35 protein-coding genes and 1 pseudogene are annotated in these 40,624 nt (G+C 34.2%); 21 read left to right on the forward strand and 15 right to left on the reverse strand.

Features of this window, described 5'->3' with window-relative positions:
* Positions 1–159: 159 nt before the first annotated feature.
* Positions 160–1,122: an oxygen-dependent tRNA uridine(34) hydroxylase TrhO gene (gene trhO / locus E2558_RS11650; RefSeq protein WP_126564572.1), complete on the reverse strand. Its 963-nt coding sequence runs from the start codon at positions 1,120–1,122 to the stop codon at positions 160–162.
* Between the two features lie 279 nt (positions 1,123–1,401).
* Between trhO and E2558_RS11655 the strand changes: the two genes are divergently transcribed.
* The 7 genes from E2558_RS11655 to pbp4 all read left to right on the forward strand — a co-directional run bounded on the left by E2558_RS11655 (position 1,402) and on the right by pbp4 (position 9,450).
* Positions 1,402–2,379, forward strand: a complete 978-nt coding sequence (locus E2558_RS11655) for an SMP-30/gluconolactonase/LRE family protein (RefSeq protein ID WP_126564571.1) — start codon at positions 1,402–1,404, stop codon at positions 2,377–2,379.
* Positions 2,380–2,612: 233 nt separating this feature from the next.
* On the forward strand, positions 2,613–4,259 hold the full coding sequence (locus E2558_RS11660; protein WP_126564570.1) for a phospho-sugar mutase: 1,647 nt from the start codon (positions 2,613–2,615) through the stop codon (positions 4,257–4,259).
* Between the two features lie 339 nt (positions 4,260–4,598).
* Entirely contained in the window at positions 4,599–5,501 is a 903-nt protein-coding gene (gene yut / locus E2558_RS11665; RefSeq protein WP_126564569.1) for an urea transporter, read from the forward strand.
* 117 nt (positions 5,502–5,618) lie between these two features.
* Positions 5,619–6,500, forward strand: coding sequence for a ribokinase (gene rbsK / locus E2558_RS11670; protein WP_126564568.1), 882 nt, complete (start codon positions 5,619–5,621; stop codon positions 6,498–6,500).
* Positions 6,501–6,613: 113 nt separating this feature from the next.
* Positions 6,614–6,775: a hypothetical protein gene (locus E2558_RS12400; RefSeq protein ID WP_168210254.1), complete on the forward strand. Its 162-nt coding sequence runs from the start codon at positions 6,614–6,616 to the stop codon at positions 6,773–6,775.
* A gap of 140 nt (positions 6,776–6,915) precedes the next feature.
* A complete protein-coding gene (locus E2558_RS11675) occupies positions 6,916–8,061 on the forward strand; it encodes a polysaccharide deacetylase family protein (protein WP_126564567.1) in 1,146 nt (381 codons plus the stop codon).
* 237 nt (positions 8,062–8,298) lie between these two features.
* Complete coding sequence (gene pbp4, locus E2558_RS11680; RefSeq protein ID WP_126564566.1) at positions 8,299–9,450, forward strand: penicillin-binding protein PBP4; 1,152 nt, start codon at positions 8,299–8,301, stop codon at positions 9,448–9,450.
* A 133-nt stretch (positions 9,451–9,583) separates the two neighbouring features.
* Here the strand turns inward: pbp4 and E2558_RS11685 are convergent, their stop codons facing one another.
* Positions 9,584–10,315 (reverse strand): nuclease-related domain-containing protein, encoded by a 732-nt coding sequence (locus tag E2558_RS11685; protein ID WP_126564565.1) that lies wholly within the window; start codon positions 10,313–10,315, stop codon positions 9,584–9,586.
* Positions 10,316–10,459: 144 nt separating this feature from the next.
* Between E2558_RS11685 and E2558_RS11690 the strand changes: the two genes are divergently transcribed.
* From E2558_RS11690 to E2558_RS11700, 3 genes are read left to right on the forward strand one after another with little or no spacing between them, the layout of a single operon-like run.
* Positions 10,460–12,007, forward strand: a complete 1,548-nt coding sequence (locus E2558_RS11690; RefSeq protein ID WP_168210255.1) for a UvrD-helicase domain-containing protein — start codon at positions 10,460–10,462, stop codon at positions 12,005–12,007.
* 6 nt (positions 12,008–12,013) lie between these two features.
* Entirely contained in the window at positions 12,014–12,751 is a 738-nt protein-coding gene (locus E2558_RS11695) for a DarT ssDNA thymidine ADP-ribosyltransferase family protein (protein WP_126564563.1), read from the forward strand.
* A gap of 3 nt (positions 12,752–12,754) precedes the next feature.
* A complete protein-coding gene (locus E2558_RS11700; protein WP_126564562.1) occupies positions 12,755–13,408 on the forward strand; it encodes a DarT1-associated NADAR antitoxin family protein in 654 nt (217 codons plus the stop codon).
* Between the two features lie 197 nt (positions 13,409–13,605).
* Here E2558_RS11700 and E2558_RS11705 read toward each other — a convergent pair whose 3' ends face one another.
* On the reverse strand, positions 13,606–14,094 hold the full coding sequence (locus tag E2558_RS11705; protein ID WP_229716440.1) for a TetR/AcrR family transcriptional regulator: 489 nt from the start codon (positions 14,092–14,094) through the stop codon (positions 13,606–13,608).
* Between the two features lie 196 nt (positions 14,095–14,290).
* Between E2558_RS11705 and E2558_RS11710 the strand changes: the two genes are divergently transcribed.
* The gene (locus tag E2558_RS11710; RefSeq protein ID WP_126564561.1) at positions 14,291–16,066 is read left to right on the forward strand and encodes an oleate hydratase; all 1,776 of its coding nucleotides are present in this window, start codon (positions 14,291–14,293) and stop codon (positions 16,064–16,066) included.
* An 86-nt stretch (positions 16,067–16,152) separates the two neighbouring features.
* Here E2558_RS11710 and E2558_RS11715 read toward each other — a convergent pair whose 3' ends face one another.
* From E2558_RS11715 to E2558_RS11745, 7 genes are all read right to left on the reverse strand, one after another.
* Positions 16,153–18,411 (reverse strand): ATP-binding cassette domain-containing protein, encoded by a 2,259-nt coding sequence (locus tag E2558_RS11715; protein WP_126564560.1) that lies wholly within the window; start codon positions 18,409–18,411, stop codon positions 16,153–16,155.
* A gap of 53 nt (positions 18,412–18,464) precedes the next feature.
* Positions 18,465–19,250, reverse strand: coding sequence for an arylamine N-acetyltransferase (locus tag E2558_RS11720; protein ID WP_126564559.1), 786 nt, complete (start codon positions 19,248–19,250; stop codon positions 18,465–18,467).
* A 166-nt stretch (positions 19,251–19,416) separates the two neighbouring features.
* Positions 19,417–20,052, reverse strand: a complete 636-nt coding sequence (locus E2558_RS11725; RefSeq protein ID WP_126564558.1) for an ABC-2 transporter permease — start codon at positions 20,050–20,052, stop codon at positions 19,417–19,419.
* Positions 20,052–20,897, reverse strand: coding sequence for an ABC transporter ATP-binding protein (locus tag E2558_RS11730; protein WP_126564557.1), 846 nt, complete (start codon positions 20,895–20,897; stop codon positions 20,052–20,054). Before E2558_RS11730 ends, E2558_RS11725 begins: the two co-directional genes overlap by 1 nt.
* Positions 20,898–20,985: 88 nt before the next feature.
* A complete protein-coding gene (locus tag E2558_RS11735) occupies positions 20,986–21,705 on the reverse strand; it encodes a DUF3169 family protein (RefSeq protein WP_126564556.1) in 720 nt (239 codons plus the stop codon).
* The gene (locus E2558_RS11740; RefSeq protein WP_126564555.1) at positions 21,702–21,905 is read right to left on the reverse strand and encodes a helix-turn-helix transcriptional regulator; all 204 of its coding nucleotides are present in this window, start codon (positions 21,903–21,905) and stop codon (positions 21,702–21,704) included. Before E2558_RS11740 ends, E2558_RS11735 begins: the two co-directional genes overlap by 4 nt.
* A gap of 142 nt (positions 21,906–22,047) precedes the next feature.
* Entirely contained in the window at positions 22,048–22,530 is a 483-nt protein-coding gene (locus E2558_RS11745) for an RrF2 family transcriptional regulator (RefSeq protein ID WP_126564554.1), read from the reverse strand.
* Positions 22,531–22,686: 156 nt separating this feature from the next.
* On the opposite strand from E2558_RS11745, the gene E2558_RS11750 reads away from it, so the two are divergent.
* Together E2558_RS11750 and E2558_RS11755 are read left to right on the forward strand one after the other, a co-directional pair.
* Positions 22,687–23,607, forward strand: a complete 921-nt coding sequence (locus tag E2558_RS11750) for a DMT family transporter (RefSeq protein WP_126564553.1) — start codon at positions 22,687–22,689, stop codon at positions 23,605–23,607.
* A gap of 431 nt (positions 23,608–24,038) precedes the next feature.
* On the forward strand, positions 24,039–25,208 hold the full coding sequence (locus tag E2558_RS11755; protein ID WP_126564552.1) for an MFS transporter: 1,170 nt from the start codon (positions 24,039–24,041) through the stop codon (positions 25,206–25,208).
* A 64-nt stretch (positions 25,209–25,272) separates the two neighbouring features.
* Here the strand turns inward: E2558_RS11755 and E2558_RS11760 are convergent, their stop codons facing one another.
* The 3 genes from E2558_RS11760 to E2558_RS11770 all read right to left on the reverse strand — a co-directional run bounded on the left by E2558_RS11760 (position 25,273) and on the right by E2558_RS11770 (position 29,113).
* Entirely contained in the window at positions 25,273–25,824 is a 552-nt protein-coding gene (locus E2558_RS11760) for a hypothetical protein (protein ID WP_126564551.1), read from the reverse strand.
* A gap of 70 nt (positions 25,825–25,894) precedes the next feature.
* Complete coding sequence (locus E2558_RS11765; RefSeq protein WP_126564550.1) at positions 25,895–27,436, reverse strand: bifunctional metallophosphatase/5'-nucleotidase; 1,542 nt, start codon at positions 27,434–27,436, stop codon at positions 25,895–25,897.
* A gap of 90 nt (positions 27,437–27,526) precedes the next feature.
* A complete protein-coding gene (locus E2558_RS11770) occupies positions 27,527–29,113 on the reverse strand; it encodes a motility-associated ABC transporter substrate-binding family protein (RefSeq protein WP_126564549.1) in 1,587 nt (528 codons plus the stop codon).
* Positions 29,114–29,413: 300 nt separating this feature from the next.
* Here E2558_RS11770 and E2558_RS11775 point away from each other — a divergent pair, with 300 nt between their 5' ends.
* The 5 genes from E2558_RS11775 (at position 29,414) to E2558_RS11795 (ending at position 33,761) form a co-directional block, all read left to right on the forward strand.
* The gene (locus tag E2558_RS11775; protein ID WP_126564548.1) at positions 29,414–30,370 is read left to right on the forward strand and encodes a phosphate/phosphite/phosphonate ABC transporter substrate-binding protein; all 957 of its coding nucleotides are present in this window, start codon (positions 29,414–29,416) and stop codon (positions 30,368–30,370) included.
* Between the two features lie 158 nt (positions 30,371–30,528).
* Positions 30,529–31,302: a phosphonate ABC transporter ATP-binding protein gene (gene phnC / locus E2558_RS11780; RefSeq protein ID WP_126564547.1), complete on the forward strand. Its 774-nt coding sequence runs from the start codon at positions 30,529–30,531 to the stop codon at positions 31,300–31,302.
* A gap of 1 nt (position 31,303) precedes the next feature.
* Positions 31,304–32,104 carry a phosphonate ABC transporter, permease protein PhnE gene (gene phnE, locus E2558_RS11785; RefSeq protein WP_126564546.1) on the forward strand — a complete coding sequence of 267 codons (801 nt, stop codon included), beginning with the start codon at positions 31,304–31,306 and terminating at the stop codon, positions 32,102–32,104.
* Positions 32,101–32,928: a phosphonate ABC transporter, permease protein PhnE gene (gene phnE, locus E2558_RS11790; RefSeq protein WP_126564545.1), complete on the forward strand. Its 828-nt coding sequence runs from the start codon at positions 32,101–32,103 to the stop codon at positions 32,926–32,928. Before phnE (E2558_RS11785) ends, phnE (E2558_RS11790) begins: the two co-directional genes overlap by 4 nt.
* A gap of 182 nt (positions 32,929–33,110) precedes the next feature.
* On the forward strand, positions 33,111–33,761 hold the full coding sequence (locus E2558_RS11795; RefSeq protein WP_126564544.1) for an SDR family oxidoreductase: 651 nt from the start codon (positions 33,111–33,113) through the stop codon (positions 33,759–33,761).
* A 185-nt stretch (positions 33,762–33,946) separates the two neighbouring features.
* On the opposite strand, the gene E2558_RS11800 is transcribed toward E2558_RS11795, so the two are convergent.
* The gene (locus tag E2558_RS11800; RefSeq protein ID WP_126564543.1) at positions 33,947–34,318 is read right to left on the reverse strand and encodes a MarR family winged helix-turn-helix transcriptional regulator; all 372 of its coding nucleotides are present in this window, start codon (positions 34,316–34,318) and stop codon (positions 33,947–33,949) included.
* A 213-nt stretch (positions 34,319–34,531) separates the two neighbouring features.
* On the opposite strand from E2558_RS11800, the gene E2558_RS11805 reads away from it, so the two are divergent.
* Positions 34,532–34,909, forward strand: coding sequence for a magnetosome magnetite crystal formation protein family (locus E2558_RS11805; protein ID WP_126564542.1), 378 nt, complete (start codon positions 34,532–34,534; stop codon positions 34,907–34,909).
* A gap of 117 nt (positions 34,910–35,026) precedes the next feature.
* On the opposite strand, the gene E2558_RS11810 is transcribed toward E2558_RS11805, so the two are convergent.
* Complete coding sequence (locus E2558_RS11810; RefSeq protein WP_135789035.1) at positions 35,027–35,995, reverse strand: LPXTG cell wall anchor domain-containing protein; 969 nt, start codon at positions 35,993–35,995, stop codon at positions 35,027–35,029.
* Between the two features lie 215 nt (positions 35,996–36,210).
* On the opposite strand from E2558_RS11810, the pseudogene E2558_RS11815 reads away from it, so the two are divergent.
* Together E2558_RS11815 and E2558_RS11820 are read left to right on the forward strand one after the other, a co-directional pair.
* Positions 36,211–36,692 (forward strand): annotated as a pseudogene (locus tag E2558_RS11815) (GNAT family N-acetyltransferase).
* Between the two features lie 780 nt (positions 36,693–37,472).
* Positions 37,473–40,624 (forward strand): lectin-like domain-containing protein (locus E2558_RS11820; protein WP_168210256.1); only part of this gene is annotated, 3,152 nt, incomplete at its 3' end.

Genomic DNA, 40,624 nt, shown 5'->3' on the forward strand with positions numbered 1-40,624 from the left:
ATAATTTACGTAATCGAATTATTATAACTTCGCGACTATTTGCCTCAACAACAAAAAAAGAGATTAAACAACCTAAGGTTGCTTAATCTCAATATTAGGACTCATCAGTCCGATTTGACGTAGAGCCATTTAAATCTCATAAGGGATATAATTCATATATTAAGCGTGTGCGTGTTCTGGTACGTCTTTAAAGTTTTCTAAACGACGATTCCATTCTTCTTCGCTAATGTCATTTTTAGCTACATAGCGATTACGTGGATGTTTGGCACAATCGTATGAACAAGCGCCAAGGTATTTTTCTTCATTTTCCTCTGAAACAAGAATTTGTTTATTACATTCAGGGTTGGCACAGTTAATGTAACGTTCGCAAGGTGTACCGTCGAAGTGTTCTTTACCGATAACTGTTTTCTCAACTTGGTTAACGTCTACACTGATACGTTCGTCGAATACATACATTTTACCGTCCCAATATTCCCCTTTAGTTTCAGGATCTTTACCATAAGTCGCAATACCACCGTGTAATTGACCAACGTTCTCGAAGCCTTCTTTAACTAACCAGCCAGAGAATTTTTCACAACGGATACCGCCTGTACAATACGTTACGATGTTTTTACCTTCTAATTGGTCTTTGTTCTCACGAATCCAATCTGGTAAGTCTCTGAAACGTGTGATATCTGGACGAATTGCGCCACGGAAGTGACCTAAGTCAAATTCGTAGTCATTACGTGCATCTAAGATGACTGTGTCCTCATCTTCTAATGCTTCTTTAAATTCACTTGGTGAGTAGTATTTACCTGTAGTTACACGTGGGTCAACGTCATCTTCTAAACCTAATGCAACGATTTCATTTCTAGGACGTACGTGCATTTTCTTGAATGCGTGGCCTTCAGCTTCATCAATCTTGAACGTCATATCTGCGAAACGTTCATCCGCATGCATGTGCTCGATATATTTATCTGTGTCTTCTTTCGTACCTGACAACGTACCGTTAATACCTTCAGTAGAAACTAAGATTCTACCTTTTAAGTTGTTTGCTTTACAGAATTCTAAGTGCTCAGCTGCAAATGTTTCAGGGTCATCAATCGTTGTATATTTGTAATATAATAACACTCTATAATCCATTTTCTGATTCTCCTCTTAAATTTTTGAATTTATCGTAAGGGCAAGCCGTAATCGTTTAAATAATCGTTCTTTTCGTTTTTTATAAAAATCAACATTATATTATTTTACCAAATTTACAATAACTTTCAATATTTCAGTTTTGAAAATAGGACAACAGACCTAGTTGAGTGAGCAATATCTCTTTTTGAAAACGATTACATATAGTACCATGATATTAAAGCGTATATTAGAAATTGAGAAATTAAAATTTTACTTTTCAAAAAGGAGGAACTCTATCTTATGTCAAACGAATCATTACCGAAACTTACATATACAGGTGCGTCGAAAAGTGCAGTACCGATTATTTCAGAAAGTGAACTACAAACGGTGACCGCAGAACCTTGGGTAAAAATTTCAGATGAAGGGCTTCAATTAGAAGGATTAATCTTTGATAGAGATCATAATCTATTTTTATGTGAAGTATTTGGTGGCAAAATCTTTAAAGTGGATACAAAAACGAAAGAAGTATCTACTGCATTCCAATCAACAAAACAAAATCCAGCTGCAGTTAAAATCCATAAAGATGGACGCCTATTCACATGTTATTTAGGTGACTTCGAATCTACGGGAGGCATCTTTGCGACGGATGAACATGGTGACAACTTTGAAGAAATTATTTCTGAATTAAACTCAGAATACTGCATTGATGACATGGTCTTCGACAGTAAAGGCGGATTCTACTTCACAGATTTCAGAGGTTATTCGACAAATCCTAAAGGCGGCGTTTACTATGTGTCACCTGACTTCAAGACGGTCACACCAGTGATTCAAAATATTTCTGTCGCGAATGGTGTAGCGTTAAGTACGGATGAAAAAGTATTATGGGTAACGGAAACGACAACTAATCGACTTCACCGTATCCAATTAGAAGACGATGGCGTAACGATTGCACCATTTGGCGCAACGATTCCATATTACTTTACTGGCCATGAAGGACCAGACTCAGTATGTATTGATAGCGATGATAATTTATATGTAGCAATGTATGGACAAGGACGTGTGTTAGTCTTTAATAAACGTGGTTATCCAATTGGACAAATTTTAATGCCTGGCCGTGATGAAGGTAAAATGCTACGTTCAACACATCCACAATTTATTCCAGGTACAAATCAACTATTAATCTGTACGAATGATATTGAAAATGGTTCAGAAGGCGGTTCTATGATCTATACCGTAGAAGGCTTCGCCAAAGGACATGAAAGCTATCAATTTCAGTAAGAATAAAATAAGTAAAACCCCTCACTAGAGCGATAGTGAGGGGTTTGGTGTTGCCAATGGAATTAATTTATAAATGTAATTTATCACTAAGAGTAACTTATTGTAAGTTTATTTAGACGTGCTAAATGATTACTAAGTAATGCATATTTTCTAATCCAATGAAACTTGTGCGAATTTCCAGTATACTAAAATAGAATAATAAGACATCTGTATAAGTATGAAAGGAGTATATGATGAAAGACAGTTGGATGAAACATAAAGAAGAAAGTCTTGTGGCATCATTTTATGATGCGCAAACGCCTGAATTCCAAGAAGAAGGCTTTGAAACTGAATTAGCTTTCGGTACAGCGGGTATTCGCGGTCAATTTGGGCTTGGCCCCGGTCGTCTAAATCGCTATACTATCCAACGTTTAGCGCTAGGTATTGCTAACTATTTACACGATAAAGAGGCGCATCCTTCGATTGTCATTCACTATGATATTCGTCACTTATCTGCAGAATTTGCAGAACTGATTTCTCAAATTCTTGCTTCAAATCATATTAAAGTCTACTTAGCTGAACAATATAAGACTACGCCAGAATTATCATATGCCGTAAGACACTTACATACTTCTGCAGGTATCATGATTACAGCAAGCCATAATCCTAAAGATTATAACGGTATTAAAGTGTATGGTTCAGATGGTGCACAATTAGATGAAGAAACTTCATTGGAAGTCGCTAAATATATTAATCACTTAGAAGATCCACTTCAATTAGAAGTAAATTTTGAACCTACGTTGATTAAGAAGAATATTCATACTTTACCAGATGACGTTTACAATAATTATATTAATGAAATTACTCGTCTTGTTGGAGATATTCCGCAGTCAGATTTAAAGGTCGTATATACAAGTTTACATGGCACTGGTGTACCCATTATTCCCGATATTTTACAGTACCTTCATTTTCAAAGCTTTAACTTGGTTGAAGCACAGTGCCAAGTCGACCCTAATTTCAGTTCTGTGAAAAGCGCAAATCCCGAAGAACGCGAAGCCTTTGACTTAGCCATCCAACAAGCTCAAGACATTGACGCAAATCTTATTATCGCCACAGATCCTGACGTTGATCGTATGGGTTTTGTTGAGCGACACAAAGATGGTCAAATCTATTACTTCGGTGGCAACGAAATTGGAGCATTACTCATTAAATATCTTATTGAACATACGACGCTCCCTAAACATCCCGTTGTTATCCAATCTATCGTTAGCGGGGAATTAGGTAAGCGGCTTGCGCAACAACATGGGATCACTGTGAAGGAAGTCTTAATTGGTTTCAAACATATTGCCAAAGCGATTCGCGAATTTGCCGATGACCAATCATTTCTATTCGCTTACGAAGAAAGTTATGGCTACCTAGCCGATGATTTCGTACGAGACAAAGATGCCGTTCAAATCGTGCCTTTAGTTATTAAATATGCTTCTATTTTAGAAAATGAAGGCAAAACACTTCATGACGCTTTAAACGAAATCTATGATGAGGTAGGACACTATCGTGATCACCTTGTTTCAAAAGTGTTTGAAGGTAAACGAGGCCAACAACATATTGCAGATTTAATGACTAAAGTCAGACGTCATATCCCTGACACTATCGCAGGTTTAAACGTCATCGCAGTGGAGGATTACGACACATTACAACGTGTAAATAAAAAAGATAATAACGTAAAAACCATTACATTACCACAAGCGAACGTCATTAGAATCATCTTTGAAGAAGGCTTCATTGCCCTAAGACCTTCAGGCACAGAACCTAAATTGAAATTCTATATCTCACTTAACGTCGACAACTTCGACCAAGTAGCAAAAGAGATATATGAGTATATATTTAATGATATAAGATAATGAGAAAATTATGGAAACTCCTCATTTATTTCTTAATAATATAGAAGAAAAAAACGATAAAATAAAATTGATAGTAACAAAATGCGGTTAATCATGACATGCAATCCTTTAGTAAGGTGAGTGAAATGATTAATCGCTTTTGTATTTTTCAAATTAATTTATGACTAGATGAATATAGTATCGCATTTCACTAACTTTTCTGATTTTTATAAGTAAACTATATTTTGAAAAACTTTATCTTTATATTTTTAAATTTTTGAAAATTTATTTTTAAACAATAAATATAAATGTTAAAATTTGTAAGTTAATAAAACAAATAATAAAGAGTAAGGTGAGTATGTGAAATATTTAGAAGTATTCTTTAAAAACATTGGACAAGTTGTGTTCATGAATAATATGTGGACGGGGTTATTCATCTTAATAGGATTATTTATAGCAAACTGGGAAGTTGGTTTAGCCGCTATGATAGGAAGCGGTTTAGCATTGCTATTAGCACCATTCTTCAATTATAGTGACACAGAAATTCAAGATGGTTTAGCTGGTTATAACTCGGTTTTAACTGCTATCGGTTTGGCATTATTCTTAGAATCAAGTGTAGTAGCTTGGATTGTACTAATCTTAGCAACCATTTTAACGTTACCTGTTGGCGCAGCCATCCGTGAATTGTTGAAACCTTTTGGTGTACCAATGTTGACGTTTCCTTTCGTTTTAATGTCATGGCTTGTTTTAGCAATGACGACACAATTTGCGAAATTGCACGTCAGCATCGATATCTTGCCACAACAGATTAAGCACCCAGAAATCAACCATAATCATATTAGCTGGCTCAGTGGGATTACGACGAACTTTAGTGAGATTTTCCTTGTGACTTCGATTATCGGAAGTATTTTAATTATTATCGGTATCTTTATAGGTTCAGTTAAAGCAGGGATTTATGCCGTAATTTCAAGTATTTTAGCTGTAATTTTTATCGTCTTACTTGGAGGAGATTACCCATCTATTACCAATGGCTTGTATGGTTATAATTCTATCTTAACTGGTATCGCATTAGGCGCTATTTTCAATACGAAATTAAATACCTACGTGGCTGTTATCAGTGGCTTATTGCTTACAGTAGTGATGCATGGGGCCTTAGCTACAATGCTTGCACCAGTAGGTTTGCCTATCTTTACCGCGCCATTTATCTTCGCGACGTGGATTGTGCTCTTTGCTGGTAAAGATACACAGACAAATGAAGTATAACGTAGAGCGTTAGGGAGTCGGATTTCAACATCCGGCTCTTATTTTATATTTTCCCTCTCGAATGAAGTTGGGTATGATAAGACTAAGACATCAGACAATAATAAAGAGGTGTAACCGATGGAGAGACAAATTTATGTAATTGGAAGTATGTCGATGGATTTAGTTGTAGCGACGGATAAGGTCCCTGGAAAAGGTGAAACCGTACTCGGCGAGTCATTTTTCACGACACCGGGTGGTAAAGGTGCCAACCAAGCTGTAGCAGCTGCACGTTTAGGGCGAGATGTACATATGATTGGTCGTATTGGCAACGATACGTTTGGGGAAGACATTTTCCAAAATTTAAAACATAACCAAATTAATGTGGAACATGTGAAACCTACGGAAGGTCCTTCAGGTACTGCGCACATCACATTGGCTGATAGTGATAACAGCATTATTGTCGTGCCATCTGCGAATAATGAAGTAACGCCTGACTATGTTCAAGAGGCTTTAGCATCTACTCAGCCTGGCGATATCGTACTATTGCAACAAGAGATTCCGGCTGAAACGGTCGAAGCGGCAGTGAAATATTGTTATGAACATGACGTGATTTCTATTTTAAATCCAGCACCGTACAGAGATATTTCTGACGAAGTACTTGAGCAAGTGACGTATCTCACACCGAATGAAAAAGAAAGTGAGAATATGTTTGAAGGCGATGTTGATGGTGCTTTAGAACGTTATCCTGATAAATTGATCGTGACGTTAGGCGAACTAGGTGCGGTGTATCATAACGGCCTCGAACAAGTGGAAATAAAAGGGTTTAAGCGTGAAGTGAAAGATACAACTGGCGCCGGCGATACGTTTAATGGGGCGCTTGCAGTAGGGTTACAGAAAGGATATGACCTTGCAGACGCGGTTTCTTTTGCTAACTTAGCCGCTAGTTATTCTGTGACAGGCATGGGCGCACAAGGTGGTATGCCAACGTTTGAAGACTTAGAAGCCAATTTAGAATTTTAAATTTTTATTTTTGAAAATAGAAGCTAAAATAGATAACGATAATGAACACCATTAACTTTAGAGTGTATCTTAAGTGGGCGGTGTTCGCTTGTATCAAAGAAAGGGTGAATGATATGAACTTTGATATTTATGACAAGATAGCACTCGTCCTTATTATTGCTTTCTGCCTGATTAGTACGATTAATATGCCACAATTATATGAACTTATTATAAAGTCTATTATTGTCTTTATTCTTATTATCAATGTCATTGTGAAACTGGTAAATAAAAATTAGGCTATTTATTCATCTGTGTGATTAAATTCATGTAAAAATTTTGTTAAGTTCTAATTGATGTATTATAAATAATATAACAATACTATATAATAAATTGGTGAACGGCATAAAATTTACACTCAATTTAAAGGAGCAGATGAATGGCTAAAAAATATTTACTTGGGCTAGGCACAATTTTATTAGCAATTGTCTTATGTGCCTGTCAATCTACATCACAATCACAAGATGGGAAAGACAAGAAATCCGCAGAAGATAGAAAAAAAGAAGAAAACATGTATGCGAAGAAGGAAAACAAAGACCAAAAAGATTGGGTTACATATAAGGGCGATGTTGCGCATGTCTTCTATCATCCACTAATTACAGAACCAAAGGTAGCATTTACGGGGGATCCAAATTCTGCTAAAGGAAATAATGATTGGATGATTACCGTTGATGAGTTCAATAAATCGTTAGATGAGCTTTATAAACATAATTACATATTAGTAGATCCGCATGATGTTTTTGATTTAAAATCAAATCCAGTTAAAAAGAAAGAAATTAAATTACCTAAAGGTAAAAAACCACTTATCTTATCTATCGATGATATGAATTACTATGAGTATATGCGTGGTCATGGTTATGCAGACCGTTTAGTGTTAGATAAAAATAATCACGTAGTATCTGAAACGAAAGGTAAAGATGGCAAAGTCACACAAAGTGAGACAAATGATATCGTGCCAATTTTAAATAACTTTGTGAAAAAACATCCTGATTTCTCATATAATGGGCAAAAAGGCGTCGTTGCTTTAACAGGTTATAATGGTGTGCTTGGCTATCGTACAAATGAATTAGATAGTAAAGATTATGATAAACGTAAGGAGCAAGCCACTAAAGTCGCAAATGCAATGAAACGTGATGGTTGGACATTCGCAAGTCATTCTTGGGGACATATCGACTTCGCTCATAGTTCATACGATCGTATAGTTGCTGATACCAAACGATGGGAGAAAGAAGTAACACCAATCGTAGGTAAAACGGACCTCTTCATTTTCCCACATGGTGCGCAAGATAGAGGCTCACAAGCATATAATTATTTAGATCACCAAGCAGGCTTTAAGTACATTGCGGGTGTAGGACCTAATAACTTTACAGATATTGGTAAAGACAGTGTTTATCAAGACCGTGTGGCTATCGATGGTTTAAACTTATATGAATTTAAATATAAATTGAAACCATTCTTAGATCCGGAAAAAGTCTATAGCAAAGAGGACCGTAAATATTTTAAAGGTGACAAAGATTATAAATAACTGATTTATGCGTCGGGTATCACGTAGAATCATAGAAACTCTGAGAAGAACACATCAAATTCTTTTCAGAGTTTTTATTTTGAAAAGATGAAACGAGTTATTATTAATTTAATTACTAATATAACTTTATTAATAGATGGTAAAATCGTTTATTTTTTAAATTAATATGTAATTAACAAGCAAAAATAAGTTATAATAAATTGTTCAATATAAAAAATATAAAAAGTAGGGAAGGACATGTTTCAGAAAATAGTAAAGAGTATAGGAAGCATCAGTTTTATAGCTTTATTAAGTGCAACAAGCACATATGCAGCAGAAACACCAGTAAATATTTCTAATCGACTTCATCCTAATGAAGTCAGCTCGTATTATCAACCAGATGGCGTTACTTTAACGACACAACAGGGTCAAATTTTATATGATTACCAGGGAAATAAAAAGGCTGATCCAGCTTCATTGTCTAAAATGATGACCTTATATTTAGTATATGAAGCCATTGATAGTGGAAAACTAAAGTTAAATGACACTGTAAAAATAAAGGCGCAATATGCACAATTATCTAAAGCACCCAATTTAACTTCTGTGCCATTACAGACAGGACAAATATATACGATTGATCAATTAATTATACAAGCTGCCTTGCCTTCAAGTAATGCAGCAGCTCTCATTTTAGGAGAAAAAGTAAGTGGCAATACATCAGCATTTACAGATAAAATGAATCAACAAGCCCAAATATTTAATATGTATAATACGCATTTTGTTAATCCTGCCGGTGCACAAAATAATTTATTGGGACAATGCGCACCATCAAGATATAGAAATCAAATTTATCCTACAAGTACTTCGAAAGATATGACTATATTAGCGCATGAACTCATCGCTAAGCATCCTGAAATATTGAAGGTAACGCAAATGCTTCAAGATACACAAAAAGGTTATACCTTTACGAATACGAATCTATCGTTAAGAACTCAACCGCTCTATTTACCAGGTACAGACGGTTTAAAAACAGGGACAAGTGATAAAGGTTACAATATTACGTTAACTAATAAATTAAATCACTTACGTTTAAACGAAACTGTGATGAACGTTAAACCTTATGGGGATGGGTATGCGAGATACAGTAGAAATAAGATAGGAAATCATATTATTCAATACTATCGTCAACAATATGAATATAAAAAAGTGCTTTCTAAAGGTAAACATACGATAGGAAACCGTACTTATGAAGTGAAAAAGGATTTATATGATACCGTGCCGAAAGATAGAAAGAAATGGCAAATTAAAGTAAATAATAATAATCAAGCCTATGTCTCTTATAAACGTAGTTTTTTACCTAACACAAGCTCTCCTAAAGTAGCCGTAGAAAAGAAATGGAATTTATATTAAAAAGGAAATATATTTTTTAGCTATACAAAGTTAATCTAACAATTTTTAAAAATTATTCAAAAGTCACCTCAAAATTATCTATTCAAATAAATAGTTTTGAGGTGTTTAAATATATTTATATTTTTAAATTTTTTCAATCATTAATGTTTAATTTAAAAGGACGTTCTACTCTTTGAGAAATTTCATTGATTTCATCGTCAGAGTAATAACGATTAAATTTATTGTCAGTAGTCATTTTTTTATAGATTGTATCAGATAATTCATTTTTAGAAGAAGCACAACTTACATATTTTTCATTATTTCCTATATAAAGTTTGTAGTCACCGCAATAATTAAAATAAATAATAGGATTTACAAAATCTAAGGAAAATTTTTCTTTAACTGCTTTGGCAGTTGTCAAAACCTGCTTAAACGGGTGCCCATATGAATTAAATACTAAATTATAATTATTGCTATCTAAGATGAAAGTTTTATAACTTTTTGCTTCCTCGTCATATAAATACTCTTTTAATCCTCCAAGATTATATTTATTTAAATCTTTCTCACTAAAATTATAATAAATATCGCCTTTCCAATGTTTTGTTTCAATAACGAAAATACCTCGGGTAGTGATTATTAAATGATCAATTTGTCTAGGAGAATTATTTTCAATTCCATCAATAGATAAATTATTGTATACCTTATATTTTGATATAACTCCGTTTCTTTTTAAATCTTCTAAAACTAATTGTAAATGATCTGCTGTTATTTGTTCTCCTTTATTTGAAGGAATATTCATTCTAGTTTTAAGAGACTCATTTTCTTCTATGAGTTTTTTATTTTCTTTTTGTAGCTTTAAAATAGTTTCTTCACTTGAAAATGACATATCTCACCCACCTAAATTTAATAATGTTTAAATATACAAATAAATTAATTCAATTATAGAATGAAGATGTTATTTTGTAAAAATATAGGGGAAAACTAAATATAAATATTAAATATATTGTTTATGAGATGGGGGAGTGTGAATATGAGTTTACCTAGATTAATAGGTCATCAAACTGAAATTTTGTATTTGCCTGAAGAAAAAAATTTGTTTGTAACAGGAAGTGCAGGAAGCGGAAAATCATTATTAGCTTTGTATAGAGTGTATTGGCTAGCTAAGGTAAATCCTTCTGAAAATATTGTGTTACTTACTTTTAATAAGCCGGTAAATAATGATATGAAAGAAAAATTAGCTGCTATTGCTTCTTCAAGAAATGAAGAAGCACCTCATAATTTAACTGTAGATACATATCATATATTTATGAAAAAACTAATTACTCAATTATGGGAATATTATGGAAATGAAATCCCACTTTTAAAAAATTATATTAATGAAAAGTATAACGTAGCTAAGAATTATAATAATGAAAAAAATAAAATTGTTGAACAGGCTTTAGAAATAGTAAAGAAAAATCATCCTCAAGAAAAAACACTACAAAGACCACTTAAAGTCTTTATAGATGAAATTAGATGGATGCAACAAATGTCAATTCAAGATGAAACAGAATATATTGAAGCGGAACGTATTGGAAGAAGAGATACGCGTATAGAACGTGCTAAACGTCCTTATTTTTATGAAGTTTATCAAAAATATCAAGAATTAAGAGCTTCAGATGATTATGAAGGGGTCTTCGACTTTGAGGATGTCGGTACTAAAGTTAGAGAAATGTTAAGTTTTATAACTGAAAAAGAGGAGTTTAATCGTCAATTTAAATATAAATATGTATTTATAGACGAATTTCAAGATTTCACGTCAGATATGTTGATGACTATTAATGATTTATTAGGGAGTTATGGTTTTTTAACTTTATTAGGTGATGTTAATCAAGGTGTCTTTGGGAAAAGGGTTTCTTTTAAATCATTAGGTATCAATATGAACCAGTTTAAAAGACATACTTTAGATAATAATTATCGTAATACCAAAGAGATAAGTGAATTTGCAGAACTAATAACCGAATCTGATTATTTTGATAAAAGCAGTGAGTACTATATCAACGCTAAAAAAGGTAAGCGTGAAGGAAAACCACCAAGAGTAATTATATATAAAGATCAGAACAAGGAAATGGCAGAAATTATGCATTATCTCGAAAAAGTAAATCAAACTGATAATAAATTCCGAAATATTGCTATCATAGTTCCAACTCATAAATATAAAGATGTAAAAAAACAATTAGAAAAAAATCATATAGAGTATAGAAATGTCAGAGATGCTCAGAAAAATGGAACGGAAAGAATAATATATTTAGGAACGTATTTTCAAATTAAAGGACTAGAGTTTGATATCGTATTTTTACCATTTATGGATACAGAAACATTCAAGGAAACAGTAAGTCTAGAAAATGAAGAACTTAATTTAGACGATGAAACTTTCGCAATTGAGCAAGTCGGAACAGAGTTATTAGAAGAGCATATCGCACGAATATATGTAGGTATAACAAGGGCAAGAGAAAGACTATATATCACTGCTACGGGAGAATTATCGCCATTATTAAACTCAGAAACATTTGAGAAATATTTATATTTTAGGGAGTAATGAAATATGGATAAGAGTATTATAAAAAAACGTCATATCACTCGTCTTTGTCATTTTACAAGAACAAATAATTTACCTTTTATTTTAGGAGATGGAAACGATAGTCATGAAGGTATTATAGCTAATAGTTTAATAACAGATAAATCATTTTTGAAACCTACAGATGAACTAAGAATTGATGGAAAGAAAGATTATATTTGTACGTCTGTTCAATATCCTAATGGATTGTATTTTAATACAATCCGTAATAGAGAAAAGGAAAAATTATTCAGTGAATGGGTGATTTTAGAAATTGACCCAGAAATCATTGATGAAACTACTTTATTTTGTTCTGTTAATGCTGCTACTGAAAGAGGTAAATTAATTAAGAGTGGTAGTGAAGCGTTTGAAGGTATGTTTAATAGTATAGTATATGGAAAGAAAATTAAGAGAATAGATGGTAACCAGAAGAAAAAACATGAAGAGCAACGGGTAAAATATGAACGCAGTATGTTTACACCTGATAATATTCCTACAAATATTCAAGCTGAAGTAATGATTAAACATAAAATTCCAAAAGAGAATATTAAAGGATTAATTTTTCATAATCAGGATAAAGCAGAAAAAGAAAAATTAAGATTGGAATTATGTGGAATAGATTTAAGTGAGATTAAAATCAAATACTGTGAACCATTATTTGAGGGAAATTCAATAAATAAAGCATTGCAAGATGGTGCATTACCTGAAGAAGGGGTATTAATTTAAAAAATGGCTAATAGATACGTATATTTAGTAAATAAAAATAATGGATACTACGACAAGAAAAATATTGAATTTAAATGGATTTCAGGTTTTTCTAAATCACAAAAACAAAAAAATATTACTAGTTTACATGAAGCATTTTCTAAGAAAATGCCTCAATACAATATTTTAGAAATTTCAAGTAAATCGCCGATAGACATAGGGGTTCAAGCTAGTGCGTTTAATTTGAAAGTTAAAACAAAAAAAGGACATATTTTTACAGTCGAAGAATTGTTCCAGACAAGTAAAGTGTATGAAAAAGCAGGTAAACAGTCTTTTTTATTAGAAGAAAATTTATCTATAAAAGAAATAAAGCACAAGTTACGAGAGATTGATGACAATGATAAATTAATTAAATTTGAATGTTTTAACCAAGAATTTCCATTAGAACCTAAAACTTATTTTTATAATTGGCTTTATATTAATGCTTTATCTAAAAACACAGTATTAGCTAATAAAATAATTGAATTTGATGCTTTTACAGATATTGAATTTAATCCTAAACGATCCTTTAATTGTCAGGCTGAAGCATGTTCAATATTCGTTTCATTAGTTAAAAGTAATAAGTTACAACAAGCACTAACCTCACCTAAAGAATTCTTAGATTTAGTGTATAGCTAATATATTTAATAGTTTTTTGAAAGTATTCTAAAGATGAACTATGAATTTTATTTTGGATAAAACATTCATAGTTCATTTTTTAGATAGACATAGTCATACTATTTCAACTTTTTCAAATGGATTTCTCTAGCGCCACAAATGAGTGCCACGATTTCTGTAGTGACTTTATCAATGGACTGTTGTTGTCCTTGTTGAAGCTAGTTAGTAATCACACTCAAGATGCCTCCGGTTAGAAATTGGCCATACATCATTGTATCTACATAAAATTGCCCGCTTCGTTGATCGAATTCAATTTGTTTTTTTACAGCTTCGTAAATTTGGTCATAAAAGATACTATAAACTTCACCATAATAGTTTAAATTAATGACGCTCCGCACAATCGCTTTATTCTCATGAATAAACTGCAAAATATCCTTGATTAACTTTTCAAAAAAATGACGAGGATTATCTGGATTAATTTCTGGTAAATATAACGCTCTAAAATGATCAATCATTAGCCCAATACCGTAATTTAATAAATCATATTTATCATTAAAATGACGATAAAATGTAGACCTGCGAATATTGGCTTTATCACATAAATCTTGAATCGTAATTTGTTCGAACGTCTTTGTTTGGAGAAGTTCAAAGAACGTAGTTAATATAGCTTGGCGTGTTTTTTGAACGCGTAAATCTTGTGGATTCAAAGTTGATCACTCCCCATATCGGACAATTTTACGTATTTGTCACTTAAGTTACATTTCCTTCTTATTGACGCACAATTAACATGATGGCCTCCCTATAATAAGGTCGAAGGGTAGATTAATTTCATAAAGAATTACTTATAGTTTACTACTTTTCAGAACAATTTAAAAAATACTGAACGCTTGGGAAGTGAAATATATGTACTATAGTAATGGAAATTATGAAGCATTTGCGCGTCCTAAAAAACCAGAAAATGTAGAGGGAAAGTCTGCTTATCTAATCGGGTCTGGATTAGAGTCTTTAGCAGCTGCATGTTTCTTGATTAGAGATGGGCAAATGGATGGGTCAAAAATCCATGTTTTAGAGGAGTTATCTAAACCTGGTGGAAGTTTGGATGGTGCTGAACTTCCGATGAAAGGCTACGTTGTACGTGGCGGAAGGGAAATGGAGAATCATTTCGAATGTTTATGGGATCTATTTCGCTCCATCCCATCATTAGAAATAGAAGGCGCTTCCGTCTTAGATGAGTTTTATTGGTTGAACAAAGAGGATCCCAATTACTCACGATGTCGTGTTATTGAAAAAAGGGGGCATCAGCTAGCCACTGATGGTGACTTCACATTAACAAAACAAGCCATTAAAGAAATCGTTGCTTTATGTTTGAAGAGAGAAGCAGATTTGAATGACGTGAAAATTTCAGATGTCTTTTCGAATGATTTTATGCATTCCAATTTCTGGATTTATTGGAAAACAATGTTTGCCTTCGAACCTTGGCATTCTGCAATGGAAATGCGTCGATATTTAATGAGATTTGTTCATCATATTGGTGGATTAGCTGATTTCAGTGCTTTGAAATTCACCAAATATAATCAATATGAATCACTCTTACGTCCTATGATTGCTTATTTAAAGTCCCATGATGTCCAGTTCCAGTATGATGTACAAGTGCTTGATATTAAAGTGGATGTCACAACTAAAGAGAAAGTTGCTCGAGAAATTCAATTGAAACGTCAAGGTCAACTTGAAACGATTACACTAACGCCAAATGATTTCGTCTTTATGACGAATGGCAGTATCACAGAAAGTTCAACTTACGGAGATAATGACACGCCGGCGTCCCCTGATCATCAACCCGGCGGTAGTTGGAACTTATGGCGTAATCTTGCGAAACAAAGCCCTGAGTTTGGTTACCCTGAAAAGTTCTACCAAGATTTACCTGACAAAAGTTGGTTCGTCTCAGCAACTGTTACTACCAATAACAAAACGATTATCGACACCATTGAACGTATATGTAAACGAAATCCTTTATCTGGCAAGACCGTTACAGGTGGTATTATTACTGTAAATGATTCTAATTGGCAAATGAGCTTTACTATTAATCGACAACAACAATTTAAAACACAGCCGAAAGACGAAATGAGTGTATGGGTTTACGGCTTATACTCTAATGTAGAAGGCGATTATATTCATAAACCTATTATTGAATGTAGTGGTAGCGAAATTTGCCAAGAGTGGTTATATCATATAGGCATCCCTGACAATCAAATAGAAAACCTCGCCCACAATCACTGTAATAGTATACCTGTCTATATGCCATATATCTGTTCATATTTTATGCCTAGAGCCGTTGGTGATAGACCACTTGTCGTGCCTAAGGATTCTCGTAACTTAGCCTTTATTGGAAATTTTGCTGAAACAGAAAGAGATACGGTCTTTACAACAGAATATTCCGTAAGAACCGCAATGGAAGCGGTATACCAACTCTTGGATATTGATAGAGGTGTCCCTGAAGTGGTTGCGTCAGAATTCGATATACGTGTGCTCATGGAGGCACTGTATGAATTAAATGATCGCAAAAATTTAACAGAATTAGCTGAACAAAATAAAATTCAACAATTCGCCCTAAATGCTTTCTTGAAGAAAATTAAGAACACCTATATTGAAGAATTGTTACAGCAGCACAAGTTACTATAAGTGTAGGTAAACTTTTATCGTGCAAGCTTTAACCCCCGCGTGACATCAGCCATCATGCGGGGGTTATTAGTATTGAATATTAGAAATTAATGTTTAATATAATCTTTCAAATGTTTTGCGGTTACTGAATTTTCAACTTCAAAAATACCTTCTGGTTGGCCTGCATAAAGCAATTGGCCCCCTTTATCTCCAGCGAAAGGTCCGATATCAATTAACCAATCTGCTTGCGTCATCATCGTTAAGTTATGTTCGATTAAGATAACTGTATTGCCTTCATCAATCAGATTATTAAAGCAATCAATTAATATAGGTAAGTCATCTTCATGTAAGCCAGTTGTTGGTTCGTCAAAGATGAACAGTTGATTTGTCACATCTTGTGTAAGATAACGACTTAACTTTACGCGTTGAGTTTCCCCGCCTGATAACGTATCGAGAGATTGACCTAACGTCATATAGTTAAGTCCCGTATCAGCTAAAGCTTGAAGTGGACGTATAATATTAGGACTATCACTAAACTTCTCAATCGCTTCTTCAACGGTCAACGCTAAAATATCAGCAATAGAATAGCCATCTACTTTCGCCTCTAATACTTCAGGACGGTATCTTGTGCCACCACACATTTCGCACACTTGTGAAAAGTCCGGCATAAACGCAAGCTCCGTTTTCAATACACCTTTACCATGACATTCTGGACACGCACCTTCAGAATTATAACTAAATATGCTTTTTTTAAGTCCAGTATGTTTACTAAAGAAACTACGCACATCATCAAAGATATCTAAATAAGTGAGTAGGTTAGAACGATTAGATGCATGCACAGGTTTCTGATCGATGAAAATGGCTTCTTGATTACTTTCAAATGCTGCTGTAATGAGCGAACTTTTACCTGAACCAGCCACGCCAGTGACGACCGTCATTGCATGTTTCGGTAGTTCAGTAGAAATATTATTTAGGTTGTTGCGACTAATGTTTGAAATGTTAATCATTTCGTTAGGCTGACGTAATTCAGACTTCAAGGTGTGCGTTTGTTTCAACGCATGGCCAGTACTTGTCTCAGATTGAAGTAAGTCCTTGTAGCTACCTGTGAAGGTAATCTCGCCACCATGTTTACCAGCGCGCGGACCTAAATCAATGATGTGGTCAGCCGTCTTAATAACGTCAGGGTCATGCTCAACGACGAGAACGGTATTTCCTTTATCTTTTAGGGATTGAATGATGTCATTGATACGTTGAATGTCCTCAGGATGTAAGCCGACGCTTGGTTCATCAATGATATAAACAAGGTCACTTAATGGACTGTTTAAATGACGAATCAGTTTGATGCGTTGTGATTCACCACCAGATAAAGAAGTCGTTTCTCTCGCTAGAGTTAAGTAATTTAAACCGATATAACTTAATGCTTCAAGTTGTTGTTTGAGTGGTTCGATAATCACACGTGCCTTGTCTGATTTTATTTTTTCTAAAAAGGCTAACGCCTCGTCGATTTGTAAGTTCGTAAATTCTGCTATATTTAAGCCATGGATTTTACAACTTAATACTTTGTCATTAAGACGTTGACCATGACAACTTGGACAGTCATGTTTAGAGACGACGCGATCAATATCTGCTTTGAAACGTTTCTTTTCAAAATTATCATTTAGTAAAAATGAACGACGAAATCTATGAATTAATCCTTCAAATTTAGCAGTTCTAGGCCAATTTGCTGGCGGATTTTTTAATTTAGTAGGTTCTGTATAAAGAAACGTATCCATTTCTTCTTTAGTATAGTCTTTTAACTTTTTATCATTATCGAATAAACCAGAATATACATAACGTTTACCACGCCAGCTGTCTGGTCTAAAAGAAGGGAACTTAATTGCATCTTCATTAAGTGATTTATCGTAATCTAATAACTCATCTAAATCGATATCTTCAACGTAGCCTAAACCAGAACATGTCTCACACATCCCTTTAGGATTATTAAATGAAAAGATGTCAGAATAACCTACGAAAGGTTCACCAATACGAGACCATAAAAGACGTACGGAAGCATAAATATCAGAAATCGTACCTACCGTGGAGCGTGAATTACCTCCAAGTCGCTTCTGATTAATAATCATTGCAACGGGAAGATTTTTAATTTGATCAACATCTGGTTTCTCATATTGTGTGAGCTGATGTTGGACATAACTTGAATAAGTTTCGTTTAACAATCTTTCTGATTCTGCAGCGACAGTATTAAAGACGAGTGAAGACTTCCCCGAGCCTGACCGCCCTGTAAAAACAGTTAACTGATGCTTTGGAATCGTTACGTTTATATTTTTTAAATTATTCTGTTTTGCGCCGATAATTTCTATATTACTCATCACTTACACCTCTTAATTACACTTTTATGTCTTATTTCGTTTGGAAAATTAATTTATTGTTCGAGTGGTTCGATTGTTACGTCTAGGTTGAAGTACTTCTCAAGCATGTCACGATAATTATCAGATGTGACATCAATTTGTTCTTTATTGTCTTGTTTGCTTAATGTTAGGTGATTAAACGACATCGTAGCACGTCCAAATAATTGTGGTTTAGTAATCATGAGTTGTTTTACAAAGATAGACTCAGGATTTTTAGAATTATATTCAATCATATCGTCGAAATCATGAATGTTTTGAGGTTTCATTTCGGCTTCGTAACGTGTAACCCATTGTTCATTTTCAAGTTTTTGTACGATATATGTGTCTTCATTTTCAGAAATAGCGCGAAATTGGCCTGTTAAATCTGTAACAGGATGTGTTGGATCTAGGGAAGCGATACGTAATGATTGTAAAGGTAAGTCGCCAAAGCCTACGTCAGCTACATAATTGATATTATCAATAGGAACTACGAGTGACATATGAGAACCATGAGGACTTGTATGCCCACCGGGTTGATGTACAGTTGCTGGCATGCGATGTACAGTGAAACCTTTTTCTTCAAGGTAGGTACCGAAGAAGTGGTTCATTTCATAGCAGAAACCACCTCGATGCTGATTGATTATTTTATCGAACAGATTGTCAATCTCTACAGAGATAGGTACGTCGTTTTGTACATTTATATTTTCAAAAGGCACCGTCATCATATATCGATTTATATAATAATCGAGTGCTTCAACTGTGGGATGGTCGTATTGTGAAGCATCTATACCCAAATAGCGTTCAATAGCTTGTATATCCATTAAATGAGGACTCCTTTGTTAAAAGCTTTTATTAATCCATACCCTATAATGAAGGAATGACGCATATAGACTTTAGGACGCAAAAAAAGTTCTAAACATTGGATAGCTGTTGCTTCCTAGTGTTTAGAACCAATTATATGTGTATTCATGTTTTATAATCTGAACTTTATAACTCTTGTTTGTTGAAAATGGCTAATGAAATAAAATAAGAAGCCACTAAACAAATCAAACCAAGTATTGCATATAAACTAATGAAAAGGATATCTGTAGGATTTGTTCCTAAATCAGAGAATGAACCTGAACGTGCAATGGCAGACATAATAACACCAAAGTAAGTAATAAAGAATAAAATAAGAACGATAACCGATGTTGAAATCATGATGACATTTGAATTTTCAGGACCAAATTTAAATGTTAACGGGAACATGATAGCATATGTGCCTGCCGCACCAATACCTACTAAACCTGAAATAAGTGTTAACATTAAATTCTGATGTATCGCTAATACTGCAATTAAACCAATAATTAATCCGATAAAGATGAGTATGCCATAAAATGCGAAATAGCTTTTAACATAAGCACTACGGTGTGATGGCAATGTTGAGACATAATACATCCACTTTGAGTCTTTTTCACGTTTTAAGTTATCTGTCACCGGTGACAATAAGAAAATCATTGGTAAGAAGCATGCCATTGCTGGGTTTATGAAGGCAAATAAGAAACTTGCTATAATGGCTACAATTAAATATGTGATAAGTGGCTTTTTAGATGCGTAAAAACTACTTAATATTAGACCTTTCATTATTTATCACCTCTCATAATTAATTTTGTCGCGTCATCAATATTGTTAAGTGGGTGAGCATTCGTAACACTAGACCAATCTTTAATTAAGATTTGGCGTTTACCTTGTCTTACTCTTGATGCAATGATGATGTCTTGTGGAATTTCTAAATCATCATGTTCATCAATTTCTACAATTCCGTATTGATTTAACAAGTGTTCTTTACTTTCTTGAAGTACAATTTCACCATCACGCATAAAGATTAATTTTGTAGCTAAATGTTCTATATCTTCGGAAATATGAGATGAAATGAGTATGCCATTACCCTCTGAAATATAGTCTTCCAACATTTCAATGACTTCTTCACGCCCTGATACGTCCATACCAGCAGTTGCTTCATCCAGTATGAGTAATTTTGTATCATGCGCTAAAGCCATGGCTAAGGCTGCTTTCATACGCATTCCTCTTGAGAATGTTTTAATTTGAGCGTTAGTTGGTAATTCGAAACGTTGAATGACTTCAAAGAAACGAGCGCTGTTCCATGTTTTGAAAATATTCGCAAAAACTTTATCCATATCTTTGATTTCGAGTTTATCTGGGACACGTAAATCATCAAATACGACGCCTATATGTTCTTTATAATCATGATCTTTGTCAGATACTACTTTATCAAAGAATGAAATCTCTCCAGAATCTTTGAAACGATTGCCTACCAACGTATTAATTAGCGTTGATTTACCGGAACCGTTCTTTCCAACTAACCCAATTACTTCGCCGGGTTTTAAAGTGAAAGAAATATCACTTAAGTTAAAGTTGGATTTCTTATAAGATTTGTTCAGGTGTTGCACTTGCAATAGATGTTCCATAATAATCCTCTCTTTCTGTAGATAGCATAGAATTTATTGGATTTTTAATTTGTTACTTTCATCATAGTATAAATTTAACAATAAATAATTAGGATTTATAAAATTTACGTACTTTTAAAATATAACCAAATGTGTTGTAGGCGAATAAGATGATTAGAATGCCAATGCCAACCGCTTGGTTGATACCTGTAATAATTGAAAAGATACCTAAGAACATAGCACCTATCACTATTAAGGAAATATTGACGTGATACACTTTAAACATTGATTCAAGTGTTATATGACGCTCACCTTCATCCATATTTTGTAAAAAACGCTCTGTATAGTTGGCTTCGCCTTGTTTAGGCATACGTGCGTCGCATTTTCTATAAAAGAAACCAAGCATGATAGATGGGATAATTGTTAGTATAAATGGCACAATCACTAAAAATAAAATGGATGAGGGGCCATTACCTAAGGCAATAATAAATGTGTTTAATAAAGCGACTAATACTGTAATGTAATATAATGTGCCAGTTCTCATGAAAGTTAAATTAGCTTTTTGATCATATTGATCGAGGTTGGCATCACTGGCATTTTCAGTTTTATGTTTGTATTTTAAAGATGTCTGAGAAGTCTTCCAAATCGCAAAGATAAGTCCAATATTAATTAATGAAGCGATAATGGTAACGATAATCGTAAAACTGTATGAAGCGAAATGTAAGCTACCGAAGATGTTCCCATCACTTAACATTCCTATTGAGCTACCTATCATTCCACCAATGATACCTCCTATCAATAAATAGAGTAAATATCTACCTACTTTCATAAATCTTCCTCCTCGAATATAAAGACGTTTTCAACTTGTTCATTAAATATGCGTGCAATTTTAACTGCGGTTAAGATGGATGGCATAAAATCATTACGTTCAATCAAAGAAACCGTTTGACGCGAAATGGCGGCTTTTTGTGCGAGTTGTGTTTGATTGTAGCCATCGCGAGCACGTAATTCTTTTAGGCGATTTCGCAATTTAATCAACTCCTTAATTGATACGATACATCATCTTAGTTATTTTGACAAATATAATAGTCAAAAAGACGCTTATTTTTGTCATTAAAGTTATAAAAGTAGCCTTCGGGTTGTCTGATATTAGACGTCCGGAAGGCTTAACTTATTGTGTTTTACTATTAGCAGAAATCCATAGGAATAGTTCTTCAAGGTTATACTTTTCACCGATTGATTGGTTAACATCTTTCAAAGTAATTGAAGATAATGTAGATATTAAGGTCTCTTCAATATTGTTAAGTGCATGACTCACAACACATAGTTCAGCTTTTTGGCCTTCATTTTCACCTAAAAAAGATTTCAATAAATGTTGGCTCGAGAAAATCTTATCTCGGCCTTCAATTGCTAAAAAGACATCATAAAATGTGATTTCACTTAGAGGCTTATTGAGAGAAAACCCTCCATTTTTGCCAGGTGCTGAATGAACAAGTCCTTCTTTCGCTAGAGACTTAATAATTTTCTTCAAGTAAGAGTCTGAAACGTTTAAACGTTCGCTTAACGTTGTGGAAGTCAATACATGGTGTTGAGGGAGATGATTGAGAATTAATAAAACATAAATGGCCTGTTCCCATCCTTTAGATAGTTTCATAAACGTTCACCTGTTTCTTCTGATTTATTCAATTATAAAATATAATATAAAAATTTTATATATTATCATTGAAAAATAAAGGAGTGCATTTATAATGTTAATTAAAGACAAAGAATATCTTAATTATCTTTAATGAATGATTTGGAGATGACATCTATGAAATTACAACAACGTTCTTATTTATCTTTTTATGTTTGTATTATTTTAACAACAATATGTATGGGATCTTCTTTTCCAACAGGAAAGTATTTGATTTCGATTGAGCACGTTCCTCCAATGTTACTTGGAGGATGGCGTTTCATTATAGCAGGGATTCTTATTTTATTTTTTATTTTATTGAAAAGGGGCATTCAAGAATTACTACCTGAAAGTAATGGTAGCGTTTTTAAAGGATTTGTATTTGTATCGGTTATTGGCTTGTTACAAACGGCTGGAACGATGGGGTTATTAAATATTGCAATGGCATTTGGCGTATCGTCTTCAATGTCAGCAGTCTTACTCTTCACGAATCCTTTATGGTTAGCCGTGCTTGCGCATTTCTTATTAAACGAACGTTTAACGAAGGTGAAATGTTTTGCATTGGTATTAGGCATTACGGGTGTGGCTATTTGTTTAGGGTTAGATCGCACGTTATTAGGTTGGGGTGCGCTTGTAGCTTTATGTGGTTCGTTAGGTTGGGCGTGTAATACAATTGTGACAAAACAGTTTGTCTTTGATAAAGGGGCTTGGGTATTAACAGGTTGGCAATTATTATTAGGTGGGCTAATCATGTTGTTTATAAGTGTCATCCTAAGAGAGTATTATTCAATCACATACTTAAATGGGTGGGGATGGCTATGGTTTTGGTGGCTTGTCTTCCCAGCGTCAATCGGTTCATTTGGATTATGGTTTAGCAGTTTGAAAATGCGTGGTGCTACGATTGCGAGTAGTTTTCTATTTTTAGTACCCTTATTTTCTACCATTTTTTCAATTATAGGTTTAGGCGAACCTTTTACACTTCATATTATGGTAGGTGGCTTGTGCGTTATTATTGCGCTATTTTTTATTAATTATTCGCCACGTCATTCTAATAATTAAGTAAATAAATTTAAAAAAAACGAATAACTCCGCTTAACAGTTCTGGGATGGAAGTCACAATAAGCTCCCAGAACGTTTTTTTATTCTTTTTTGAATTAGACATACTGACACTTCTTTAAATTAATTCTAGCATAATAGATTTTCTCCTAAAAATGAGAAGTAATTTAGAATACGTTATTAAAATTTTTTAAATGTATATATCAATAAAGTTGAATAAATATACAGGAGTGAAAAGTGTATTAAGTCATTATAATCTTAGGTAAAACATCTTAAAATTATCTTAATTTTAATACAATGAAAATTTATGAAAACTTATGAGATAAGAGTTTTGAGGAATTAAAAAATATGAACAAATCTCTTCACATGACATATAATTTTTTGTAATATAGCTATCGTATTATTAAAAAATGAATAAAAAGGAGGAGGCAATAATGAAGGATAACAGAATGATGTTTTTCATATTCATGCTAGGTACCTTTACAGTGGGCATGGCTGAATATGTTGTGACAGGTTTATTGACACAAATTGCAGGAGATATGAAAGTTTCGATTTCGAGCGCAGGTCTATTGATTAGCGTCTATGCGGTGAGCGTAGCAGTCATCGGACCATTTATGCGCATATTTACTATGAAAGTTCATGCACAACGTTTATTACCTATATTAGTAGCGATATTTATAGGAAGTAATATTATTGGAATGTTAGCGCCCAACTTTCCTATATTGCTGTTATCCCGATTGCTTTCTGCTTCAATGCATGCGCCGTTCTTTGGCGTATGTATGAGTGTGGCGGCTGCCGTGGCGCCACGTGGTAAACAGCCACAAGCGATTGCATTAGTACAAGCAGGCTTAACGATTGCAGTTATGATAGGTGTACCATTCGGATCATTCTTAGGTGGTTTCGCAAATTGGCGCGTGGTTTTTGGTGTAATGATTGGTTTAGCTATCATTACAATGTTAGGTATGTTGAAATTTGTTCCAAATGTTACTTTAAGTACGGAAACGAATATTAAAGGTGAATTAAAAGTATTTAAAAATCCACATATTTTAATTATTATGTCTATTATTATATTTGGTTATTCTGGTGTGTTTACAACGTATACATTTATGGAACCGATGATTCACAAATTTTCACCATATGGCATCGTAGGTCTGACGCTATGTCTATTTATGTTCGGTTTAGGCGGTGTAGCGGGAAATCTTATCACTGGTAGAGTGCCTGAACCAAAATTAACGAAATTTTTATTCTACACATTTTTATTATTGTTCTTAACGATTATTTCATTCGTGACAGCTGTGCATAGCGCAATTTTAGCAATTATTATTTGTTTCTTATTCGGTTTCGGTACGTTTGGTACAACGCCGTTACTTAACAGTAAGATTATTTTAAGTGCGAAAGAAGCGCCGTTACTTGCTAGTACGTTAGCTGCTTCAATCTTTAATGTTGCTAACTTTTTAGGCGCATTGATTGGTTCAATTCTATTATCAATTGGTTTCCCTTATCTAATCATTACTTTCGTATCTGGTGGCATTATTATTTTTGGTATTTTACTGAATACGTTAAATCATTTTTATGAAAAGAAAAATATCCAATTTGAAGAATAAAGTAATACCTCTAACATGAGTAGTTGAAAGTACTGATGTTAGAGGTATTTTTAATTATTTATGCCTAAAATGTAAGTTTTGGTTCATACATCTTATGATCAAAATTATTTTCTGCAAAATCTCGTAAATCATTAATAAAGTTAGCCACATTACGATCTAATCTATCTTTCGTTTTAACAATAATTGTACGATCGAAATCGCTTTTTTCATAATTATCGCTATAAATTCTAGTAGCTATTGAAAATTTTGAAATGTAGTTTTCAAGTGATTCATAACAATTTAACAAATCACGAATAGGTTGATTCGAATCTTCTTCATGATGGCTCATCGTACCTAATAGTTCTTGAATCTGATCGTCTAATTTTTCGAAGTAATGTTCAATGTCTTCGCAATGTTCTAATGTTTGATGTTTATTATATTTAGCTGTATTTTCAGCTAAATTAACTTTACTAATTTTTGAGGCTTTATAAGCGGTTAAATCAACCATGCTCAAAATATCATTTTTATAATCTTCTCGCTTTTCCTCTTTTTGTTTAGCCATTTGATATCTAATCCCCAAAAATGTTCCAACTAATGCAAATATCCCACCAACAATCGTAGCTAAAAACTCACTCATTATCTTCAACCCCTAAATAGTTATCGATAATTATATTTTAAAATATTTAAATTTATTTTATTTAAGTTGTTTAGATAGTTACTTTAAAATTCACTACCTGTGGCAGACTATCAAGTTGATGCGTTGTCATATAATCGATTAACACTTGGGCGCCTTCTTCTTGAATGTCTTTCACTACAGGCGCTTGAGCGAACATGTCATAATTTCCGCCACCAACGGCACGATAATTGTTCACGCAAATTGTGTACTTTTGTGTTTCGTTTAAAGGTGTGTCTCCTACTTTAATATCTGTGACGCGTTGGCCAATAGGTCGTCCTACGTGAATCGTGTAGCTTATCCCACCGTAAATGTCGTAGTTAAAGTGTTGTGGCTTTGGATATAAGAACGACTCGTTAATAGTGATTTCATTATTGGCATCTAGCGCAAAGTAGCTTGCTGATCGTTCCAGTGCTTCTTTAATACCGGCACCTGTGAGTTCTAACACTTGGAAGGTATTAGGGAATGGATAGTTATTAATGATATCTCGCATAGTGACTTGTGTATTAAAGCCAGCTGCTGAATCAAATAAAGCTGTGCTAGCTATATCGGCGTCACTTTTCTCTAATAGAATGAGATTGATTAAATTAAGAAGCGGATGAGGTTTTACGCGCGCTTCAAATTTGTCTTCAACTAACATAGGTTCAGGTAGCGTCGTGATATTTGTATCTAGCCAGTCTTCTAAATCGTTTAAAAGTGAAGCATCTTCTGGTAATAATTCAAAATCTGTTTCTGAAGTAACAGGTAGTAAGGCTACTTGTTTATCAATAATTTGATGTTGTTCATTTAATGTTAAGGTAACTTTACCAACTTGTGTGGCGCGAGTGCCAGGTTGAATCACTGCTGTATCGTATTTTACTGTTGCGATATCGCGATGTTGATGACCGGTAATTAACACATCGATTGACTCATGAAATTGATTTAGAATTTCTGAGGCTTCGTTCTCGCCTGATAAAGTTTCTGTCGGTTCATTAGTGTCGATGTCTCTTTCGAACCCACCATGATACGACACGACAACGATGTCTGCTTTGTTGCGTACGTCAGGTAATAATTGTGACAGTGTGTCTACGGCGCTATGGAATTGTAGGTCTTTGATATGGTTGGGTTGTTCCCAGTTAGGTATGTATTGTGTTGTTAAGCCAATGACGCCGACTGTGAGGCCTGCCTTTTCAAAAAAATGAATGCCGTTACCTGTGAAAGGTTGGTTCTGTGTATCTAAGATGTTGGCGCATAGGACTGGGTGGTGTAGCTGATTAAGTGTGTCTGTGAGGTAGGGAATTCCGTAATTAAATTCGTGGTTGCCAATTGTGCCAAAATCGAAGTTGAGTCGGTTGTAAATATTAGTTAATGGGGCACTTGTTTGGCGTTCAGAAACTAAGTAATTGCATAATGGGGCGCCTTGTAGGAAGTCGCCGTTATCTATTTTAAAGCTAATGTCGTCATGTGAGCGTTCACTTTCGATTAATTGATTGGCTTTTAATAGGCTCATCGGTAACTGCTGGTTGCGTGATGAGAAGTCTGTGGGAAAGATGTAGCCGTGTACGTCGCTTACGATGTAAAAAGAGAGTCGTGTCATAGTATCGTCCTTTCGTAAAAAAGCGATAAAGAAGGGCACGTTTGGGAAGTATGCGCTATCTTCTTATATCTCTTTAGGATTGTTTTAAGATTATTGAATTGAGCCTGTGGCAAGTATTTTATTACCTTGTTTTAGGCGAATGTTTGCGCCTGAAATGTTTGTATTTACTTTGGCGGTGAATGTGAGTGTGGCGTTGCCTTCATTGTCTGTGGTTACACTTTGAGGTTGGCTATAACCAGGGTCGTCATAGTTTTTACCATCTTGAGTGAAACTAGCTAATTGCATGCCACCATCTTGATAAATCGATAATTTTAAGTGATTGAGCGTTTTACTTTGTTCCATCTTACTTAAGTTAACGGTAATTTGGAATGGTTTATTGGGTTGAATATTATCTGGTAAGTGAAATTGCACGTTCCCATTTGTTGTATGAGCAGATGAAGGTGTCTTTGTGTCGCTTCCTTTTGAATTACCATCATTATTGTTGTGAGTAGCATTTGAATCGTTATTTTGGTCGTTCGTTGATTTTGTTGCGCCGTAACTACCAGGTGCGAATGTTGAGCGATCATACCATTTGTAACCTTGTTCTGGTTGGGACCACGGTTCTTTTTGAGTTTCCGTTGAATTTTGTGGTGTTTCGAATGCTAATGTAGGTGTTGGTTGATCTAATTTAATGCCACTTTCTTTCATGCTCGTTGCATTGTCTACTTTTCCAAACCAATCTGTAATATTCGTTAAAAGTTGGCCGTTGTCTTCTTCTTTAAAGCCATCGTAAGTCTTCTTAGTCTGACCGTTATCTTCACGTTTGTACTTCGGCGTGCTATCTTCTACAAGCGATGAATCGCCAATAAAGGCTGCTTTACCTTTGCCGACTTTCGCAATCGCCACATAAGGCCCTTCAGCTACGCCCCCACCATTATAAATACCTTGGTCTACAGCGTGAGACCATTTCTGTTTAGATGATAAATGTTCAGGTGTATAAATAATACCTTTCGCTTTCGTAGGATCTGTAATTGCTAATGTTGAACCAGAATGCATGGATACAGAGTGAATGCCTTGAGTGATACCGAAACTTTCTGAACTAGGAACAATATTTTGTGTATTCAAATCACCAAGTGCGTTGTATCTGAAGCGGATACCAAAGTTGTCAGATAACCAATCCGAGCTTTTTACACCTTGCATAGCTTGTGAATTCTTCTCGTCAGCAGTCATATCTTTCGTCATATCTGCATAAGCGCCACGGCGATAACCGTTCATGGCCTCTGAAGAGTCAATGCGATTTAAATTTCTGTCCGCGTTATAATGGTCAGCGATAAAGATAATGTTGCCACCATTTTTTACATAATTAACCATGGCTTGTTGTTCATTTTCCTTAAAAGGGATGTTGGCTTCAGGAATTACTAATATCTTACTGTTACTCAAAGTTTGGTCATTGATACTATCTTCGCCGTCAATTTCTTTGACAGTGTAGCCTTGTTGTCTCATTGAATCAGCGTAATCAGAGAACCCGCCATCCATCACCCAATCCGCAGCCCCAGCCGTTTGTGCATGTGATGCATCAAATAATACGGTTTGCGAATTGTTAGCAGTATGACTTTGTGCAGCGTGACTTACCTGTAAGCCTGTTAATGAAAGCGTCGAGGCTAATAAGGTTGAACTTAACACTTTAATCAGTTTCATATGTTTTTCTCCTATTATTGAACTATGTGTATGATTTATTAAGACATTTTTCATTTTTGAAAAGTAAGAAACAGGCTAAGTAGCCCACATAGAAAAAGTATAATAAAAAATTTGATATTCAAGATAATGTTAAGCGAATATTTAAGAAAAGTTTACATTTCATTCATATTATAAACGGATTCTATAAAATTTTCACAAATAATAAATATTATTTAACTTAATGTTGTGATAATCTTATAAATGTCATATAGAATGACAATTTACACTATTTTATACATAGCGAACGGGGGCATTACAATTATGAAGCAAATGAAGTATCTTTTAGTTCTTGCTTTAACAGTTCTTATTTTTGCGGCGGCATGTGGAAATAATAGCTCATTAGATAGCAAGAACAAAAGCTCTGACAGCGGGTCAGATTCTAAAGATGGTTACACACCTAAAGAGTTAACAGTACAATTCGTTCCATCACAAAATGCAGACACACTTGAAGCAAAAGCAAAGCCACTTGAAAAATTATTATCTAAAAAATTAGGCATTCCAGTAAAAGTATCTGTTTCAACTAACTACAATACAATCGTTGAAGCAATGAAATCTAAAAAAGTAGATGTAGGTTTCTTACCACCAACTGCATACACTTTAGCACATGATCAAAAAGCGGCTGACTTATTATTACAAGCACAACGTTTTGGTGTTAATGATGACGGTTCAAGTTCAAAAAAACTTGTGAAAGACTATAAATCAGAAATCTTAGTTAAAAAAGATTCTGGTATTAATAGCTTAAAAGACTTAAAAGGTAAAAAAATCGCATTACAAGACGTTACTTCAACAGCAGGTTACACATTCCCTATCTCAACGCTTAAAGAAGAAGCTGGTATTGACGCTACAAAAGATATGAAAATTGTAAATATGAAAGGTCATGACCAAGCAGTTATTTCATTATTAAATGGCGATGTAGATGCAGCTACAGTATTCCAAGATGCTCGTAACATTGTTAAGAAAGACCAACCAAATGTATTTAAAGACACTAAAATTTTAAAATTAACAGAACCAATTCCTAACGATACAATCTCTGTTCGTCCAGACATGAACAAAGATTTCCAAGAAAAACTTAAAAAAGCATTCAAAGACATTGCTAAATCTAAAGAAGGTCACAAAATTATCAGTGAAGTGTACTCTCATGAAGGTTACACAGATGCTAAAGATGAGGACTTCGATATCGTAAGAAAATATGAAAAACAAGTTCAAGATATGAAATAAATTGTGAAATAGAGATTGATTCAGTCACTTCTTGAATGGAGAAGGATGTAGGCTATCTCAGTTTTTAGCAACACTGTAATTAAATAAGTGACAAAGAAAAGCTAAGTCCACGACAATTGGGCATAGCTTTTCTTTGTAAAATGAAGGGTGTTAAGTAAATGAGTCAAATTGAATTTAAAGATGTTAACAAAGTGTATCCTAATGGGCACGTCGGTTTGAAGGATATCAACTTAAATATCGAAAAGGGCGATTTTGCCGTTATTGTTGGGTTATCAGGGGCAGGTAAATCTACATTATTAAGATCGGTGAATCGACTTCATGATATTACTTCTGGAGAAATTATCATTGAAGGTAAATCGATTACTAAAGCGAAAGGTAAAGAACTATTAATGATGCGTCGTAATATTGGAATGATTTTCCAACACTTTAATCTTGTGAAACGTTCTTCAGTGTTACGTAATGTATTGAGTGGTCGAGTGGGGTATCATCCTACTTGGAAAATGGTCTTAGGATTATTCCCGAAAGAAGATAAAGTAAAAGCAATGAACGCGTTAGAACGTGTCAATATTTTAGATAAATATGATCAACGTTCAGACCAATTATCTGGTGGACAACAACAACGTATCTCTATCGCACGTGCACTCGCACAAGAGCCAGCCATCATTTTAGCCGATGAGCCAGTAGCGTCGTTAGACCCTTTAACAACTAAACAAGTAATGGATGATTTAAAGAAGATTAATGAAGAATTAGGTATTACGATTCTTATTAACTTGCACTTTGTAGATTTAGCACTTGAATATGGTACACGCATCATTGGTTTACGCGCTGGTGAACTAGTATATGATGGTCCTGCGAGTGAAGCTACAGAAGATGTATTTAATGAAATTTATGGTCGTAAACTTAAAGATGATGAGAAGCTAGGGGTGGAGTAATATGGCGACACCTACAACGAGTAAATATGATCAATATTTAAATAAGAAGTTTTCGCTTAAGACAAGTTTTACATTTTTTCTTGTAATCGCGTTAGTCATTTGGAGCTTTTTATATACAGGCTTTAGCTTTGGTGACTTAATGGTAGGGTTACCTCAAATTGTTTCATTCTTTGGACAGATGGTACCTCCTGATTGGGAATATTTAAGTACCATTACGAAACCTATGTTAGATACCATTCGTATGGCTATTGTAGGGACATTTTTAGGAGCGATAATATCTATTCCAATCGCTTTAATCTGTGCTAGCAATATTGTTAAAACAAAATGGATTACGATTCCTGCGCGTTTTATCTTAAATATCGTGCGTACCATTCCTGACTTACTATTAGCTGCTATCTTTGTAGCTGTCTTCGGTATTGGCCAAATTCCTGGGGTGTTAGCTTTATTCATTCTAACCATTTGTGTTATCGCGAAACTATTATACGAAGCGCTTGAAACGATTGATCCGGGCCCAATGGAAGCGATGACGGCAGTGGGTGCAAATAAAACAAAGTGGATTATGTTCGGTGTTGTTCCGCAAATACTATCTACGTTCTTCTCATATGTATTATTCGCATTCGAAATTAACATTCGTGCTTCAGCGGTACTTGGACTCGTAGGCGCTGGTGGTATTGGTTTATTCTACGATTCCACATTAGGCTTATTCCAATATCCTAAAACTGCGATGATTATCCTATTTACATTAGTCATTGTTGTAATTATTGATTACGTAAGTTCGAAAGTGAGGGAACAACTCGCATGACACAAAATGAGCATAAGTTAGAACAAAAGTATCCCGTTAAATCAAAAAAACATAAGCAAAAATTAATTAAAAATTGGATCATCGCTATTGTCGTTTTAGCAATCATTGTGTGGGGCTTTGCTGGCATGCCTGCACTCGAGCTGAAATCTAAATCTATTGAAATTTTAAAGTCAATCTTTAAAGGCTTATTCCATCCCGATTGGGGTTATGTTTACATACCAGCTGGAGAAGACTTATTACGTGGCTTACTTGAAACATTTGCGATTGCTGTCATTGGTACTTTTATTGCGGCAATTATCTGTATCCCGTTTGCATTTTTAGGCGCACGTAACTTAGTTAAAGCACGTCCAGTCACTGGCATTACTAAATTCATCTTAAGTGTGATTCGCGTATTCCCTGAAATTGTTATGGCACTTATTTTCATTAAAGCAGTAGGTCCTGGGTCATTTTCTGGGGTTTTAGCACTTGGCATTCACTCTGTAGGGATGTTAGGGAAGCTATTTGTAGAAGACATCGAACGTTTAGATTTTGCCTCTGTTGAATCTTTAAAAGCAAGCGGTGCAAATAAAACGAAGACATTAGTGTTTGCAGTTATTCCACAAATATTACCTTCATTTTTATCACTAGTGTTATACCGCTTTGAATTAAATTTACGTTCAGCTTCAATCTTAGGTTTGATTGGTGCAGGCGGTATCGGTACACCGTTAATCTTTGCGCTTCAAACGCGTTCATGGGATCGTGTAGGTATCATCTTAATTGGATTAGTGATTATGGTAGCTATCGTTGATTTAATTTCTGGTGCTATCCGTAAACGTATTTTGTAATATTGTTATTTATTAATTTGAAAAGAAGAGCGGAACAGAAATCTTATTTTTGAATGAGATTTTTGTCCGCTCTTTCTTTTTTAATGTTCAATGTTTAAAAATAAATAAAAAGGCAATGTTATATTATGTAATTGATTATAATGCATGTGCATGCATAAAAATATATTGAAAGGAGACTTATCATGAAAGTATTAGTTGTAGGTTCAAATGGTGCGGTAGGTCGCAAAGTCATCACGCAATTGAAAGATACTGAGCACAGTTCAGTCGCTTTAGTGTGTAAAGAAGAACAAGTTTCAGAATTAGAGAATGCAGGTGCTGATAATGTAGTAATCGGTGACTTAGAAGGAGACATCTCTCAAGCGTTTGATGGTATTGATGCAGTGATCTTCGTCGCAGGTTCAGGCGGTAGTACAGGCGCGGATAAAACATTATTAGTTGATCTATGGGGCTCTAAAAAAGTAGTAGATGCCGCAAGTAAGCATGGTGTTAAAAAGTTAGTACAACTTAGTGCCACAGACAGTCCTGATCCAGATAAAGAATCTGATGATATGCGTCCTTATGCAGTCGCAAAACATATGTCAGACTTCTATATTGAACAATCAGATTTAAACTATACCATTGTTCGTCCAGGTCCATTACAAGATGATGAAGGCACAGGTAAAATCAATGCTTCATTCTCAATAGACGGAGATCCAAATAGTTATACTATTTCACGTGACGATGTAGCGACAACATTGATTAATGCATTAGATATTGAGAAAGTCGATAAACAAGCGATTTATATCCAAGCCGGTGATACTGACGTTAGAACAGCATTAGAAGAAATTAAATAATGAGTCATAGGTAAAATTTTAGGGAGCGGGACAGAAATTAAAATAATTTTGTCGTCCTGCCCCGGTAAGGATAACTAGAATTGAAAAAAGCTTGATATAAGCGCATTTTCAATTCAGTTAGCTACTGCCAAATGTGAAATAAGCCTGGGACATTATTAAATGTCCCAGGCTCTTATTTACTATTTTTATTGAAAAGTGGCGCGTAAGGTTTCCTCAAACGTTACCTTCACTTCATCGTAGAAGCGGTGACCTTTGTCTGTCATCTTAGCATAAACCCCGCGTTTGTCATCTCCATAACCTTGACGTCGTATCACACCACAATCTTTTGATTCCATTCTAGTCGCAAGACGTGACATTGCACTTTGACTTAACCCCACTTTATTTTGCAATTCTTTCAATGGTAGTTGGTTATCTTCAGCACAATCTAAATACATTAAGACATAAAATTCTTTCAACGCAAGATGATGGCGCGACATTAAGTCTTGTTCCAGTTGTTTAGACACATTGTTATAAGTAGCTGTAAAATCTAGCCATTTACATACTAATTGATCTGTCATATAAATGCCTCACATTGTTTCATAGTGTAATACATGTATTATAACAATAAATAAATTAGAGTAGTGGAGTTATTCCTTTATTTTGGAAAATGTTGAAAGAGATTGTAGAGAGGTAGTTGAAGTTTACATGGAAACTTACAGAGTTGTAATTTTGAGACTTTCGCCTTACAATACCTCAAATTATATGTTTTTATATAATTGAGGTGAGTAAGTATGAAAGAGTTAAATAAAAAATCTTATGTTACAGATCCATATTACGGCAGTAAAAATGAAAATATAGCATCATCATTAAGTTATTTAAGTGTATTTTTTGCACCTATTATATTACCTATTATTATGTGGATAGTAGCTTCATCTCCTGTATCAACACATGCCCGAAAAGCATTATTTAATCATATTATGACATGGGTATGTTTCGCATTAGCACCTTTTGCTTTAATGCTCTTTGCTGGAGGAATGGGCAACGCTACAACAAATGTGGATAGCTGGTTAGTATTTGGCAGTTGGGTTATAACAATTATTTTAGTTGTAGTTGGAATTTATTTATTTATAGTGAACATCGTTAGAGGCATTAAATTATTATTAGTTTAATATTGAATAGTAAAAAGCTATTACACTCAGAACTTAGAAAAACTGAGGTAATAGCTTTTTCATTTTGCATAAAAGAAATGTGTTGCAGTAATAGTAACAGATAATTAGAAAATACAGTTATTGCATTTTAGTAATGACGCGTTTAAGGCTAAGAGAACCTACACCTAAGATAAGCGCCAATAATCCAACATATAGGGGGGGATTTGTGCTAGATTCGCCAGTCTTAGGTAAAGTTGATTGTGCTGTTGCGCCATTCACTTGTTGAGAATGTGATGTTGGTTTACTAAGAGTTGTTGATTGATTAGGGTGATTCATAGTTGTTGAGTTTGATTCGTTATGAACATTTGATGCAGTTTGATGTGCTTTTGTATTTGTTGAAGGTTCTTGTCGTTGATGTTGAGGCATAGATGTTTGATGAGTTGATTCTTTAACTAATCCTTGTTGTTCGGCATAACCGTTAAAACCGATATCATTTTCTTCAGCTTTTGATTTAGAAGGATCTTGTTTTTGTTGATGGCTTGATTCTTTAACTAACCCTTGTTGTTCAGGATAACCATTGAAGCCGTTATCATTTTCCTCTGCGCTAGATTTGGAAGGATCTTGTGGTGTTGTCTTAGGTGAGTTATTTTCAGGAAAATGATTACCCGAAGTGATAGGGTTGCCATTCGCGTCATGGTTGAACTGAGTGTCTACGTTGTTGTTATTCTTAGAAGTAATAGGATTACCGTTCGCGTCATGGTTAAACTGAGCGTCTACGTTGTTGTCATTCTTAGAAGTGATAGGGTTACCATTCGCATCATGGTTAAACTCAGAATCTGTAGCATTTTCCTCTGAATTTTCAGAAGTATTATTACCTACATCATGATTAAATCCATTATCTACGTTGTTATTAGCGTCAACGTCATGATTGAAACCGGGATCTACAGTCTCGTCAGACTGAACAGTAATAGGGTTACCATTCGCATCATGATTGAATTGATTGTCAGTATCATTCGTTGCTGCAAAGGCATGGCCGTGTGACAAAAGTACAAGGGAAGACGTTACAAGCGTTGTTCCAAAAGCATATTTAAATCCTCTTTTAATCAAAGAACTCACTCCTTAGTAATTATCATTTTTCATACATAAAGTTGATAATTTAAAAATTATAAATATCATACTTATGCATGTTTATAAATTAACATATTAAATTAAATACAACCTTAATATTATCTATCAACTAGATGACATTTTTGTCATATCTCAAAAAACATTAATTTATGGTAATGTTGATTAATAAATTCGAAATTTAAAGGAGCCATCAGATGAAGTTTCGTAAAGCGACTATAGAGGATTTGCCAACATTAATTGAATTAGAGAATAAAGGTTTTACGCTTGAAGAAGCGGCTACACCAGAAGCAATCGCACAGCGCATTGAAATCATTTCCGATACTTTTATTATTGCCGAACAAGAAGGCGAAATTGCGGGTTATATCAATGGGCCAGTCATTCCTCAAAAATATATTACTGACGATTTATTTGAAACAATCAAACCCAACCCTGATATCGGTGGATATTTAAGCGTTTTAGGATTAGTTGTTTCTGAAAAGTATCAAAAACAAGGTCTAGGCGGACAATTGCTTAATCAATTCGAAAATATTGCAAGAAGAATGCAAGATTTGGTGTAACACTTACTTGTCGTGATATGCTCGTTCCATTTTATGAAAAATATGGCTACAAGAACGAAGGTTTATCTGATTCTCAACATGCAAGTGTTCAATGGTATAACTTAGTAAAAGAAATATAGTTAATAAAAATATGAAGTGCTCTCTATATACTCAAACCATAATTACTAAACAAACCACTTTAGTGTGCAAAACTCACTAAAGTGGTTATTTTCATCTTACTAGCATCCACGTTCGAAACTATTTCATTTTTTAATACTTTAGGTGCGATGCCTCTTTCTTAACTTCGCTTATTTTATTGTAAGTAATAACATAACAAACTATTGTTTTTCTCTATTTAAAATTTAGAAAACAAATAAATATAAAAATAACTATTTAAATAGGAAGATAAAAGTTCAAATAAAAGCTATTTTATAAAATATTTTAATTGAGGAATTAGAAAAATTATGTTTGAATACTAAATTATGTGAAATGAGAATAATGAATAGCAATATATTAAGTAAAATTTTATATTGATTTTGATAGATAACGAAATTGTTATATTAACTCAATTTAAGCATGAATATTCATAAATAAGTATAAATAGCACTATTGAAAATACTTTAATTAATTTTATTGAGAGAAAATTATGAAAATGTAAAGGCTGCTAACCTTTATAAATAAGTCAAAATTTTATAAATTGAACACTATGTAAATAAAGTGATAATTTTTTGAAATTAATATTAATGTATAACTAATAGTAAAAATGTAGCATTAAAAATTTATGAGCCATGAAAAATAAATTTTAATTATATTGCTATTTACATATAAATGGTAATATAATAATGAAAATTATATTGAATTGTGAAAAATTAGGTTAATTACATTTTAATAAGTAATATAAATATGGAGATGAAAGTGTTATGTCAAAGAAAGAAAAAGACTTTAAACGGTCCTTTGGGCAAGAAAAAGCTAGAGTTAAACTTTATAAAGCAGGAAAACATTGGGTTAAGGCAGGAATAAGAGAATTTCAACTTTTAAAAATGTTAGGTGTTCTATTTTTAAATAAAGAAATTAATGATGTAAACGATAATCAAATTATGAATAATAGTAGCTTAAAAAAACAAGCGCTAAGAACGACGGGACTAGCAGGTGGTGCATTTACCTTTGCTATGCTTAATGACCACCATGCTTTCGCAGCGTCAGAAACTCCAATGACATCAGAAATTTCATCAAATAGTGCTACAGTAGCTAACCAAAATTCAACAGCTATTTCAAAATCGACAACCAACTCTTCTTCAAATATGACAAGTTCTTCACAAGAACATAGCCAAAATAGTAGGGCTTCTACAGAAAGTCAGGTTAAAACTGATTCAACGACAAATTCAACAGAAACAAGCGTTAATTCTACAAGTGATAAAGAAATGTCTACTTCGGAACATAAAGATAGCACGAGTCATGCTTCAACTTCTGAAAGTGACTCATCAACAAGTGAAGCTCACCAAAATTCTAATAGTGATAAAACAAGTGCATCTAATGAGAACGGAAAATCAAATACTGAGAACACTTCAGAAAGTAATAAAGAAAAGACGTCTGAGAGCCAAGATCAACAATCAGAAAGTGAAAAATCAACATCAAGTTCAGAACATAAAAACTCTCAATCAACTAAAGATTCTGAAAGTAAAAACGATAACAAGACATCAAACTCTTCAGAAAATGGAGAAGATAAAAAAACAAATACATCTGAAGTAGCTAATAGTACCCAAAAAGACAAATCATCAAATACTCATGGAACATCAGAACACAAATCAACGGAAACATCTGAATCTGATGAGAAGAATAATTCATTAACATCAACTTCTGAAAAGAAAAGTGAATTAACAAGTTCTACAAGCACAAATAAATCTGAGAAAGTTGATGATAAAGATTCATTAACAACTAAATCTACAAGTACATCTGAAAGCCAAGCAAACCGAGACATAGGTTCTAATTTATTAGTAAGTGATTCTACAAGCACGTCTACAAGTTTAACACCAAAAAAGCTAAGAACTTTCAGTAGATTTGCCTTAGCTGCCAACAATACAAGTGCGACTGTAGCTGAGGTAACAAATAATGACATTGTAACGATTAATAAAGATAACTTTACTGATCATTTTAATGTCAAAGACTCTGCTACTTATGATCCTAAAACAGGAATAGTAACTTTAACTCCTGATGAGTTTAATAAAAAAGGTTCAATTACTTTAAACACTAAAATTAATTCAAATAAAAGTTTTCATTTTACAGGAAAAGTTAACCTAGGTAATCGTTATGAAGGATATAATGAAGTTACTAAAGATGGCCAAGTAATACCTGGTGGGGATGGTATTGGCTTTGCCTTTTCACCAGGTAAAATTGATGATACTGGTAAAGAAGGCGCGGCACTAGGAATAGGTGGTTTGAAAAACGCATTCGGCTTTAAGCTTGATACATTCCATAATACTTCAACTCCTAAAGCTGGTTCTCAAGCTGGAGCAGACCCAACTAATGTAAAAGGTGGAGGCGCATTTGGTGCATTTGTTAGTACTAACGCTTCAGGGTATGCCACTACTGAGAGTACAGGAGCAGCTAAATTAAATATACAACCCAAAGATAATTCATTCCAAGATTTTGATATTGACTATAATGGCGATACGAAAGTGATGACAGTTACATATGCTGGTCAACAATTCACTCGTAATTTAACATATTGGTTGAATAGAAATCGTAATGTTAGTAACTATGCGCTTTCCATCACTGCTTCAACAGGAGGATCTAAAAATCTACAACAAATTCAATTTGGTACTTTTACTTATACACAAACTGCTTCTACTCAAGTGAGATATGTCGATGTCAATACAGGTAAAGACATCGTTCCAATGAGAACATTTGCCGGAGATGTAGATGAAACCGTTACTTTAGATCCTCAGCAAAGCACATTAAATGGAATGGGTTATAAATATAGTAAAGTCGATAGTTCAAATGCACCAAATTATAATAGTGCTAATAATCAAGTAAAATTAACTAATTCAGGTCAATCGGTTATTTATTATTACGAGGATACCCAAGCTCCTACTATTGATATGACTGATCAAAGTAATGAAGTTTTCTCACCTATTACACCAATAACTGTAAATGCTTCAGATAATAGTGGAACAACACCGAATGTTAAGATGGATGGTTTACCAGATGGCTTATCTTATGATTCATCTAAAAATGTAGTAACAGGTACACCACAAAAAATCGGTAATTATAATGTAACGATTACTGCAACGGATGGCAGTAACCATACAACGACCAAAAGTATTAAATGGTCAATCACTCGAAACTCAGCTAGTGACTCTACTTCAACATCAACAAGTAACAGTCTTTCAACAAGTACAGTCAAATCAACAAGCATAGCAAATAGCGAAAGCACAAGTAAATCAACAAGTGAAAGTGATTCAAGAAGTAAGAGTCTTTCAGACTCAGAAAGTGCAAGTAAGTCAACAAGTGAAAGCACAAGTAAATCGACTAGCGAAAGTACGTCAACAAGCGAGAAAGAAAGTGCAAGTGAATCAACATCAACAAGTGTGAGTGACTCAACAAGTGCAAGCACGTCAGATAGTGAATCAGAAAGTGAGAGTCTTTCAGACTCAGCAAGCGTGAGTACATCAGACAGTGCGTCAACATCAACAAGTGTGAGCGACTCAACAAGTGCAAGCACGTCATTAAGTGGATCAGAAAGTGAGAGTCTTTCAGAATCAACAAGCACAAGTACATCAGATAGTGCATCAACATCAACAAGTGTGAGCACATCAGACAGTGCGTCAACATCAACAAGTGTGAGTGACTCAACAAGTGTAAGCACGTCATTAAGTGGATCAGAAAGTGAGAGTCTTTCAGACTCAACAAGCACAAGTACATCAGATAGTGCATCAACATCAACAAGTGTGAGCGACTCAACAAGCGTAAGCACATCAGACAGTGCGTCAACATCAACAAGTGCAAGCACATCAGACAGTGCGTCAGCATCAACAAGTGTGAGTGACTCAAGAAGCGTGAGCACATCAGACAG

Source organism: Staphylococcus pragensis (assembly GCF_004785665.1).
GTDB classification, from domain to species: domain Bacteria; phylum Bacillota; class Bacilli; order Staphylococcales; family Staphylococcaceae; genus Staphylococcus; species Staphylococcus pragensis.

Bases quoted from the DNA above. Each gene is read 5' to 3' on its own strand.
- trhO (WP_126564572.1), bottom strand. From the start codon at position 1,122: ATGGATTATAGAGTGTTATTATATTACAAATATACAACGATTGATGAC.
- E2558_RS11655 (WP_126564571.1), top strand. From the start codon at position 1,402: ATGTCAAACGAATCATTACCGAAACTTACATATACAGGTGCGTCGAAA.
- E2558_RS11660 (WP_126564570.1), top strand. From the start codon at position 2,613: ATGAAAGACAGTTGGATGAAACATAAAGAAGAAAGTCTTGTGGCATCA.
- rbsK (WP_126564568.1), top strand. From the start codon at position 5,619: ATGGAGAGACAAATTTATGTAATTGGAAGTATGTCGATGGATTTAGTT.
- E2558_RS12400 (WP_168210254.1), top strand. From the start codon at position 6,614: ATGAACTTTGATATTTATGACAAGATAGCACTCGTCCTTATTATTGCT.
- E2558_RS11675 (WP_126564567.1), top strand. From the start codon at position 6,916: ATGGCTAAAAAATATTTACTTGGGCTAGGCACAATTTTATTAGCAATT.
- pbp4 (WP_126564566.1), top strand. From the start codon at position 8,299: ATGTTTCAGAAAATAGTAAAGAGTATAGGAAGCATCAGTTTTATAGCT.
- E2558_RS11685 (WP_126564565.1), bottom strand. From the start codon at position 10,315: ATGTCATTTTCAAGTGAAGAAACTATTTTAAAGCTACAAAAAGAAAAT.
- E2558_RS11690 (WP_168210255.1), top strand. From the start codon at position 10,460: ATGAGTTTACCTAGATTAATAGGTCATCAAACTGAAATTTTGTATTTG.
- E2558_RS11695 (WP_126564563.1), top strand. From the start codon at position 12,014: ATGGATAAGAGTATTATAAAAAAACGTCATATCACTCGTCTTTGTCAT.
- E2558_RS11700 (WP_126564562.1), top strand. From the start codon at position 12,755: ATGGCTAATAGATACGTATATTTAGTAAATAAAAATAATGGATACTAC.
- E2558_RS11710 (WP_126564561.1), top strand. From the start codon at position 14,291: ATGTACTATAGTAATGGAAATTATGAAGCATTTGCGCGTCCTAAAAAA.
- E2558_RS11715 (WP_126564560.1), bottom strand. From the start codon at position 18,411: ATGAGTAATATAGAAATTATCGGCGCAAAACAGAATAATTTAAAAAAT.
- E2558_RS11720 (WP_126564559.1), bottom strand. From the start codon at position 19,250: ATGGATATACAAGCTATTGAACGCTATTTGGGTATAGATGCTTCACAA.
- E2558_RS11725 (WP_126564558.1), bottom strand. From the start codon at position 20,052: ATGAAAGGTCTAATATTAAGTAGTTTTTACGCATCTAAAAAGCCACTT.
- E2558_RS11730 (WP_126564557.1), bottom strand. From the start codon at position 20,897: ATGGAACATCTATTGCAAGTGCAACACCTGAACAAATCTTATAAGAAA.
- E2558_RS11735 (WP_126564556.1), bottom strand. From the start codon at position 21,705: ATGAAAGTAGGTAGATATTTACTCTATTTATTGATAGGAGGTATCATT.
- E2558_RS11745 (WP_126564554.1), bottom strand. From the start codon at position 22,530: ATGAAACTATCTAAAGGATGGGAACAGGCCATTTATGTTTTATTAATT.
- E2558_RS11750 (WP_126564553.1), top strand. From the start codon at position 22,687: ATGAAATTACAACAACGTTCTTATTTATCTTTTTATGTTTGTATTATT.
- E2558_RS11755 (WP_126564552.1), top strand. From the start codon at position 24,039: ATGAAGGATAACAGAATGATGTTTTTCATATTCATGCTAGGTACCTTT.
- E2558_RS11760 (WP_126564551.1), bottom strand. From the start codon at position 25,824: ATGAGTGAGTTTTTAGCTACGATTGTTGGTGGGATATTTGCATTAGTT.
- E2558_RS11765 (WP_126564550.1), bottom strand. From the start codon at position 27,436: ATGACACGACTCTCTTTTTACATCGTAAGCGACGTACACGGCTACATC.
- E2558_RS11770 (WP_126564549.1), bottom strand. From the start codon at position 29,113: ATGAAACTGATTAAAGTGTTAAGTTCAACCTTATTAGCCTCGACGCTT.
- E2558_RS11775 (WP_126564548.1), top strand. From the start codon at position 29,414: ATGAAGCAAATGAAGTATCTTTTAGTTCTTGCTTTAACAGTTCTTATT.
- phnC (WP_126564547.1), top strand. From the start codon at position 30,529: ATGAGTCAAATTGAATTTAAAGATGTTAACAAAGTGTATCCTAATGGG.
- phnE (WP_126564546.1), top strand. From the start codon at position 31,304: ATGGCGACACCTACAACGAGTAAATATGATCAATATTTAAATAAGAAG.
- phnE (WP_126564545.1), top strand. From the start codon at position 32,101: ATGACACAAAATGAGCATAAGTTAGAACAAAAGTATCCCGTTAAATCA.
- E2558_RS11795 (WP_126564544.1), top strand. From the start codon at position 33,111: ATGAAAGTATTAGTTGTAGGTTCAAATGGTGCGGTAGGTCGCAAAGTC.
- E2558_RS11800 (WP_126564543.1), bottom strand. From the start codon at position 34,318: ATGACAGATCAATTAGTATGTAAATGGCTAGATTTTACAGCTACTTAT.
- E2558_RS11805 (WP_126564542.1), top strand. From the start codon at position 34,532: ATGAAAGAGTTAAATAAAAAATCTTATGTTACAGATCCATATTACGGC.